Source organism: Methylobacterium sp. ap11, assembly GCF_900110515.1.
Lineage (GTDB): Bacteria > Pseudomonadota > Alphaproteobacteria > Rhizobiales > Beijerinckiaceae > Methylobacterium > Methylobacterium ajmalii.
Genome location: NZ_FOEB01000007.1, coordinates 169,674 through 224,876 on the forward strand (window position 1 = coordinate 169,674; position 55,203 = coordinate 224,876).

The 55,203-nt window shown below is 72.8% G+C and carries 55 protein-coding genes (2 of these 55 running past the window's edge); 35 read left to right on the plus strand and 20 right to left on the minus strand.

Going from position 1 to position 55,203, the window contains the following annotated elements; genetic code table 11:
- The 3 genes from gcvP to BMX97_RS12735 form a co-directional block, all read left to right on the plus strand.
- Positions 1-297, plus strand: the end of a protein-coding gene (gene gcvP, locus BMX97_RS12730; RefSeq protein ID WP_091750328.1) for an aminomethyl-transferring glycine dehydrogenase. Its footprint begins 2,568 nt before the window's first position; the window shows 297 of its 2,865 coding nt (coding positions 2,569-2,865); the start codon falls outside the window, past its left edge; its stop codon occupies positions 295-297.
- A 141-nt stretch (positions 298-438) separates the two neighbouring features.
- Positions 439-1,023, plus strand: a complete 585-nt coding sequence (locus BMX97_RS32040) for a hypothetical protein (RefSeq protein ID WP_143074613.1) — start codon at positions 439-441, stop codon at positions 1,021-1,023.
- 341 nt (positions 1,024-1,364) lie between these two features.
- The gene (locus tag BMX97_RS12735; RefSeq protein WP_091750331.1) at positions 1,365-1,601 is read left to right on the plus strand and encodes a type II toxin-antitoxin system VapB family antitoxin; all 237 of its coding nucleotides are present in this window, start codon (positions 1,365-1,367) and stop codon (positions 1,599-1,601) included.
- 22 nt (positions 1,602-1,623) lie between these two features.
- On the opposite strand, the gene dnaQ is transcribed toward BMX97_RS12735, so the two are convergent.
- From dnaQ to BMX97_RS12760, 5 genes are all read right to left on the minus strand, one after another.
- Positions 1,624-2,337, minus strand: a complete 714-nt coding sequence (dnaQ, locus tag BMX97_RS12740) for a DNA polymerase III subunit epsilon (protein WP_091750334.1) — start codon at positions 2,335-2,337, stop codon at positions 1,624-1,626.
- A gap of 49 nt (positions 2,338-2,386) precedes the next feature.
- On the minus strand, positions 2,387-2,992 hold the full coding sequence (gene coaE / locus BMX97_RS12745) for a dephospho-CoA kinase (RefSeq protein WP_091750337.1): 606 nt from the start codon (positions 2,990-2,992) through the stop codon (positions 2,387-2,389).
- Positions 2,989-3,852 (minus strand): shikimate dehydrogenase, encoded by an 864-nt coding sequence (locus BMX97_RS12750; RefSeq protein ID WP_091750340.1) that lies wholly within the window; start codon positions 3,850-3,852, stop codon positions 2,989-2,991. The genes coaE and BMX97_RS12750 overlap by 4 nt, the downstream gene beginning before the upstream one ends.
- 242 nt (positions 3,853-4,094) lie before the next feature.
- Positions 4,095-4,715 (minus strand): Maf family protein, encoded by a 621-nt coding sequence (locus tag BMX97_RS12755; RefSeq protein WP_091750343.1) that lies wholly within the window; start codon positions 4,713-4,715, stop codon positions 4,095-4,097.
- Positions 4,716-4,719: 4 nt separating this feature from the next.
- A complete protein-coding gene (locus BMX97_RS12760; protein ID WP_060845278.1) occupies positions 4,720-5,550 on the minus strand; it encodes a pyruvate, water dikinase regulatory protein in 831 nt (276 codons plus the stop codon).
- Between the two features lie 531 nt (positions 5,551-6,081).
- On the opposite strand from BMX97_RS12760, the gene hemE reads away from it, so the two are divergent.
- From hemE to BMX97_RS12785, 4 genes are all read left to right on the plus strand, one after another.
- On the plus strand, positions 6,082-7,170 hold the full coding sequence (gene hemE, locus BMX97_RS12765) for a uroporphyrinogen decarboxylase (protein WP_091750345.1): 1,089 nt from the start codon (positions 6,082-6,084) through the stop codon (positions 7,168-7,170).
- A 582-nt stretch (positions 7,171-7,752) separates the two neighbouring features.
- Entirely contained in the window at positions 7,753-8,127 is a 375-nt protein-coding gene (locus BMX97_RS12775; protein ID WP_244538408.1) for a CopD family protein, read from the plus strand.
- Between the two features lie 20 nt (positions 8,128-8,147).
- Positions 8,148-9,029 (plus strand): alpha/beta fold hydrolase, encoded by an 882-nt coding sequence (locus tag BMX97_RS12780; RefSeq protein WP_091750674.1) that lies wholly within the window; start codon positions 8,148-8,150, stop codon positions 9,027-9,029.
- Complete coding sequence (locus tag BMX97_RS12785) at positions 9,026-9,820, plus strand: acid phosphatase (protein ID WP_244538400.1); 795 nt, start codon at positions 9,026-9,028, stop codon at positions 9,818-9,820. Before BMX97_RS12780 ends, BMX97_RS12785 begins: the two co-directional genes overlap by 4 nt.
- A 140-nt stretch (positions 9,821-9,960) precedes the next feature.
- On the opposite strand, the gene BMX97_RS12790 is transcribed toward BMX97_RS12785, so the two are convergent.
- Both BMX97_RS12790 and BMX97_RS12795 read right to left on the minus strand, forming a co-directional pair.
- A complete protein-coding gene (locus BMX97_RS12790; protein WP_091750356.1) occupies positions 9,961-10,701 on the minus strand; it encodes a TerC family protein in 741 nt (246 codons plus the stop codon).
- Positions 10,702-10,714: 13 nt separating this feature from the next.
- On the minus strand, positions 10,715-11,635 hold the full coding sequence (locus tag BMX97_RS12795) for a lipid kinase (protein WP_091750358.1): 921 nt from the start codon (positions 11,633-11,635) through the stop codon (positions 10,715-10,717).
- A 443-nt stretch (positions 11,636-12,078) separates the two neighbouring features.
- On the opposite strand from BMX97_RS12795, the gene BMX97_RS12800 reads away from it, so the two are divergent.
- From BMX97_RS12800 to BMX97_RS12840, 9 genes are all read left to right on the plus strand, one after another.
- The gene (locus tag BMX97_RS12800) at positions 12,079-12,867 is read left to right on the plus strand and encodes a hypothetical protein (RefSeq protein WP_244538401.1); all 789 of its coding nucleotides are present in this window, start codon (positions 12,079-12,081) and stop codon (positions 12,865-12,867) included.
- Positions 12,868-13,039: 172 nt separating this feature from the next.
- On the plus strand, positions 13,040-14,218 hold the full coding sequence (locus tag BMX97_RS12805; protein ID WP_091750361.1) for a thermonuclease family protein: 1,179 nt from the start codon (positions 13,040-13,042) through the stop codon (positions 14,216-14,218).
- A gap of 222 nt (positions 14,219-14,440) precedes the next feature.
- Positions 14,441-15,415, plus strand: a complete 975-nt coding sequence (locus BMX97_RS12810; protein ID WP_091750364.1) for an AAA family ATPase — start codon at positions 14,441-14,443, stop codon at positions 15,413-15,415.
- 83 nt (positions 15,416-15,498) lie between these two features.
- On the plus strand, positions 15,499-16,380 hold the full coding sequence (locus BMX97_RS12815) for a DUF58 domain-containing protein (protein ID WP_091750680.1): 882 nt from the start codon (positions 15,499-15,501) through the stop codon (positions 16,378-16,380).
- Positions 16,367-16,801 (plus strand): DUF4381 domain-containing protein, encoded by a 435-nt coding sequence (locus tag BMX97_RS12820; RefSeq protein ID WP_091750366.1) that lies wholly within the window; start codon positions 16,367-16,369, stop codon positions 16,799-16,801. The genes BMX97_RS12815 and BMX97_RS12820 overlap by 14 nt, the downstream gene beginning before the upstream one ends.
- A 5-nt stretch (positions 16,802-16,806) precedes the next feature.
- Entirely contained in the window at positions 16,807-17,775 is a 969-nt protein-coding gene (locus BMX97_RS12825; protein WP_091750369.1) for a VWA domain-containing protein, read from the plus strand.
- A gap of 10 nt (positions 17,776-17,785) precedes the next feature.
- Complete coding sequence (locus tag BMX97_RS12830; protein ID WP_091750372.1) at positions 17,786-18,706, plus strand: vWA domain-containing protein; 921 nt, start codon at positions 17,786-17,788, stop codon at positions 18,704-18,706.
- Positions 18,706-19,530 carry a tetratricopeptide repeat protein gene (locus tag BMX97_RS12835; RefSeq protein WP_177202204.1) on the plus strand — a complete coding sequence of 275 codons (825 nt, stop codon included), beginning with the start codon at positions 18,706-18,708 and terminating at the stop codon, positions 19,528-19,530. Before BMX97_RS12830 ends, BMX97_RS12835 begins: the two co-directional genes overlap by 1 nt.
- Entirely contained in the window at positions 19,524-20,780 is a 1,257-nt protein-coding gene (locus tag BMX97_RS12840) for a BatD family protein (RefSeq protein WP_091750374.1), read from the plus strand. Before BMX97_RS12835 ends, BMX97_RS12840 begins: the two co-directional genes overlap by 7 nt.
- Here the strand turns inward: BMX97_RS12840 and BMX97_RS12845 are convergent.
- Positions 20,768-21,616 carry a hypothetical protein gene (locus BMX97_RS12845; RefSeq protein ID WP_091750378.1) on the minus strand — a complete coding sequence of 283 codons (849 nt, stop codon included), beginning with the start codon at positions 21,614-21,616 and terminating at the stop codon, positions 20,768-20,770. The genes BMX97_RS12840 and BMX97_RS12845 overlap by 13 nt on opposite strands.
- 89 nt (positions 21,617-21,705) lie before the next feature.
- Between BMX97_RS12845 and BMX97_RS12850 the strand changes: the two genes are divergently transcribed.
- The 3 genes from BMX97_RS12850 (at position 21,706) to BMX97_RS12860 (ending at position 24,701) form a co-directional block, all read left to right on the plus strand.
- Positions 21,706-22,068 carry a metalloregulator ArsR/SmtB family transcription factor gene (locus BMX97_RS12850; protein ID WP_244538402.1) on the plus strand — a complete coding sequence of 121 codons (363 nt, stop codon included), beginning with the start codon at positions 21,706-21,708 and terminating at the stop codon, positions 22,066-22,068.
- Between the two features lie 90 nt (positions 22,069-22,158).
- A complete protein-coding gene (locus BMX97_RS12855) occupies positions 22,159-23,397 on the plus strand; it encodes an allantoate amidohydrolase (RefSeq protein WP_091750382.1) in 1,239 nt (412 codons plus the stop codon).
- 20 nt (positions 23,398-23,417) lie between these two features.
- Positions 23,418-24,701 (plus strand): NAD(P)/FAD-dependent oxidoreductase, encoded by a 1,284-nt coding sequence (locus BMX97_RS12860; RefSeq protein WP_091750385.1) that lies wholly within the window; start codon positions 23,418-23,420, stop codon positions 24,699-24,701.
- A gap of 75 nt (positions 24,702-24,776) precedes the next feature.
- On the opposite strand, the gene BMX97_RS12865 is transcribed toward BMX97_RS12860, so the two are convergent.
- Together BMX97_RS12865 and BMX97_RS12870 are read right to left on the minus strand one after the other, a co-directional pair.
- Positions 24,777-26,738 carry a PAS domain-containing methyl-accepting chemotaxis protein gene (locus tag BMX97_RS12865; RefSeq protein ID WP_091750387.1) on the minus strand — a complete coding sequence of 654 codons (1,962 nt, stop codon included), beginning with the start codon at positions 26,736-26,738 and terminating at the stop codon, positions 24,777-24,779.
- A 240-nt stretch (positions 26,739-26,978) separates the two neighbouring features.
- Positions 26,979-29,120 carry a PAS domain-containing hybrid sensor histidine kinase/response regulator gene (locus BMX97_RS12870; protein ID WP_091750686.1) on the minus strand — a complete coding sequence of 714 codons (2,142 nt, stop codon included), beginning with the start codon at positions 29,118-29,120 and terminating at the stop codon, positions 26,979-26,981.
- A gap of 284 nt (positions 29,121-29,404) precedes the next feature.
- Between BMX97_RS12870 and BMX97_RS12875 the strand changes: the two genes are divergently transcribed.
- Positions 29,405-31,060, plus strand: coding sequence for a dihydroxyacetone kinase subunit DhaK (locus BMX97_RS12875; RefSeq protein WP_091750390.1), 1,656 nt, complete (start codon positions 29,405-29,407; stop codon positions 31,058-31,060).
- A gap of 571 nt (positions 31,061-31,631) precedes the next feature.
- Here BMX97_RS12875 and BMX97_RS12880 read toward each other — a convergent pair.
- Positions 31,632-32,201, minus strand: coding sequence for a Ros/MucR family transcriptional regulator (locus BMX97_RS12880; RefSeq protein ID WP_091750393.1), 570 nt, complete (start codon positions 32,199-32,201; stop codon positions 31,632-31,634).
- Positions 32,202-32,424: 223 nt separating this feature from the next.
- Here BMX97_RS12880 and BMX97_RS12885 point away from each other — a divergent pair, with 223 nt between their 5' ends.
- From BMX97_RS12885 to BMX97_RS12905, 5 genes are all read left to right on the plus strand, one after another.
- Positions 32,425-32,637 carry a ferredoxin gene (locus BMX97_RS12885; protein WP_091750396.1) on the plus strand — a complete coding sequence of 71 codons (213 nt, stop codon included), beginning with the start codon at positions 32,425-32,427 and terminating at the stop codon, positions 32,635-32,637.
- Positions 32,634-33,917, plus strand: coding sequence for an NAD(P)/FAD-dependent oxidoreductase (locus BMX97_RS12890; protein WP_091750399.1), 1,284 nt, complete (start codon positions 32,634-32,636; stop codon positions 33,915-33,917). The genes BMX97_RS12885 and BMX97_RS12890 overlap by 4 nt, the downstream gene beginning before the upstream one ends.
- A 24-nt stretch (positions 33,918-33,941) precedes the next feature.
- Positions 33,942-35,189, plus strand: a complete 1,248-nt coding sequence (locus tag BMX97_RS12895) for a cytochrome P450 (RefSeq protein WP_091750402.1) — start codon at positions 33,942-33,944, stop codon at positions 35,187-35,189.
- 63 nt (positions 35,190-35,252) lie between these two features.
- A complete protein-coding gene (locus BMX97_RS12900; protein WP_091750405.1) occupies positions 35,253-36,818 on the plus strand; it encodes an FAD-dependent oxidoreductase in 1,566 nt (521 codons plus the stop codon).
- Positions 36,819-36,921: 103 nt separating this feature from the next.
- Positions 36,922-37,416 carry a MarR family winged helix-turn-helix transcriptional regulator gene (locus BMX97_RS12905; protein WP_177202205.1) on the plus strand — a complete coding sequence of 165 codons (495 nt, stop codon included), beginning with the start codon at positions 36,922-36,924 and terminating at the stop codon, positions 37,414-37,416.
- A gap of 3 nt (positions 37,417-37,419) precedes the next feature.
- Here the strand turns inward: BMX97_RS12905 and BMX97_RS12910 are convergent, their stop codons facing one another.
- The 4 genes from BMX97_RS12910 to BMX97_RS12925 form a co-directional block, all read right to left on the minus strand.
- Positions 37,420-37,878 (minus strand): acyl-CoA thioesterase, encoded by a 459-nt coding sequence (locus tag BMX97_RS12910; protein ID WP_091750411.1) that lies wholly within the window; start codon positions 37,876-37,878, stop codon positions 37,420-37,422.
- The gene (locus BMX97_RS12915; protein ID WP_210187632.1) at positions 37,875-39,680 is read right to left on the minus strand and encodes a feruloyl-CoA synthase; all 1,806 of its coding nucleotides are present in this window, start codon (positions 39,678-39,680) and stop codon (positions 37,875-37,877) included. The genes BMX97_RS12910 and BMX97_RS12915 overlap by 4 nt, the downstream gene beginning before the upstream one ends.
- A 20-nt stretch (positions 39,681-39,700) precedes the next feature.
- Positions 39,701-40,915, minus strand: a complete 1,215-nt coding sequence (locus BMX97_RS12920; RefSeq protein ID WP_091750417.1) for an ABC transporter substrate-binding protein — start codon at positions 40,913-40,915, stop codon at positions 39,701-39,703.
- Positions 40,916-41,426: 511 nt separating this feature from the next.
- A complete protein-coding gene (locus BMX97_RS12925; protein ID WP_091750419.1) occupies positions 41,427-42,218 on the minus strand; it encodes a crotonase/enoyl-CoA hydratase family protein in 792 nt (263 codons plus the stop codon).
- Positions 42,219-42,354: 136 nt separating this feature from the next.
- On the opposite strand from BMX97_RS12925, the gene BMX97_RS12930 reads away from it, so the two are divergent.
- Genes BMX97_RS12930 through BMX97_RS12945 form a run of 4 tightly spaced genes read left to right on the plus strand, consistent with a single transcriptional unit; the run spans position 42,355 to position 45,953 of the window.
- Positions 42,355-43,326 (plus strand): 3-hydroxyacyl-CoA dehydrogenase NAD-binding domain-containing protein, encoded by a 972-nt coding sequence (locus tag BMX97_RS12930; RefSeq protein ID WP_091750421.1) that lies wholly within the window; start codon positions 42,355-42,357, stop codon positions 43,324-43,326.
- A gap of 29 nt (positions 43,327-43,355) precedes the next feature.
- Positions 43,356-44,237: a beta-keto acid cleavage family enzyme gene (locus tag BMX97_RS12935; RefSeq protein WP_091750424.1), complete on the plus strand. Its 882-nt coding sequence runs from the start codon at positions 43,356-43,358 to the stop codon at positions 44,235-44,237.
- 14 nt (positions 44,238-44,251) lie between these two features.
- Positions 44,252-45,472: an ABC transporter substrate-binding protein gene (locus BMX97_RS12940; RefSeq protein WP_091750427.1), complete on the plus strand. Its 1,221-nt coding sequence runs from the start codon at positions 44,252-44,254 to the stop codon at positions 45,470-45,472.
- Positions 45,473-45,485: 13 nt separating this feature from the next.
- Positions 45,486-45,953, plus strand: a complete 468-nt coding sequence (locus BMX97_RS12945; protein ID WP_091750429.1) for a DUF3237 domain-containing protein — start codon at positions 45,486-45,488, stop codon at positions 45,951-45,953.
- 4 nt (positions 45,954-45,957) lie between these two features.
- On the opposite strand, the gene BMX97_RS12950 is transcribed toward BMX97_RS12945, so the two are convergent.
- Positions 45,958-47,025 (minus strand): PAS domain-containing protein, encoded by a 1,068-nt coding sequence (locus BMX97_RS12950; RefSeq protein ID WP_091750431.1) that lies wholly within the window; start codon positions 47,023-47,025, stop codon positions 45,958-45,960.
- A gap of 536 nt (positions 47,026-47,561) precedes the next feature.
- Between BMX97_RS12950 and BMX97_RS12955 the strand changes: the two genes are divergently transcribed.
- Positions 47,562-47,837, plus strand: a complete 276-nt coding sequence (locus BMX97_RS12955; RefSeq protein WP_091750433.1) for a hypothetical protein — start codon at positions 47,562-47,564, stop codon at positions 47,835-47,837.
- Between the two features lie 229 nt (positions 47,838-48,066).
- On the plus strand, positions 48,067-48,726 hold the full coding sequence (msrA, locus tag BMX97_RS12960; RefSeq protein ID WP_091750436.1) for a peptide-methionine (S)-S-oxide reductase MsrA: 660 nt from the start codon (positions 48,067-48,069) through the stop codon (positions 48,724-48,726).
- Between the two features lie 124 nt (positions 48,727-48,850).
- Here the strand turns inward: msrA and mepA are convergent, their stop codons facing one another.
- Positions 48,851-49,753, minus strand: a complete 903-nt coding sequence (mepA, locus tag BMX97_RS12965; RefSeq protein ID WP_091750439.1) for a penicillin-insensitive murein endopeptidase — start codon at positions 49,751-49,753, stop codon at positions 48,851-48,853.
- A 189-nt stretch (positions 49,754-49,942) separates the two neighbouring features.
- On the opposite strand from mepA, the gene BMX97_RS12970 reads away from it, so the two are divergent.
- Positions 49,943-50,317: a PRC-barrel domain-containing protein gene (locus BMX97_RS12970; RefSeq protein WP_244538409.1), complete on the plus strand. Its 375-nt coding sequence runs from the start codon at positions 49,943-49,945 to the stop codon at positions 50,315-50,317.
- Between the two features lie 121 nt (positions 50,318-50,438).
- On the opposite strand, the gene BMX97_RS12975 is transcribed toward BMX97_RS12970, so the two are convergent.
- Both BMX97_RS12975 and BMX97_RS12980 read right to left on the minus strand, forming a co-directional pair.
- Positions 50,439-50,702, minus strand: a complete 264-nt coding sequence (locus BMX97_RS12975; protein WP_091750445.1) for a hypothetical protein — start codon at positions 50,700-50,702, stop codon at positions 50,439-50,441.
- 140 nt (positions 50,703-50,842) lie between these two features.
- On the minus strand, positions 50,843-51,256 hold the full coding sequence (locus BMX97_RS12980) for an EVE domain-containing protein (RefSeq protein WP_091750448.1): 414 nt from the start codon (positions 51,254-51,256) through the stop codon (positions 50,843-50,845).
- A gap of 252 nt (positions 51,257-51,508) precedes the next feature.
- Here BMX97_RS12980 and BMX97_RS12985 point away from each other — a divergent pair, with 252 nt between their 5' ends.
- Positions 51,509-52,144, plus strand: a complete 636-nt coding sequence (locus BMX97_RS12985; protein WP_091750453.1) for a LysE family translocator — start codon at positions 51,509-51,511, stop codon at positions 52,142-52,144.
- Positions 52,145-52,236: 92 nt separating this feature from the next.
- Here the strand turns inward: BMX97_RS12985 and secB are convergent, their stop codons facing one another.
- On the minus strand, positions 52,237-52,734 hold the full coding sequence (secB, locus tag BMX97_RS12990; protein WP_091750456.1) for a protein-export chaperone SecB: 498 nt from the start codon (positions 52,732-52,734) through the stop codon (positions 52,237-52,239).
- 481 nt (positions 52,735-53,215) lie between these two features.
- Here secB and BMX97_RS12995 point away from each other — a divergent pair, with 481 nt between their 5' ends.
- Together BMX97_RS12995 and BMX97_RS13000 are read left to right on the plus strand one after the other, a co-directional pair.
- Complete coding sequence (locus tag BMX97_RS12995) at positions 53,216-53,938, plus strand: Tim44/TimA family putative adaptor protein (protein ID WP_177202211.1); 723 nt, start codon at positions 53,216-53,218, stop codon at positions 53,936-53,938.
- 261 nt (positions 53,939-54,199) lie between these two features.
- Positions 54,200-55,203: the 5' portion of a murein transglycosylase A gene (locus tag BMX97_RS13000; protein ID WP_348273121.1), read on the plus strand. Its footprint extends 178 nt past the window's final position; the window shows 1,004 of its 1,182 coding nt (coding positions 1-1,004); its start codon is at positions 54,200-54,202; its stop codon lies beyond the right edge, outside the window.

Genomic DNA, 55,203 nt, shown 5'->3' on the forward strand with positions numbered 1-55,203 from the left:
GGCGAGATCGACCGCTTCTGCGACGCCATGCTGGCGATCCGGGACGAGATCCGGGCGATCGAGGAGGGCCGGATGGACCGGGCCGACAACCCGCTCAAGAACGCGCCCCACACGGTCGAGGACCTGATCGGCCCCTGGGAGCGGCCCTATTCCCGCGAGGCCGCCTGCTTCCCGGCCGGCGCCTTCCGGGTCGACAAGTACTGGCCGCCGGTCAACCGGGTGGACAACGCATACGGCGACCGAAACCTTGTCTGCGCGTGTCCGCCGGTGGAGAGCTATGTGAGGGCGGCGGAGTAGGACGCCAGCGGCGCCCGATCGCGATCGGGCGCCGCTCACTTTTTGACTTGGATATATATAATATTTGTGCGATTTTACAGGACCTAGCTGATCTTTGTTGGGTTCCCAGATGCTTGAAAATTGGGATGCGACACGGCGAAAATGGATTTTATACACATCTCGGGAAGTCATAGTGCCGATTGTGAGAAATATTCATTTGAGAAAATTCCAAAAGATATATTTCTAGATACTAACGTGATAAATATCATTGTAAAATATCCATATCAAATATTTGAACATGAATACATCCCGATAGACATTCCTGTCTCGCGAGCGAAAGAAATTGAAGCATTGATGCATATTTTCTATGTGGGACAGCGTGCGGGCTGGCATATATCTACATCTGAGAAAATACTTGAAGAAACAAATCAAACACCAGACTTTGATCTAAAACATGATCTCTCCGAGTACGCGCATGGGCTGATCGATTTTTATTCCGTCGACAGGAGCCATAGTCGTAGCCTCGGACGACGGATATCGGACTCATCGATTTGCTCGGCTCTTCCCGATCCGAGTGATCGCGAATTGCTAGGTAATGCGATTGGACTAGGATGCGATGTATTCTGTACGTGTGATCACAAGACAATTATCAGCAAGAGAGGTTTTTTACCAAAATTACCATTGCGAATTTTAAGTCCGATTGAGTGGTGGTACCATATAAAACCGTGGGCAGGCCTTTGGTGTTGACAATACAATATCATAAAAAATATTCAACATGAAGTTCATCTAATTTATCGTAGAATCCATCTCTATCTGTTCAAAAAAAAATAAAACGCGGGATCCCCTCTCCCGTGTGGGAGAGGGGTAGGGGTGAGGGTGGAGACGGTTCAGAATTAAGCTCAGACAGTTGAGCTGCCAGCACGACGCTTCGAGCTTTACACGGAAGCGTGTCACCCTCACCCCCGGCCCCTCTCCCACACGGGAGAGGGGGGACGCGCTTTATCATTATTCGGATGGATCAAGCGGACATGGTATCGTAAGCGGCAATTCATAATTTTCGATATCGCACATCTTCAGTCGAGATAGACATGATCCTGTTGATCAAAGGCTCTGATGTCGACGCCCTCGCCCAGGAGCCGAGCTCCCTCAAGCGCGCGACTGAGACGGAAGCAATGCGACAAGACCTACGCTGCGCGCTCGAACGTGATAAGGACAATCTCGTCACTCAATCGACAACATTTGCGCGCGAGCTGCGGGAGATGGCCGGCCCGAACCCGCAGCCCGTCAATCAGGCCTTCCTTGATGATCTTTACGGGGACCCGTGAGTGGCGTTCGCCGACGAACGCCTCACCCCGCCTCCCCCAGATAATCCCGCCAGATCGCCTTCTCCCCCATGCCCGCCGTGAAGGTCGCATGGGCCGCCAGCTCGGCCTCGGTGAGCCGGCTGCGGGTCGGGCGCGGGCCGTGCGCGACGGGGGCGGCGCGCAGGGACGGACCGGCCGGGCCGGCATTGCCCTCCACCGTCAGCCCGAGCGTCGTCTGCTTGCCGCCGAGCAACTCGATATAGACCTCGGCGAGGATCTGCGAATCGAGGAGCGCGCCGTGCTTGGTGCGGCGGGAATTGTCGATGCCGTAGCGCGAGCAGAGCGCATCGAGGTTGTTGGCCGCACCCGGATGCTTGCGGCGGGCGAGCGCCAGGGTGTCGACGACGCTCGCCAGCTCGATCGGCGGCGGCGCCTCGTCGCCCAGCCGCGCGTATTCGGCGTTGAGGAAGCCGACGTCGAAGGCGGCGTTGTGGATCACGAGCGTCGCGTCGCCGCAGAACTCCAGGAAGTCGGGCAGGATCTGCGCGAAGAGCGGCTTGTCGGAGAGAAACGCGTCCGAGAGGCCGTGGACCCGGAACGCGCCCTCCGACACCGCCCGCTGCGGGTTGATGTAACGGTGGAACTCGCGCCCCGACGGGATGTGGTTGAGGAGCTCGATGCAGCCGATCTCGATCAGCCGGTCGGTCTTGGCCTCGGTGCCGGTGGTCTCGGTGTCGAGGACGATCTCGCGCAGCATCGTGCGGTTCCCCTGTGAGCTGGTTATCGACCGGTGTAGCGAGGAAGCGTTAACCGGCCCGCCGCGCCGCCGCCGCGGCGATCACCGCGTCCACCTGCGCCTCGGCGTGGGGGAACCCGCGGTCGGTCTCGATCAGGTAGTCGGCGCGCCGGCGCTTCTCGGCGTCGGGCATCTGCTTGGCGAGGATCTGCGCGAAGGCCGCCTCGGTCATGCCGGGGCGGGCCAGCACCCGGGCGCGCTGCACCTCGGCCGGGGCGGTGACCACCGCGACGGCGTCGCAATGGCGCTCGCCGCCGGTCTCGAACAGGAGCGGCACGTCGAGCACCACGAGGGGCGCCGCCGCGTGCGTGGCGAGAAACGCGTCCCGGGCCGCGCCCACCAGGGGGTGGACCAGGGATTCGAGGTGGCGCAGGCGCTGGGCGTCGCCCAGCACGGCGTCGCGCAACGCCGCGCGATCGACCGACCCGTCGGCGCCGAGCGTCCCGGGGAACGCGTCGCCGATCGCGACGGCGGCGGCCCCGCCCGGTCCATAGAGGGCGTGCACGCAGGCATCGGCGTCGTGGACCGGCACGCCGCGCGCGCGGAATATCGCCGCGGTGGCGCTCTTGCCCATCCCGATCGAGCCGGTGAGGCCGAGGACGAAGGGCCGGCTCATCCGTGGCTCTCCAGATCGGCGACGATGCGGGCGCGCAGGGCGGGAGTCACGCAAGGCGTCGTGCCGAACCAGTGGCGAAAGCCCGGCACCGCCTGGTGCAGCAGCATGCCGAGCCCGTCGACCGCCGGCAGCCCGCGGGCCCGGGCGGCAGCGAGCAGCGGGGTCTCCAGCGGCACGTAGACGATGTCCGACACCGCGGCCTGTGCCGGCAGCGGCGCGAGGTCGAGGACGAGCGGATCCTGCCCGGCCATGCCGAGCGCCGTGGTGTTGACGAGGAGCCCGGTCTCCGCGAGCAGCGAGGGCACCGCATCCCAGGACGAAGCCGTGATCCGGGCGGGATCGAGGGCGGTCAGACCCTCGGCCCGCTCGGCGCTGCGGTTGGCGACGATCAGCCGGTCGAGGCCGCGTTCGAGGAGACCGACCAGGATCGCCCGGGCCGCCCCGCCGGCGCCGAGCACCAGGGCGGCGCGCCCGTTCGCGACGCCCGTCGCCTCCGGCCAGCCGGCACCCAGGCTGGCATCGAGATGGGCGAGGAAGCCCGGCGCGTCGGTGTTGTCGCCGTGGAGGCGCCCGCCCTCGAACCACAGGGTGTTGACGGCGCCGATCCGCTCGGCCCGGGGCGTCAGTTCCTCGGCGAGGCGGAACGCCGCCTCCTTGTGGGGGATCGTGACGTTGCCGCCGACGAAGCCCGCCGCGTGCAGGGATCGGACGAACTCCGGAAAGGCGTCGGGATGGACGTCGACGCGCTCGTAGGTCCCGGGCAGGCCGTGCTCGGCGAGCCAGTGGCCGTGGATCAGCGGCGAGCGGGAATGGGCGATCGGGTGGCCCACCACGAAGGCTCGGGGGTGCGGGGTCGTCATCGCGACATCAGTCTCAGGCGGTTCGAGTGCTTTTCGCAGTTGTCCGATCCTCAACCTCATCCTGAGGTGTCAGCCGATTGAAAGTCGGCTGACCTCGAAGGAGGGCTCCAGGGATCGCAGAGCCTTCAGGAGCCCTCCTTCGAGGTCAGTCCATCGTTGATGGACTGACACCTCAGGATGAGGTCGCGGGTGGGATGAAGGGAACAGGTGTCACGCTACGGCCCTGCCTCCGACATGTGTCCTCAGAACGCCAGCAACCTCCGCCCGCGCAACCGCGCGAGCAGCGGCAGCAGCGGCAGGCCCAGGATGGTCGAGTGGTCGCCCTCGATGCGGTCGAACAGGTGGATGCCGACGCCCTCGAGCTGGTAGGCGCCGACGCTGCCGGTCACCGAAGGCCCGGCGGCGTCGAGGTAGGCTTTGATCCCCGCCTCGTCGAGCGGCCGCATCGTGAGCCGCGCGGTGACGACGAAGATTTCGGCCACCGCGCCGTCGACCGCGAGCGCCACGGCGGAGTGGAGCGCGTGGGTGCGCCCCTGCAGCCGCGCGAGATGGGCGGCGGCGCCCGCCCGGTCGGCGGGCTTGTGGAAGACCGTGCCGTCGAGGTCGAGCACCTGGTCGGCGCCGACCACTACCCGGTCGGGCGACAGGCCCGCAACGGCCGCCGCCTTGGCGGAGGCCAGGCGCTCGGCGAGGTTTTGGGGAGAGAGGCCGGCGGCCTGCGCCTCGACGGCGCGCTCGTCGACGCCCGGGGCCCGGGTCTCGACAGTCAGCCCGGCGGATTCGAGCAGCGCGCGCCGGGTCGGGCTCGTCGAGGCGAGGAGGAGCGGCGCGGGCCCGCGCCAGAGCGTGGAAGCGTGCGGCATCGGATCAGTCGGCGATGAACTTGAGCCGGTGCTCGCGGTAGTAGTCGACGATCGCCGCGGCGGTCTCCTCGATCGAGCGCCGGGTGACGTCGATCACCGGCCAGCGGTTGCGGGCGAAGAGCCGGCGCGAGGAGGCGATCTCGTTCGCCACCGCGTCGCGGTCGACGTAGGAGGACGAATCGTCGGCCTTGAGGCTGAGAAGGCGGTTCTGGCGGATCTGCACGATCCGCTCCGGCGAGGCGATCAGCCCGACGATGAGCGGCTGGCGCAGGGTCTCGAGGATCGCCGGCGGCGGCACGCCCGGGATGAGCGGGATGTTGGTGGTCTTCAAGCCCCGGTTGGCGAGGTAGATCGCCGTCGGCGTCTTCGAGGTGCGGCTCACCCCGAGCAGGATCACGTCCGCCTCGTTGAGGTCGTGCGGCAGGTTGCCGTCGTCGTGGGCGAGCGTGAAGTTCATCGCGTCGATGCGCTTGAAGTACTCCGCGTTCAGCATGTGCTGCGCGCCCGGCCGCGCCGTCGAGTGGGTGCCGAGATAGGATTGCAGCAGCTGGTGCACCGGCTCCAGCACCGAGAGCAGCGGCGAGCCGGTGGCCCGGCAGGCCTCCTCCAGCCGCTCGGTGAGCTCGCGCCCGACCAGGGTGTAGAGCACGATGCCGGGGGCCTGCTCGATCTCGTTGATCACCCGCTCGAGCTGGGTGCCCGAGCGCACCAGGGGGTAGACGTGCTCGATCGCCGAGACCCCCTCGTACTGCGCGGCGGCCGCGCGGCCGACGTTGATCAGGGTCTCGCCGGTGGAATCCGACACGAGATGGAGGTGGAAGTAGCTGCGGACCACGCGGGCTCCCCGGGCTCGCCGCGGGCGCGGCAGACACCAAGACTCCGAGGCTCGGTGCGTCGTCCACCGATCGGCGGCGCGGAGTCGATGAGTGTGGATAATGCGCCGACGAAGCGAGGTCCAGGCAGGAGGCCTGTGGGTTAACGGCCTCGCGCCTCAACAGGCCGGGCGTTAACACTCGTGGCGGACCTCCCGTGGGAGAATCCGGGACGTGGACCCGCCGATCCGAGTCCGACGGGGGTCAAACCCCTCGTGACTCTCGCGATCCTTCGACAATGGAGCAAATCTGTTAAAGGCCTCTTAACGCACCGGCGGTGGGGACGGGCTGTGGACGGGGCTGGAGCCCCGCGATGCCTGCCCCCAATAGAAAAAACAGATTCCTAGAATCTCTCTTTTCTTTTCAGAGGCCTGGGTGGGGATGGGCATCGCCCGGGGTCGCGACGACGCGTCGGGCTGGCGCCGGAGTGCGGTTCTCGGCATAGGGAGACCGGCCGCCGGCGTGGCGGCAGACGGTTTTCGGGGGGACGGGGAATGAGCGGGACCGCGGGAGCCGGGAAGGAAGCCGCCGAGCGGCCGATCCTGCGGGTGCTGAACGGCGAGGCGCTCTCGCCCCCGCCGGCCTGGATGATGCGCCAGGCCGGGCGCTACCTGCCGGAGTACCGGGCGGTGCGGGCCGAGGCCGGCTCGTTCCTCGACCTCTGCTACAACCCCGACTTCGCCACCGAGGTCACCCTGCAGCCGATCCGCCGTTTCGGCTTCGAGGCGTCGATCCTGTTCTCCGACATCCTGGTGGTGCCCCACGCGCTCGGCCAGGACGTGCGCTTCGTGGAGGGGGAAGGCCCCCGCCTCGACCCGATGGCCGGCCGGGCCGAGTTCGACGCGCTGATCGAGGCGGGCGACCCGCGGGTCATACGCCACCTGGCGCCCGTCTTCGAGACCGTCGGCCGCCTGCGGGCGGAGCTGCCGTCCGAGACGACGCTGCTCGGCTTCTGCGGCGCGCCCTGGACGGTGGCGAGCTACATGATCGGCGGGCGCGGCACGCCGGACCTGGCGCCCGCCCGCGCCCTCGCCGCCCGCGACCCCGCCCTCCTCGACGCCCTGATCGACCGGCTGGTCGCGGTCTCGACCGAGTACCTGGTGCGTCAGTTCGAGGCCGGCGCCGACGCGGTGCAGATCTTCGAGAGCCATGCCGGCAGCCTACCGGACGTGCCGGCGGGCGAGGCCGGCGACGCGCTGTCGCGCTGGAGCTTCCAGCCGATCGCCCGGATCGTGTCCGGCATCCGCGGCCGGGTGCCGGGCGCCAGGATCATCGTCTTCGCCCGCGGCTCGGGGCTCGACGGCCACGCCCGGGTGGCGGAGGAGACCGGCGCCGACGCAGTCGGGGTCGACTGGGCGGTGGATCTGGGCGCCTTGCGGGCCCGCCTGCCGGCCTCGGTGGTCACGCAGGGCAATCTCCACCCCGAGACCCTGATCGCCGGCGGCGCGGCGCTCGACGCCGCCGTGGACGCCATCCTGGAGGCCACCGCCGGCACGCCCCACATCTTCAACCTCGGCCACGGCATCACCCCGCAGACGCCGATCCCCCATGTCGAGCGGATGCTGGCGCGGTTGCGGCGGTGAGGGGATGACCCACCACGAGAACCCTCCCCGCTCTGTCGCAGAGCTGTCCGGGGAAAAGAATGGCACGGGTTTCCCCCTCCCCCCTCTGCGGGGGAGGGTGCCCGGCGGAGCCGGGCGGGAGAGGGGCAGCGCGACGCCGATCCAGGGACCGCCCGTCAGAACGGTTCAGTTTTATCTGGAGGCGGCATCCCCTCTCCCGGCCCCTGCTGACGCAGGAGCCACCCTCCCACGCAGCGGGGGAGGGACTAACCTGTGCCATTTTTCCCCGGACAGCCCTGCCTCTGCGGGGGAGGGTGGCCGCCGGAGCAGGCGCAGCGGGACGCAGTCCCGCCGAGAGGAGCAGCCCGACGCTCATCCAGAGGGCGCCCTCACTGCGGGCGCGACATTTCCGGAAGCGTGGTTCCCCTCTCCCGACCTCTGCTGACGCAGAGGCCACCCTCCCCCGCAGAGGGGGGAGGGTTATGGCGCGGTGCCCACATCCCTCGATCCAAGATTTCAGTTCAGTCTTAATCCCCCGCGAGGAACCACCCCACCGTGTATCTCTGGATCAAGGCCGCCCACATCGTCTCGCTCATCGCCTGGATGGCGGCGATGCTCTACCTGCCGCGGCTGTTCGTCTATCACGCCGCGCTGCCGGCAGGCTCGGCGACGGCCGAGACCTTCAAGGTGATGGAGCGGCGCCTCGCCAAGGCGATCATGCTGCCGGGCATGATCGCCACCTGGATCTTCGGCATCGCCCTCATGGTGATGAGCGAGGCCTATACCCAGGGCTGGATGCACGCCAAGCTCGCCCTGGTGCTGGCGATGAGCGGCATCCACGGCTGGCTGTCGCGGATGGTCAAGGACTTCGCCGCCGACCGGAACGTCCGCAGCCCCAAATTCTACCGGGTGCTCAACGAGGTGCCGACGCTCCTGCTGATCCTGATCGTGATCCTGGTGGTGGTGAAGCCGTTCTGAGGGAGCCCGTGATGGCCGGCATCGAGACGCAGACCCTCTCCTTCACCCTGGCCGGGCGCGCCCTGACCCTGCCGGTGGACCGGATCGGCGAGGGACCGCCGGCCCTGCTGCTGCCGGCCCTGTCCTCGATCTCGACCCGCGAGGAGATGCGGCCCCTGGCGACGCGGCTCGCCGCCCGCCACGCTTGCCTGGTGCCGGACTGGCCCGGCTTCGGCGCGCAACCGCGTTCCCGGGTGCCGCTCGCCCCCGACACGCTGCACGCCTTCCTCGACGCGCTCCTGGCGCCGCATGGTGGCGCATGGCAAGCGCCCGGCCCCTACGCGCTCGGGATCGCGGCCGGCCACGCCGCCGGCTACCTTCTCGCCGCGGCGGCCCGGCATCCGGGCGCCTTTTCCCGGCTGATCCTGGTGGCGCCGACCTGGCGCGGCCCGCTGCCGACCGCGATGGGCGAGGAGCGCCGGCCGCTCTTCGAGCGCCTGCGCCGCGCCGTCGAGGCGCCGGTCGTCGGCAACCTGCTCTACCGGATCAACGTCAGCACGCCGATCGTGTCGCGGATGATGCAGGCCCACGTCTATGCCGACCGGGCCCGGGTCACCCCGGCGCTGCTGGCCGAGAAACGGCGGGTGACGCACCAGCCCCGCGCCCGCTTCGGCACCGCCGCCTTCGTCACCGGCGGCCTCGACCCGGTGCGGACCCGCGCCGAGTTCCACGCCCTGTTCGGCCCCGGCCTGCCACCGGTGACGATGCTCCACCCCAGGGGCGCCCCGCGCCGCTCGGGCGCCGAGATGACGGCGCTCGCCGAGGCCGGCCTCGTGCGCAGCGTCGCGATCCCCGGTGCGCTCGCCGCCCACGAGGAATGCCCCGAGGCGGTCGCGGCCGCGATCCTCGGCGCCGCGGCGTGAGGACGCGGCGGGCGCTCCTCGCGGGGGCGCGCCTCCTCTCCGCGGCGCTTGTGCTCTCCGCCGCTTCGCTCGGCCGGGCCACGGCCGAGCCTGCGCCCCGGCCCTACCTCGCCGACGGCGCCCTCGACGCCGCGGCGATCCTGCCTCCGCCGCCGAAGCCCGGCAGCGCCGCGCACGCCGCCGACGCGGCAACCTACGCCGCGACCCGGGCGCTCGCCGGCACCCCGCGCTGGGCGCTTGCCACCGCCGACATCCCCTCGGGCATCGCCGCGCTCCTCGGCCACTTCTCCTGCCCCGCCGGCCGCCGCCTCGACCCCGCCCGGCTGCCGGTCCTGGCCGGTCTCCTCGCCCGTGTCCGCCGCGACGTGGTGACGGTGGTGCGCGACGCCAAGGCGCATTTCGCCCGCCCGCGGCCGCATCTCGGCAACGACGCGCTCCTCTGCGGCCCGCGCAGCCGGGCCCTCGACGAGAGCCTCGCCTACCCGTCCGGCCACGCCACCGAGGGCTGGACCTTCGGCCTCGTGCTGGCCGCCCTGATGCCGGACCGCGCCGCCCCGGTCCTGGCCCGCGCCCGGGTCTACGGCGAGAGCCGGATCGTCTGCGGGGTGCATTGGGCGAGCGACGTCGAGGCCGGCCGCCTCGCCGGCAGCGCCCTGTTCGCGACGCTGATCGGCGATGCGGCGTTCCGGGTCGACCTCGAGCGGGCCCGGGGCGAATTCGTCGACGCGGCGACGGTCCCGCCCGATCCGGCCTACTGCGCCCGCGAGGCCGCAGCGTCGTCGTCTCCCTGACGGCGGTCCCGCCCTGCCGCTGAGCGTCCTTCGGGCCGGGGAGCGCGCCGCCGGTCACGACGCCGGATCCTCCTGAACGAGAACAGCCCCCGACCGGGTGACGGTCGGGGGCTGTTCTCGCAGCGACGTTCGCGCGTGCGTCACGCCGCGTTGCGCTTCGCCTTCTTCGCCCGCCGGCCCAGGATGTTGAGGAGCTCGACGCCGGCCGAGAACGCCATGGCGGTGTAGACGTAGCCCTTCGGCACGTGGGCCCCGAAGCCTTCCGCGATCAGCGTCATGCCGATCATGATCAGGAAGCCCAGCGCCAGCATCACCACCGTCGGGTTGGTGGCGATGAAGCGCGACAGGGGATCGGCGGCCACCAGCATCACGGTCACCGCGGCGAGAACCGCGATCACCATGATCGGGACGTGCTCGGTCATGCCGACCGCCGTGATGATGCTGTCGATCGAGAACACGAGGTCGAGGACCAGGATCTGGCCGATCGCCGCGGCGTAGCCCAGCGAGGCCCCGCCGCCGGTCTTCTCCCCGGGATCGGGATCGAGGCTGTGGTGGATCTCCTTGGTGGCCTTCCAGAGCAGAAAAAGGCCGCCGGCGATCAGGATCATGTCGCGCCAGGACAGGCCCTTGCCGAAGATCTCGAACACCGGCTGGGTCAGGTGGACGATGTAGGCGACGGTGCCGAGCAGGGCGAGGCGCAGGATCAGCGCGAGCCCGATGCCGATGCGCCGGGCCCGCGATTGCTGCGCCACCGGCAGCTTGTTGGTGATGATCGAGATGAAGATCAGGTTGTCGATGCCGAGCACGACCTCCATGACGACGAGGGTCGCGAGGGCGGCCCACGCCGTCGGGTCGGCGGCGAGCTGAACGAGGGACTCCACGGCGAGATCCTCTCTACGGGAAGATCGAGGGGCGGCCCGCCGGCGCCGCGGGCGGCGGGGCATGGACCTGGACGGCTTGTCGCAGAACCCGCACGTGGGCGGGGGTGTAGGTCGTCAATTCGCCGTCGGTGTTGACCGGGCGCGGCTTCTTGGTGCGCAGCACCACCTCGGTGGTCTGGAAGGCGCGCACGTCGGCGGCTTTGCCTTGCGTGCCCCTGCGCAGGGCCGGCAGCAGCGCCAGCAGCCGCCACCAATGGGCGACCTCGAGGCTGTAGAAGTTGAGCAGGCCGTCGTCGACGGTGGCGTTCTCCTCCACCGTCATGCCGCCGCCGTAGTGGCGGCCGTTGCCGACCGAGACCTGGATCGTGCGCACGGTCTCCACCGTGCCGTCGTGCTCGATGTAGACCGTGAACGGCCGCGAACGGCGCAGCAGCCGGAACGCCGCGACCGCGTAGCCGACGGTGCCGAGGCGGCGCTTGAGGTCGGCCGTCAGCTCGCCGGCGAGGTCGGCCGAGAAGCCGATGCTGGCGACGTTGAAGAAGTAGTGGCCGTTGACGCAGCCGAGGTCGATCGGCCGGGCCGGCACGGAGGCGATCACCTCCGCGGCCTCCAGCGGGTCGGCCGGCAGGCCGAGGCTGCGGGCGAGGTCGTTGGCGGTGCCGAGCGGCAGGATGCCCAGCGGCAGCTGCGCCTCGGCGAGCGCCTGGGCGGCGGCGTTGAGGGTGCCGTCGCCTCCCCCCAGGATCACCATGTCGCAGGTGGCCGCGTGGGCGTGGATCAGCGCCTTGCAATCGGTCTCGCCCGGCGGGGGCTCCACCGGCTCGATGCCGCCGCGGCGCAGCACGCCCTTCACGGCCTCGAGATCGAGCCCGCCGTTGCGGGCCTTCGTGTTGACGACGAGCAGGGCCCGCCGGGTCGCCTCAGCGCCGGACATCGGCGCCTCCCGCGACGGGACCGGGATGGGCGGGGGGAACGACGCGCATGAATGCGGGCCCTCCAGTGCGATCGTGCCGCGTCAGCACAAAGGCAGAGAAGGGGTCCGACATCGCGGTCGACGCCTCGAACCGCCAGAGGGGCCCGGACCCGGGGAGCCCTTCAGGTGGGGTCGCGGCTGCGCTTGGCAAGAGCTGCATTTGGTAAGGGCTGCGCGCTCGGGCTGCACGCTCGCACGGGCGCCGCAGGCTCGGCGAGCATGCCACCGGGCCGGGAGGAGCGCCCTTCGCGCGGGACGCCGGCCCGATCCGCGGTGGTCCCGGGACCCGCGCGGGGATGTGGGCAGCGTGGGTAGCGGGGAGGGCGCAGCGTCCGCAATGGAACCGTAACCGCGGCGACGAACGTTCACCGTTCTGACCCTGGTCCTCCCCCGGTGCCGCCCCCATGCTCGGTCCCTTCCGGCCTCTCCCCACCCGCCCCGCGGCCGCCCTGCTCGGGCTCGGCGCGAGCCTCCTGATGGTGCCCGCCGCCCTGGCGCAGGGCTGGGTCGATCCGCCCGCCCGCGCCGGCGCGGGGCCCGCCCCCGCGCCGAAGGTCGAGCCCGGCCCCCGGGTCGAGGCGCCGCCCGCCAAGGTCCAGGCCAAGGCCCAGCCGACCGCGCCGCGCCGGCTCGCCGAGGAGGCGCACCGGCCGGCCCGCAGCGGGCTCCACGCGGCCACCGAGGCCAGGCGCGCCGCGCGCCTCGCCCGGACCGAGCGGCCGCTGCCGGTCCAGATTCCCGCGCCCGCCCCGGTCGCCGTCTCGGACGGTCAGATGCGCGACTGGGCGGTGGCCTCGCAACGCCTCGCGCGCGACTACCTGGCGTCGATCTCGGGGCCCAACGGCACGACGCTCGCGGACGCGCCGGGCTTCTACGGCAATCAGGTCGTCTTCCACGGCCGCACGATGAGCGTGGCGAGCCTGATGTCCGAGAAGCGCCGCTTCGTGCAGCGCTGGCCGGAGCGGCGCTACCGGCCGCGGCCGGATTCCCTGCGCACCGCTTGCAGCGCCGGCCTCGCCCTGTGCCAGGTGCGGGCCACGGTCGACTTCTCGGCCTTCAGCCCCGCCCGCGGCGTGCGCTCGCAGGGCACCGTCGACCTCGAGCTCGCCGTCAGCCTGGCGGGCGGGCGGCCGGTGATCGTGTCGGAGAACAGCCGGGTCGTGCGCCGCGAGGCCGTGGCGAGCCGCGACTGAGCGTATCTCGCAACTTCCCGATCGTGGCCGCTGCCCGACGGGCGCCGCGGGCGAGACAACAAGCGCGGCCGCCCTGTGACAGGACGCCGTTCGGCACCTACATGAGGGGCGGCCCGGACGACGGGGGCGGCTCGGGACCCCCGCTGCCGGGACGATGGGACGTGATGCGGACATGACCACGCGTGAGCAGTTGCAGGCGCTGATCCGGGCGGAGATCGACCGTCAGCGTCCCGTCGCGGTGGCCCGTCGCACCCTCGAGCTCCTGGTCGAAGCGGCGATCCGGCGCCTCGACGCCCCGCCCGGCTACCAGGTCGTCGACCGCGACGGGCGCCCGCGCACCCGAACCGCGGCCGGCGAGGTGCAGCCCCTGACCCTCGGCGACCTCGTCGACGAGCTGCGCCGCCAGCACCCGACCCTCTTCCTGCCACCCGCCGCGCCCGGCCCTGCCGCCTCGACGCCGGCCGCGCGGGACTGGATCGTCGTCGATCCCGCGCCCCGGCCGGGCACGCCCGCCCCCGCCCGGCCCGACCGGACGGCGCGGCTGAAGGAGACCGTCCGGGGTCTCGGGGCGCGCCTGCGCCGTCCGCCCCCGGAGCCCGCTCCGCCCGAGGCGGCCGCGCTCCCGGTCGCCCCGCCCCCGCCGGGCGCGGGGCTGAAGCCCGGCCTCGCGCGGCGCCAGCCGGTGCCCGGCCGGGGAGCGGCCCGGCGCCCGCTCTACGCCGCCCTCGGGGCGCTCGTGCTGCTCGGCGGCGCCTACGCGGCGTTGCGCAATCCCGAGCCGGCCGCCGACCGGGCCGCGATCGCCCGGGCACAGGGACAGGCCGCGACCCGCACGGCCGAGGCCCGGCCGCCGGCGCGGCCCGACGAGCCCAGGAGCGCCGACAGGACTGGCGCCGACAGGACGGTCGCCGACAAGGCCCCCGAGACGAAGCCCGTGGAATCCAGGCCGTCCGAGAAGGCGGGAGAGCCCAAATCCGCCGAGGCGCGACCCGGCGGCAAGCGCGAGCCGGTCGAGACCGGCGCGGTGGCGGACGGCCCGGTCGCCGGCGTCGCCGAGGTGGTCGACACCGCGACCCTGCGCCTCGGCGGCCGGACCCTGCGCCTCTCCGGCGTCGAGGCCGCCCGGGGCGCCCAGGCGAGCGACCTCTCGGGCTACCTCGCCGGTCGTCCGGTCAACTGCCAGCCCAACCCGGGCCGTACGGCCTGGATCTGCACGGTCGACGGTCACGACCTCTCGGAGGTGGTCCTCTACAACGGCGGCGGCCGCGCCACCCCCGAGGCGACGGCGGACCTCGTCGACGCCGAGCGTCACGCCCGCACGGCCCGGCTCGGCATCTGGGCGAGGCCCTGAGGCGGGTCTCCGCAAGCGGGTTCGGCGCCCCTCCGCCCGGGTCCCCACTCTTACCGCGGACTTAAGAATACGTCGTCACCCTTCCCCACGGGATTGACGCATCCGCCGGGACGCGGCCTGATCCGCGCAAGGCCGGGCCATCGAAGCACCGGCGCGGCGGAGGGGACGCAGCGGATGGCGCGAGGCGCTGAGCAGGCGGTGGCGCGGGGAACCGTCGGGGCAATGCCCCCGATGCCCGATGACGCGGGGCGCGCGCGGCTCCATGCCCTCCGGACCGGCCTGGAGGCGGGCCTGATCGGCTCGGCCGGCCTCGTCGAGCGGCTGCTGATCGGACTCCTCACCGGCGGCCACCTCTTGATCGAGGGCGCGCCGGGCCTCGCCAAGACCCGGGCGGTCAAGCGTCTCGCCGACGGGCTCGACACGGGTTTCGCCCGCATCCAGTGCACCCCCGACCTGATGCCCGCGGACCTCACCGGCACCACGGTCTGGCGGCCCGACGGCGGGCGGTTCGAGTTCCTGGCCGGCCCCCTGTTCCACTCCCTGGTGCTGGTCGACGAGGTCAACCGCGCGCCCCCCAAGGTGCAGTCGGCGCTCTTGGAGGCGATGGCCGAGCGCCAGGTCACGGTGGCGGGCACCACCCACGCCCTGCCCGACCCCTTCATGGTGGTGGCGACCCAGAACCCGATCGAGCATGCCGGTACCTTCCCGCTGCCGGAAGCACAGCTCGACCGGTTCCTGCTCCACGTCGTGGTCGAGATGCCGGACGAGGCGTCCGAGCGCCGCATCCTCGACCTCGTCGAGGGCGAGATGACCGAGGACGTCGCGCCGATGCCGGTGCGGCTCACCGCGGAGGAGCTGCGCGCCGCCCGCGCGGCCGCGCTCAAGACCCACGTCTCGCCGGCGCTCAAGGACTTTCTCGTCCGCCTCGTCGCCGCCACCCGGGGCGGGCCGGCGGCGGCGGACCTGCGCGGCGCCATCGAGCATCCGGTCTCGCCCCGTGGCACCCTGGCGCTGATGCTCGCCGGCAAGGCGCGGGCCTACCTGCACGGGCGCGACCACGTCACCCCGGACGACGTGGTGGCGCTCGCCCCCGACGCGCTCGCCCACCGCCTCGCCCTCACCTGGCGGGCCGCCGCCGAGGGCCAGACCACCCGGGCGCTCGTCGCCGCCCTGCTCGACCGGGTGCACCCGCTCTGAGGATCGTCCCGACCGTGGCACGGCCGCTTCCCGGTTCCGACCCGCTCAAGGCCCCGGGCGTCGCCCTCGAGGCCGCCGCCCTGATGGGCCTGCGCCACCTCGCCCGCCGCGGCGCCGGCACGGCGACCCGGGTCCGCGCGGGCCTGCCCGGCGGCCTCGTCACCCGGCGGCGCGGGCGGGGCACCGAGCCCGACGACGTGCGTCCCTTCGCCGAGGGCGACGACGTGCGCCACATCGACCGCAACGTCACCGCCCGCACCGGCTCGCTCCATGTCCGCACCCACCACGAGGAGCGCGACCGGGCCGTGGTGCTGGTGGCGGATTTCCGGCCCTCGATGCTGGTCGGCACCCGCCGGGCCCTGCGCTCGGTCGCCGCCGCCGAGGCGCTGGTGCTGCTCGGCTGGCGCATCGTCGGCGATGGCGGCCGGGTCGGGCTCTGCGTCGCCGCCCCCGAGCCCGCCGCCCTGCCGCCCGCCGGCGGCGGGCGCGGCATGGCGGCCCTGTGCCAGGCCCTGGCGCGGGCCCACGAGAGCGCGCTCCTCGGCCCGCCGGACCCCGATCCGCCGCTCGGCCCCGTGCTGGAGCGGGCCCGCGCCCTGCTGCCGGCGGGCGGGCACCTCGTGCTCGCGAGCGCCCTCGACGCGCCGGGCGAGGGTTTCGCCGAGGTGCTCGCGGTCCTGGCCGAGCGGATCGCCGTGAGCCTGATCCTGGTGAGCGACCCGTTCGAGCGCGCGGCCCCGCCCGGCCTCTATCCCTACGCCACCCCGGACGGCCGGCGCGGCACCGCGCGGCCCGCCAAGGAGCCGGCGAAGGGGCCCGCCAAGGGACCCGCCAAGGCGCGGCCGGCGCCGGAGGAGCGCGTCGCGCCCTATACCCGCCTCGGCGTCGCGACCCTGCGGGTCGATTCCGAGATGGGCCCTGAGGGCGTCGCACCCCTGATGGAGCGGCTCGATGCCGTGCTGTGAGGTTCCCCCCGGTGCGCTCTCGACCCTGCGCGGCCTGCACCTGCCGCCCGATCCCGGGCTGGTCCGGCCCGGGGTGCTGGCGGCGGTCGTGATCGGCCTCGCGCTCGCCGGTCTCGTCGCCTGGCTATGGCCGCGCTGGCGTGCCCGCCCGGTGCGGCGCGCGGCTTTGGCCGAGCTCGCCACCGCCCGCGCCCTGCCGCCCGCCGAGCGCCGCCTCGCCCTGGCGCGCCTCAGCCGGCGGCTCGCCCGCAGCCTCGGGGTCGAGGGGCCGGCGGGGCTCGACGCCGCCCTGCGCACCGACTTCTTCGGCCGCGGCCCCGGCCGGGTCCTGACCGAGGCCCTCTACGCCCCGGGGCCGGTGCCCGACCTCGCCGCCGCCGAGGCCGGGCTCGCCCGCCTCGTCGCCGGCCTGCGGGCCTGACGGCGATGGCCGGCCTCGCCTCCCTCGACTTCGCGGCGCCCCTCGCCGCCCTGCTGCTGCCGCTGCCGCTTCTGGCCGCCCGCTTCCTGCCGCCGCGGCCGGGGGGCAGCGGGGCGCTCGCCGTTCCCGCCTCCCTCGTCGCCGGGCTCGACCGCGGCGGGCCGCTCACCGTCGGGGTGCGGGGCCGCGCGGCGCTGACCTGGCTGCTCTGGGTCGCCCTCGTCGCCGCCCTCGCCGGCCCGCGGCTGGTCCTGCCCGGCGCGGCGTTGCCGGCCTCGGGGCGCGACATTGTGCTCGCTCTCGATCTCTCCGGCAGCATGGAGCGGATCGATTTCTCCCTCGACGGGCGCACCTCCTCGCGGCTCGCCGCGGTCAAGCGCGTCGGCGCCGACTTCATCCGCCGCCGGACCGGCGACCGGGTCGGCCTCGTGATCTTCGCCGACCAGGCCGACGTCGCCGCCGCGCCGACCTTCGACACCAAGGCCGTCGCCCGGGCGCTCGAGGAGGCGCAGATCGGGCTCGTCGGCCGCTCGACTGGCATCGGCGACGGGCTCGGGCTGGCGTTGAAGCGCCTTCAGGCCCTGCCGGGTCCCTCCAAGGTCGTGGTGCTGCTCTCCGACGGCGCCAACAATGCCGGCCAGACCACCCCGCGGGACGTCGCCGTGCTTGCCCGCGAGCTCGGCATCCGGGTCCACACCATCGCGCTCGGACCCCGCGACCTCGCCGACGCGAACGGCGAGCAGGACGTGGTCGATTCGGACGCCCTGCGCGACGTCGCGACGACGAGCGGCGGCCGGTTCTTCCGGGTGCGCACCACCGACGACCTCGCCGGGGTGGCCGACAGCATCGACGCCCTCGAAGGCGGCCGCGACCGGGCTCCGCCGGTGCCGCTGCGCCGCGACCTCTGGCCCTGGCCCGGCGCCGCGGCCCTGCTCGCGGCGCTCGCCCTGCTGCTGACCCGGAGGGCGGCGTGAGGACGTGTCCATGACCGAAGCCGTCACGCTCCTGCGCCCGTGGTGGCTCCTCGCCCTGCCGGTCCTCGGGCTGCTCGCCTGGCGCGCCGCCCATCGCTCGGCGCCGCTCGGCGACTGGGTCCGGGCGGTCGAGCCGCACCTGATGGCGGCGCTCGCGGCCCGCGGGGCGGTGCGGCCGGGGCGCCGGGTCGGGCAGGTTCTCCTCGTCTCGGCCGGCGCCCTCCTGGCGCTGGGGCTCGCCGGCCCGGCGCTGGAGCGGCGCGACGTGGCGGGCTTCCGCAACCTCGACGCCACAATCCTGTGCCTCGACCTGTCGCGCTCGGTCGCCGAGGGCGGGCGCCTCGGCGAGATGCGGGTGCTGGCCCAGGCGCTGGCCGAGGCCGCCGGCACCCGCTCGGTCGCCCTCGTCGCCTATGCGGGCGACGCCTACCTGGCCGCGACGCCGACCACCGACCGCGAGTCCCTCGGCACGATCCTGTTCGCCCTCGACGGCGCCACGGTGCCGGACCGCGGCAGCCACCCGGCCCGGGCGCTCGCGCTCGCCCGCCGGACGCTGGCCGAGGGCGCGGTGGTGACCGGCGACGTGGTGCTGGTGAGCGACGGCGGTGGCCTCGACGAGGCCGCGACGCGCGAGGTCGCGGCGCTGGCGGCCGACGGCCACCGGCTCCACACCGTGCTGGTGACCGATCCCGCCCTGCCGCCCGAGGCGCCGCGGCCGGACGGCGCCGGGATGGCCCGCCTCGCCACGCTCGGCGGCGGTAGCGCCGGCAGCCTCGACGCCCCGGCTCCCGTGCTGGCGGCGATCTCCGAGACGGTCGCCCGCCACCTCGCCGAGGGCGGCTACGCGGTGCTGGCCTGGCGCGACCTCGGCCGCTGGCTCGCCGGCCTCGCCCTGCTGCCGGTCCTGCTGCTGTTTCGGCGGAGCGCCTGATGCGGATCGCCCTCCTGGCCGCCGGCGGCCTCGTCCTCGTCGGGCTGACGATCGAGCCCGCGGCGCTGGCCCGCCTCCTGCTGGGTGCCGGGATGCCTCACCTCGCCGCCGCGATCAGCGACGATCCGGCCTGGCGCGGCACTGCCCTCTATGCGGCCGGCCGCTATCCGGAGGCCGCGGAGGCTTTCGCGGGCTCGCCCTACAACCGCGGCAACGCGCTCGCGCTCGCCGGCGACCTCAAGGGCGCGATGGCCGCCTACGACGCGGCGCTCGTCCGCGACCCGTCCGACGAGGACGCCAAGGCCAACCGCGAGCTGATGGAGCGCCTCCTCGACACGCCCGACGCTCCCGGCGGGCGCACCGCCGGCGAGGCCAACGCCCAGGCCGACGCGACGACCCGCTACGCCACCAAGACCGAATCCGACGCCAACGACGCCGGCACCGCCTCGACCGGCGAAGGGCTCGCCGGCCACCGCGAGGCCTCCTCGGCGGCGGACTCGCCCGGCAACTCCAAGGCCGCCCGTACCGGCAAGGCCGAGCAGCGGGCGGTCGATCCCGGCCGCGGCCAGGCCCGCGGCTCGGCCAGCGACGCCGAGGGCGGCGGGCGCCAGGGCGGCGGCAATGCCAGCGTGTCCGAGGTGGTGGAGCGCGAGGTGCGCCGGGTCTCGAAGAGCTTCGAGGCCCGTGAGATCCGCCCCGACCGGCACTGGCTCGCGACCCTGCCGGACGATCCCGGCCGCTTCGTCCGCCTGCGCATCCTCGCCGAGCAGACCCGCCGGCGCGCCGACGGCACCGCCGTGCAGCCCGGGAGCAACCCATGGTGACGACGCGGCGGATGGCGCGCGCAAGCCTGGTCGCGGTCGTGCTGGTGCTCGCCGCCGCGCCCGCCCGGGCGCTGGAGGACGGCGACCTCACCCTCACGGTCACGGCCGAGATCCCGGGCTCGGCCGAGCCCTACCCGCGCGAGATGGTGCTGCTGCGCATCCACGGGGTCTACCGGGCCCAGATCGCGCTCGAGGAGCTGCGCCAGCCGAGCCTGCCGCATTTCGGCTGGACCCAGCTCGGCCGCGACCGCTGGTCCCGCACGACGATCCAGGGCCAGGAGGCGCGCAGCTTCGAGCGGGTCGTCGCGGTGTTTCCGCAAGGGCCCGGCCGCTTCACGGTCGATCCCTTCGTCCATCGCCTGACGCTCGTCGACAACGGCGAGCGCCGGGTGGTCGAGGTCCGCTCCCCTCCCCTGCCGATCGCGGTCGCGGCCTGGCAGGGCCCGGGCGGGCCCGACGCGGCCGAGCCCTGGTGGCTGCCGGCCCGGGACCTGACGGTGACCGACGCCTGGGAGCCCGAGCCCGAGACCCTGAAGCTCGGCGAGCCGGCGCGCCGCACCGTGACGATCGAGGCGAGCGGCCTCACCGCCGACGCCCTGCCGCCGCGGCCGGTTCTGCGCACCCGCGGCGTCCTCACCTTCGCCGGGCCGGTCGAGCGGCAGACCCGCATCACCCCGGCGGGTCCCGTCGCCCGCGTGACCTATCGCTGGGACGTGCGCCCCGGCGTGCCCGAGCCGATCACCCTCTCGGCGATCACCATCCCGTGGTTCGACACCAGGGCGCGGGTGATGCGCGAGGCCGAGATCCCGGCCCGCATCATCGGCGGCCGGACCGCGGCGGTCGAGGCGGGCCCGCCCCCCGCCCCGGCCTCGCCCTGGCGGGCGCTCGCCGCGGGACTCGCCGCCTTCGGCGTCGGCCTCGGCGCCTGGCGGACGTTTCGCCGCCGCGAGGCGCCGGCGGCGCCCGCCCTGCGGGCGCTCGCCCGGGCCGGCCGACGCCGCGATCCCCGGGCCTTTCACGCGGCCATCAGCGAGGCCGCCCGCCGCGATCCGGCGCGCGCCGCCCTCTGGCGGGCCGATCCCGGCACCGGCCCGCACCTTGCCGCCCTCGACGCGGCCCTGTTCGGCGACGGCCGGGACCCGGTGCCGGATCTCGCCGGCCTCGCCCGCGCCCTCGCGCGCCTGCACCCGCCCGACGCCGTGCCGGACGCCCTCGCGCCCCTCGACGGCCCGGTGCGTCACGCCGGCTGAGGCACGGCACCGGCCTCGGCCGCGACGAGGCGCGCCCGGGTGGCGTGGAAGGCGGTGCCGGCCGCGGCGAAGAAACCGGCCGGCAGCGCGCCGTAGCGCGACAGCCGCGCCTCGACCGTGCCCCAGCCGACCGCCTCGGCGAGGGCGAAGGCGCGCAGGCCCTTCTCGATCCGCTCGTTGGTGTCGGCGAAATCCGCGAAGTGCAGCGTGTCCCGGCGCGGCATGTAGGCGAAGCGGATCGCGGGGCGCAGCGCCAGGCGCCGCACCGGCTCCCAGGCGAAGCCCGCTGCCGCCGCGGCGACCGCCGGGGCCACCACCATGCGCTGTTCCCAGCGGAAGAACGCCTCGAACAGGTGCGCCCGCTCGTCCGAGCCGAGCGTCGTCATCCGCCGCCCGGCATGGTGGCAGCGGTTGAGCGCGTCGAGGAGCACCGGATCGACATGGGCCTCGGCGCCGGCCCGCTCGCCGTGGGCCAGGGTGAAGCGATAGCTCGCATAGACCTCGACGAAGACCCGCCGGTTGATCGCCCGAAACGCCTCCGCGAAACCCGCGAGGCCGGCGAGCCGGGCCCGGCGCAGGGCCGGCCGGTGCAGGGCGCTAAGCGAGAGCGCCGCGCCGGCCTGGGCGCCCCAGGCGAAGTAGCCCCGGGCCCAGAGCGCGCCGTGCGCGGCGAGCAGCGGGAAGGCGTGGTGCCCGCCGGAATGGCGGAAGAGGTGGTGGTAGGCCAGGGCCCGCTGGGCGAGGTCGCCCGTGTCCCCGGCCAGGATCTCCGCCTCGCGGCGCGCCGCGGCGTAGTCCCGCGCGAGCCCGCCCGCCCCGACACCCGACCCCGCCATCGCCGCCTCCTGTTTAGGCTGTCGCCTAAATTGCACAGGGTGGGGAGGGCTGCTATTTTGTCAACGGTCTAATTAGGCAGGAGACTAAATTGTCGGACGGCCTGCAGGTGATGGCGGAGGCGCTGGTGTCGCCGGTCCGGCGCAAGATCCTCGCCTACCTGTCGGCCGGGCCGCTGAGCGCCGGGGAGATCGCGGCGCGGTTCGAGATCTCGAAGCCGTCGCTGTCGGGCCATCTCTCGATCCTGTCGGCTGCCGGGCTGATCGTCGGTGCGCGTCAGGGCAACCGGATCGAGTACAGCCTGGTCGAGGACAGCCTGGTCAACAAGCTCGGCGCCCTGGTGCAGGAGGTCTGCCCGATCGCCGGACCGCTGCGGCGCGAGGCCCGGCGCAAGGCGGTGCGGAAGGACGGCGCCCGGGGCGACGACACCCCGGACGAGCCGCAGGCCGGCTGACGAAGTCCGGGAAGGCGGGATGCGGCGGTTGCCTTCCGCGGCACCGTCCCTGCATACCCCCGTGGTTCCCGCCCGAAGGGTCGCGACCGCATGACCGAGACCAGCCCCCGCCTCGGCGCCCGCGTGATGGCGCTGATCGACGACCTCGCCCGCCACACCGACGAGCCCGGCCGCCTGACCCGGCTCTATCTCTCGCCGGCCCACCGGGCGACGGCGGACGCGGTGCTCGGCCTGATGCGGGCGGCGGGGCTCTCGGCCCGGATCGACGCCGCCGGCACCGTGGTCGGGCGGGTCGAGGGCCGCGAGCCCGGCCTGCCGGCCCTGGTGCTCGGCTCGCACATCGACAGCGTGGTCGATGCCGGTCGCTACGACGGCCCCCTCGGGGTCGCGGCGGCCCTGGTCGTCGCGGAGGAATTGCGCGGCGCGGCCCTGCCCTTCGCCCTCGAGGTGGTGGCTTTCGGCGACGAGGAGAACGTGCGCTTCCCGACTTCGCTCTCGACCTCGAAGGCCTGGGCCGGGCAGTACCGGTCCGAGTGGCTGGAGGGCCGCGACGCCGCCGGCCTCACCTTGCGCGAGGCGCTGGTGGCGTTCGGCGGCGACCCGGACGGGATCCCGGCGCTCGCCCGGCGCCCGGAGGCGGTCGCCGGCTACCTCGAGGTCCATATCGAGCAGGGCCCGGCGCTCGAGGCGGCGGTGCAGCCGGTCGGCGTGGTCTCGGCCATCGCCGGCCTGACCCGGGCGCGCTGCACCGTGACGGGCGAGGCCAACCACGCCGGCACGGTGCCGATGGGGATGCGCCGCGACGCGCTTACGGCCGCCGCCGAGATGGCGCTCGCGGTCGAGCGCCTGAGCGAGGGCATGCCCGGGACCGTCGCCACGGTGGGGGCGCTCACGGTGGTGCCCGGCGCTGTCAACGTGATCGCGGGCCAGGTCGATTTCAGCCTCGACGTGCGCTCGCCGGTCGACCCCGACCGCCACGGCCTGTTCGCGGCGATCCAGGCCGAGTGCCGGGCGATCGCGCAGCGGCGCGGAGTGGGATTCACGAGCGAGACCTTCATGGACAATCCCGCGGTCGGCCTCGATCCCGGCCTGCAGGCCGCCCTCGACCGGGCGGCGCGGGACCTCGGCTTCGCGCCGCTGCAGCTGTCGTCGGGCGCCACCCACGACGCGGTGGCGATGGCGGCGCTCGGCCCCTCCGCGATGCTGTTCGTGCGCTGCCGCGGCGGCATCAGCCACAACCCCGCCGAGTCGATCACCCTGGAGGATGCCGACGCGGCGACGCGGGTGCTCCTCGGCACGGTGCGCGACCTCGCGGGCCTCCCCCACTGACCGATACGAGACGTCGAGTGATGCAGCAGGACGAACGGACGGCCGACATCGTGGTGGTCGGCGGCGGCATGGTGGGGCTGTCCTCCGCCATCGCGCTCAAGGATAGCGGCCTCGACGTGGTCTTGTGCGATCCGGGCGAGGCCCGGGCCCGCACCTCCTACGGCAATGCCGGCGTGGTCAGCCGCGGCTCGATCTTCCCGATGTCGAGCCCGGCCCTATGGGGCAAGCTGCCGGCCTACCTGCGCAACGCCGATGCGGGCCTGCGGCTGCGCCACCTCCACCTCCTGCGGGTGATGCCCTGGGCGGCGCATTTCCTGGCGAGCGCCCGCACCTCGGCCTGGCGCCGGGCCGCCGCGGCGCTGGCGCCGCTCACCGATGCAGCCTTCCCCGAGCATCGCCGCCTCGCCGACCGGGCCGGCGTGCCCCACCTGCTGCGCGAGAGCGGCTGGGTGAAGCTCTACCGCACGGAAGAGGCCTTCGCGGGCGCCGCGCTGGAGCGCGAGATCCTCGCCCATCACGGCGTCCCGTTCGAGATCCTCGACGGAGCGGGCATCCAGGCCCTGGAGCCGGCGCTGATCCGTCCCTTCGCCCGAGCGATGCTGCTGCCGGAGACCGGCGCCGTCGGCGATCCGGGCGGGCTGGTCGAGGCGAGCGAGAAGCTGTTCGCCGGCCTCGGCGGCCGGATCCTGCGCACCACCGTGTCCCGGCTCGAGCCCGAGGCGGAGGGCTGGCGCGTCGTCCATCCGGGCGGCATCGTGCAGGCGCGCCGGGTCGTGCTGGCGACGGGGGCGGCGGCCAACGAGCTGTCGCGCCCGCTCGGCTACCGCTTCGCCTTCGCGGCCGAGCGCGGCTATCACCGCCACTACGCGCTCCAGCCCGGCAGCCCGGCCCTGACCCGGCCGGTCTACGACACCGGCGCCGCCTCGATCCTGTCGCCGATGGGCGAGGGCCGGGTGCGGGTGCTCTCCGGCGTCGAGGTCGCCGACCGCCATGCCGAGCCGGATTACCGCCAGATCGAGGCGGCGGCGAAGGAGGCCGCCGGCACGGTGCGCCTCGGCCAGCCCCTCGACAACCGGCCCTGGCTCGGCTCGCGCCCCTCGACCCCCGACGGCCTGCCGGTGATCGGACCCGCCCCGCGCCACGAGGGCCTGATCTTCGCCTTCGGCCACGGCCATATCGGGCTTTCGACCGGCCCGATCACCGGCCGCCTCGTCGCCGACCTCGCCACCGGCCGCACCCCCTCGGTGCCCCTGGCGCCCTTCGCCCCGGGGCGGCTGCTCGGCTGGCCGCGTCTGGCTTCCTGACGGTCCGGCAAAGACCGGCTCCACGCTGTGGAGCCGGCTACCGACATATTTTCCATTAGAAAATATTTCGGCGGATCAATGGTTTGAGAACCGGACCCCGATCTCGACACCCTGCTGGCGTATCACGTCGCACGGTCGGTCCGGCCCGCCCTCGATGCTCAGCACGATCCGGCCCGGCAGCCGGATCGGACGCTCGAGAGCGAGCTTGGCGCCGGTCTCCGAGAGGTTGAGCACGATGCAGGGGCAGGTTTCCTCGGGACCCGGGCCCGCCGGAAGCGTGACCCGCCCGGGCTTCGAGGTCCGCACCCTGTCTCCGATCCGCCGCTCCTCGACGCCGACCAGCCATTCGTCGAGGCTGCCGGCGAGGTCGGCGACGCCGGCCGCCGTGGTCTGGACGTTGTGGCTGACCTCGCCGGTCGTCGCGCGCTGGCGCTCGCTCGCGGAGCTCGTCTCGGCGATGAAGCCCTGCACGGCGTCGACCGCGCCGCGGATCGAGCCGAGCGCCTCGGCGACCTCCCGCGACACCACCTGCATCGCGCCGATCTCGCCCGAGATCCGGTCGGTCGCGGCCCGGGCCTGGCCGGCGAGGTTCTTCACCTCGGACGCCACCACGGCGAAGCCGCGGCCCGCCGGCCCCGCTCGGGCCGCCTCGATGGTGGCGTTGAGCGCCAGCAGGTTGATCTGCTCGGCGATGGCGGTGATCGCCTCGACGACGCCGTTCATCGCCTGGGCGGCCGCGTCGAGCCGCCCGGTGGCGGTGCCGGCCGTCCCCATCCGCTCCTGGATCTCGCCGACCGCATCGCGCGACCGGTCCATCTGGGTTGCGATCGCCGTCGAGGTCCGGTGCATCTCCTCGGTGGCGACCGACACCGCCTGGACCCGGCTCAGGGTCCGCTCGGCCGCCGCGATCGCCCGCGCCCGCACGGTCATGCTGTGGGTGACGTCGGTGGCGAACTTGATCACCTTGCAGGGCCGCCCGTCGAGGTCGAGGACCGGCGTGTAGGTGGCCTGGATCCACACCTCCCGGCCGCCCTTGCCGAGCCGCTGGAACACCGCGGCGGCGTAGCGCCCGGCGCGCAGCCCGGCCCAGAACTCGGCGTAGCCCGGGCTCGCGGCCTGGTCGGGCGACACGAACATGCGGTGGTGGCGCCCGACGACCTCGTCGAGGCCGTAGCCCATCGCCTTCAGGAAGTGGCCGTTGGCTTCCAGGATGGTGCCGTCCATGGCGAACTCGATCACCGCCTGGGAGCGGAGCGCCGCCTCGATCTTGCCCGCGGTATCGGCGGCGTGCTGCTTGGCCGCCGTGATGTCGGTGGCGTACTTGACGATCTTGAGCGTGCGCCCGGTCGCGTCGAGGATCGGGTTGTAGGTCGCCTGGATCCAGACGTCGCCGCCGTCCTTGCCCCGGCGCTTGAATTCGCCGCCGTGGTACTCGCCGCGGGCGAGGCCGGCCCAGAACTCGCGGTAGGCCGGCGAGGCGGCTTCCGCCTCGGTCACGAACAGGCGGTGGTGGCGGCCGCGCACCTCGGCGAGGTCGTAGCCCATCGCCGCGAGGAAGAGCGGGTTGGCGTCGAGGATCGTGCCGTCGGGAGCGAAGTGGATCACCGCCTGCGAGCGGTTGATGGCGGTGATCTGGCCGGCGGAATCGATCGCCGCCTGCTTCTCGGCGGTGATGTCGAGGGCGAACTTGACGATCCGGACCGGCCGGCCGCGGGCATCGAGCACCGGGTTGTAGCTGGCGCGGATCCAGACCTCGCGCCCGTCCTTGGCGAGCCGCCGGTACTCGGCGCTCTGGAACTCGCCCCGGCGCAGGGAGGCCCAGAACGCCGCGTAGGCGGGCTCCGCCGCCTCGGCGGGATCGACGAACAGGCGGTGGTGGCGGCCGCGCACCTCGTCGAGGGCGTAGCCCATCAGCCCCAGGAAATTGCCGTTCGCCTCCAGGAGCCGACCGTCGAGATCGAACGCCACGGTCGCCTGGGACCGCTCGATGGCATCCAGCTTGGCGGCGGTGCCGGAGCGACGGGCGGAAGCGAACATGCGGACGTCCCGGGTTTCTTTGAATTGCCTCGCGTTCAATCAGATCGGACTTAACATGTTATGACGAAGGCGCAGCCCCACGCCGGCCCGCGGCCCTGCAATGTCCGATCGATCGTCCGGCGTTTGCTGCGCACGCGCGTCGGTATGCGACACGTCGGCTTCGCTCGGGTCCGCGGGGACGACGGTTCCACCGCACGGGGGCGCGGGACGACTTCCGAACATCATCATCCGGAGGTTGTATCAGTCTTGCTCGATCATCCGGCGGATGCGCAGCGCGAGCGCTTCGACCACGAAGGGCTTGGTCAGGACCGCGGTGCCGGGCTCGAGCTGGCCGGTGCCCAGCGCCGCGTTCTCGGCGTAGCCGGTGATGAACAACACCTTGAGGCCCGGCCGCAGCGCCCGGCCGGCATCCGCCATCTGGCGACCGTTCATCCCGCCGGGCAGGCCGACATCGGTGACGAGGAGGTCGATGCGCGCGTCCGATTGCAGCACGCGCAGGCCGGCCGCGCCGTCGGCGGCCTCGATCGCCGTGTACCCGAGATCCTCCAGCACCTCGGTCACCAGCATCCGCACGGTCGGTTCGTCGTCGACGATCAGCACGGTCTCGCCGCGCTCGGCCCGGGGCGCCTCCCGCCGGGGCGCCCGCACGGCCTCGCTCTCCGAGGCGCCGTGGTGGCGCGGCAGGAGGAGCGTCACGGTGGTGCCGCGGCCGACCTCCGAGGCGATCCGTACCTGGCCGCCCGATTGCTGGGTGAAGCCGTAGATCATCGAGAGGCCGAGGCCCGTGCCCTGGCCGATGGGCTTCGTGGTGAAGAACGGGTCGAAGGCGCGCCGCACCACCTCGGGCGCCATGCCGGTGCCGGTATCGGCGACGGCGAGCGCCAGGTAGTCGCCCGACGGCATCTCGTGCGCACGGGCGGCGGCGGCGTCGAGGCTCAGATGCCCGGTCTCGATCCCGATCCGCCCGCCATCCGGCATCGCGTCCCGCGCGTTGATGCACAGGTTGAGGAGCGCGTTCTCGAGCTGGGGCGGATCGACCAGCACGGTCCAGAGATCGGCCGGCCCGGAGACCGCGATCTCGATCGCCGGGCCGACGGTGCGGCGGATCAGCTCCTCCATGCCGGCGACCAGGCGGTTGACGTCGGTGGGGCGCGGATCGAGCGTCTGCCGGCGCGAGAACGCCAGCAGCCGGTGGGTCAGCGCCGCGGCGCGGCGCGTGGCGTCCTGCGCGGCGGCGACGTAGCGGTCGACTTCCTTGAGCCGGCCCTGCTGTAGGCGCGCCTGCATCAGCTCGAGCGAGCCCGAGATGCCGGCCAGCAGGTTGTTGAAGTCGTGGGCGAGGCCCCCGGTGAGCTGGCCCACCGCCTCCATCTTCTGCGACTGGCGCAGGGCCTCCTCGGCCCGCATCAGCTCGGCGGTCTGCGCGGCGACGCGCTGCTCCAGCGTCTCGGTCAGGGCCCGCAGCATCGTGGTGGCGCGGTCGCGCTCTGCCGCGACGGCGCGGCGCTCGTTCACGTCGATGAGCACTCCCGGGAAGCTCAGCGGCGTCCCGTCGGGCGCGTGGTCGACCCGCCCGTTCGCCTCCAGCCAGTAGTAGTGCCCGTCGACCCGCCGGGTGCGGTACTGGTGCGCGTAGGCGCCGCCGCGGATCACCACCGCGTCGATCGCGGCGATCAGGCCGGCCCGGTCGTCCGGGTGCACGGTCTCGATCACCTGCTCGAGGCTCAGGCCCTCCCGGCCGAGCGCCGGATCGAGGCCGAAGCTGCGGGCGAAGGCCTCGTCGACGGTGAAGCGGTCGGTCGGCAGGTCCCAGAACCAGGTGCCGATGATCGCGCCGGCCGACAGGGCGAGCTGGACCCGCTCGATGTTCTGCCGGGCGAGCGCCTCGCTCTCGCGCAGGCGCCGCGTCGCGGTCACCTGCGCGGTGGTCTCGTTGGTGAGGATGAAGAGACCCGCGACGCGGCCCTCCCCGTCGAGGACCCGCGAGTAGGAGAAGGTCCACCAGGTGTCGGCATCGCCCCGGTCGGTGTCGAGCTTCCAGGGCAGGTCGACGAAACGGCTGCTGCGCCCCGCGAAGGCGTCCTCGATGATGGGCCTGGCCTGGTCCCAGCCGTCGGCCCAGACGCGGTCGAACCGCTCGCCCATCGCCCAGTCGAGGCGGGGGCCAAGCAGCGGGAAGTAGGTCTCGTTGAAGAAGAAGTGGAGATCCGGCCCCCAGGCCAGGATCATGCTCTCGGGCGAGTTCAGGATCAGGCCGATGGCGGTGCGCAGGGAATCCGGCCAGGTCTCGGGGGCCCCGAGCGGGTGGCCGGTCCAGTCGCGCGCGCGGATCATCTCGGCCGCGCGGCCGCCGCCGGCCAGGAACGCAAGGGGGTCACTCATCGGCGTCGCGGCGTTCACCTGGGACTCGGGCACCTTGGGAGTCTGGCGCCTGGGGAATCGGACACCTTGGAAATCGGACACCTTGGGAATCTGCCTCGCGGGCGCGAGGAGACGCGCCGTCCCGGGGAGGTCGCGTCTTATCGCCCGGCGCGGCGGATTCGGCAAAGCCGTTCGGGGCCCGTCGCGCGGATGCGTCCCCGTGATGGCGGATGGGCCACGCTTTTGGCAGGATCGGCCGCGGCCGGCGCGCCGCGACCGCGCGCCGCCACGGGAGGACCGACCGGATGGCCCACTTCATCAACGACCGCGCCGCCCTGGTGGCGGAGGCGGTGGACGGCCTCGTGCGCGCCAGTGGCGGGCGCCTCGCCCGGCTCGACGGCGATCCGGCGATCCGCGTCGTGCTGCGGGCCGGCTGGACGGCGGACCGGGTCGCCCTCGTCTCCGGCGGCGGCGCGGGCCACGAGCCGGCCCATGCGGGCTTCGTCGGGCGCGGCCTCCTCACCGCCGCGGTCTGCGGCGACGTGTTCGCCTCGCCGTCGGTCGATGCGGTGCTGGCCGGGATCCTGGCGGTGACCGGGCCGGCGGGCTGCCTCCTCATCATCAAGAACTATGCCGGCGACCGGCTGAACTTCGGGCTCGCCGCCGAGCGCGCCCGGGCCCTCGGCCTCGCGGTCGAGACGGTCACGGTCGCCGACGACGTCGCGATCCCGGGCGCGGCGCAGCCCCGCGGCATCGCCGGCACGCTCCTCGTCCACAAGGTGGCGGGCCATGCCGCCGAAGCCGGCCGGCCGCTCGCCGAGGTGGCGGCCGCCGCGCATGCCGCCGCCGCCGGGATCCGCTCCCTCGGCATCGCGGTCTCGGGCTGCACCCTGCCGGGCGGGACGGCCGAATCCCGCCTCGCCCCCGGCGAGGCCGAGCTCGGCCTCGGCATCCACGGCGAGCCCGGCATCGAGCGCATCGCCCTGCCGCCGGTCGCCGACCTCGCCGGGCTGATGACCGCGCGCCTCGCCGGGACCCTGCCGGCGGACGGCCCCCTGGCCCTCCTGGTGAACAACCTCGGCGGTACCACGGCGCTGGAGATGCAGGTCCTCGCCCGGGCGGTGCTGGCGACGCCCCTCGGGGTCCGGGTGCGCCTCCTCCTCGGGCCCGCCGCGGCGATGACGGCGCTCGACATGCACGGCGCCTCGCTCTCGCTGATGCCCCTCGACGCCGACACGGAGGCGGCGCTGACGGCCGCGACCGACGCCCCGGCCTGGCCGCTCGCGGTGCCGGTGGTCGCGCCCGCGACGCGCCTCCTGCCCGATCGCCTCGTGCGGCAGGGTCAGGAGCCCGTACCCTCGCACGATCCGGCCGTGGCTCGGGCGATCACGGCGGTCTGCACGGCGCTGGCGGCGGCCGAGGCCGATCTCAACGCCCTCGACGCCCGGGTCGGGGACGGCGACACCGGCACCACCTTCGCGACCGCCGCCCGGGCGGTACTCGCCGAGCGCGACCGGCTGCCCCAGGCCGAGCCCGCCGCCCTGTGCCACGCGCTGTCCGACCGCCTCGCCCGGGTGGCCGGCGGATCGAGCGGAGTGCTGATGTCGATCTTCTTCGCCGCCACCGGCTCGGCCCTGGCGGAGGGTGCGGGCTGGCCCGCCGCGCTCATCGCCGGCGCGGTGCGGCTCCAGGCCCATGGCGGGGCGAAGCCCGGCGACCGCACCCTGCTCGACGCCCTGGTGCCGGCCCTCGACGCGCTGGCGGCCGGCGGCCTCGCCGCGGCGGCGCGGGCCGCGGAGGCGGGCGCCGCCGCCACCGCCGGCATGACCCGGGCCGGGACCGGACGCTCGAGCTACCTCGCCGCGGCCGACCTCGCCGGGGTCGAGGATCCGGGCGCCGTCGCGGTGGCCCGCGCCTTCACGGCCCTGGCCGGTACCGCCGGTCGCTCCGCACCGGCGTGAAGGGCTGCAGTCGGCGCCACCGGTCCGTGGGCGATCCGCCGCGCTTCATCCCCCCGGACCGGAGGGTGGGAAGGCTGCGCGCTGTCGGCGTGAAGGCATGCCCTGTCGTCGGCCTCGTCCGGAGTTCGCTCGAGCGACGAGGCCGGTTCCGTCGGCCGGGTGGAGGTCGGGGCCCGAGACGTGACGAGAGGATCGTCCCGGAGGCGAACGATCGACCCTCGCGGCGTAATATTTTGCCGGCAAATTCGCGATATGGGGCGCTGCGGCTCGCGAGACCGCCGGCTGGACCGGATCACCGTCTGCCGACGTTGCGCTCGGTCGGGGAAAGAACCTGCGCCGGGCTGCCGATCATCGGCCCGGAATCCGCATCGAATCCGGCAGCGCCGTGTCTCGTCCGGTCGCCCGCTCCGTTCCGCCTCGCGGCCCCGAACGGCTTCCCCGCGCGAGGGCGACATCCGCTTTCGGTCTTTCGGTGGACGAGCGGCCGGGCCGGCTGCATGACCGGTTTGCGCCCGTCTCCGAGGTCGGCGGACGCAAGCCGATGCGTCCGCCGGATGTCGGGCTCTCCGCCTCAGGCGTTGCCGCGGCGGCCGCGGCGGGGCTTACTCTCGACCGGAGCCTCCGCCTCGGGGGCGGCGTCGGCGTCCGGGATGTCCGTCGCGTCCGCCGGCTCGACGTCGTGGCCCTCGGCCGCGTCGTCCGTCCCCGCTTCGACCCGCACGGCGCTGCGGCGGCGCTGCTGGCCGAGGCCCAGCGAGCGGGCGAGCTCCGAGCGCTGCTCGGAGTAGCTCGCCGAGGTCATCGGGTAGTCGTGCGGCAGGCCCCACTTCTGGCGGTAGGCCTCCGGCGTCAGGCCACGCAGGGTCAGGTGACGGCGCAGGGTCTTGTAAGACTTTCCGTCCTCGAAGCTGACCAGGAAGTCGTGGCTGATCGAGCGGCGGATCTCCGCCGGCGTCGCCTTGGGATGGGCCGGCTCAGCGGCGGGTTTGCCGCCCTTCGCCACCTCGTTCAGCGCACCGAAGACGTCGGCGATCAGCTTCGGCAGCTCCGCACCTTGAAGATGATTGCTGCTGACATACGCCGAGATGATATCGGCCGTCAGCGTGACGATATGATCGTGTGTGTTAGATGTCTCGTCCATGCCGCAGGCCCGGGAATCACTGCAAATCGGTGCCTTATCCTTAAGTTCGCGGTGACCGGGAAGGCAAGGATTATCTGTCGGTAAAAACGGAGTTTTCATCGGATTCGATCGGTTTGACATGACGAGCGGCGGCGCGATCCACCGTCGTGCTGCCGCCCCGGACGGCGCCGGAACCCGGCCGTGCGGCTGCGGTTCTCTCCACCGGACAATCCGGGAGCCGTGGATGCGCGTCGTCGTCGACCTGAATCGGTGCCTGGCCTATGCCCAGTGCTGCTACGCGGCGCCGGAGCGCTTCGTGCTGCAGGGCGACGAGATCCTGGCCTACGACCCGGCGCCTCCGGCGGCCGAGCGGGCCGCCATCGACCGGGCGGTGCAGGCCTGCCCGGTCCGGGCCATCCGGGTCGAGCACGACGAGACGGCGGAGCGGCCGGCGTGAGGGACGGGACCATCGTCGTCGCGGGTGCCTCGCTCGCCGGCCTGCGCGGGGCCGAGGCCCTGCGGCGGGGCGGATTTTCCGGCCGCTTGGTCCTCGTCGGCGACGAGCCGCACCTGCCCTACGACCGCCCTCCCCTCTCCAAGCACGTCCTCACCGGCGAGGTCGCCGCCGGGGCCACCACCCTGCCGGGCGTCGGCGCCCTCGACGCCGAGTGGCGCCTCGGCATCCCGGCCGCCGGCCTCGACCGCGCCGGCCGGGTCCTCCTCCTCGCCGACGGCACGCGCCTGCCCTTCGACCGGCTGCTGATCGCCACCGGGGCCCGCGCCCGGCCCTGGCCGCAGGCCGACGAGGCGCGGCTCGCGGGCGTCCACACCCTGCGCAGCCGCGACGACGCGGCGGCTTTGGCCGCCGGGCTGGCCGCCCGGCCCGGACGGGTGCTGATCCTCGGCGCCGGCTTCATCGGCGGCGAGGTCGCCTCCAGCATCCACGCTCTCAGGCTGCCGGTCACGGTGGTCGATCCCGAGCCGGCGCCCCTCGCCCGGGCCCTCGGCAGCGTGCTCGGCGGGTTCATGGCCGGGCGGATGGAGGTCGCGGGCGTCGATCTGCGACCGGGCACCCGCGTGGCGCGGCTCGAGGGCGACGGGGCCGGCCGGGTGCGCAGCGCGCATCTGGCCGAGGGCGGTACGATCGAGGCCGACCTCGTCGTGGTGGCGCTCGGCGCCGTGCGCAACACCGGCTGGCTCGCCGGCAGCGGCCTGGCGGCGGACGAGGGCGGGTTGTCCTGCGACGGCGCCTGCCGGGCCCTCGACGAGGCCGGCCGGCCCGACGAGGCGATCTTCGCCGCCGGCGACGTGGCGCGCTTTCCCCATCCGCTCTACGGCGGCCGCCCGGTCGCCCTGGAGCATTGGGGCAACGCGGTCGCGCAAGGGGCGCACGCCGCCCGCGCCATGCTGGACGGGCCGGACGCCGCGGGCGCCTATGCCGAGCTGCCGACCTTCTGGTCGAGCCAGTTCGGCCTCAACATCAAGTCCCTCGGGCTGGCCGAGGGGGCCGACGCGGTGGCGATCGTCCAGGGCGATCCCGGGACGGGCCGGTTCCTGGCGGTCTACGGCCGTGAAGGCCGCACGATCGCGGCGGTCGCGGTCAATGCCGGGCGCTGGCTGCCGGCCTACGAGGCGCCGATCCGCGAGGGTGCGCCGTTCCCGCCGATCACCGGCGGCGCCGACCAGCCCGCCCCGGCGCCGGTGCCGCCGGGCCTGCCGTCCATGCAGGCCGCCTGACGCGCGGCCCATCCGAGGTTCCGCATGACCGACACCGACGGCACCTTGTTCGCGCAGGTCCGCGATCCCGCGAACCGCGCCGACCCCTACCCGCTCTACGCCCGCCTGCGGGCGCAGCCCGTCGCGCGCCAGGACGACGGCACCTGGGTGGCGAGCGGCTACGCGGCGATCCGCGCCCTCCTGCACGATCCCCGGGTCAGCTCCGAGGATCTGCCGCCGGCCGAGCACCCGGCGACCGGCAACCCAATCAAGGATTTCTTCGTCAACCCGATCAAGGACCGGATCACCGACCGCCACCGCCCCTTCATCTTCCGCGATCCGCCCGACCACGGCCTCCTGCGCCGCCAGGTGATGGGGCAGTTCACGGTCGAGCGGGTGCGGGGCATGAAGCGGCGCACCGAGGCGCTGGTGGACGAGTGCCTGAGAGCGCGCGCGGGCGCGACCCGCTTCGACCTCGTCGACGACCTCGCCTATCCGCTCCCGGTCACGGTGATCTGCGAGATGCTCGGCGTGCCGCGGGAGGACGAGGCGCGCTTCCACGCCTGGGCGACGCAGCTCGCCACCGCCCTCGAACCTGAGAGCCGCGACGACGAGGAGCTGCGGGCCCGCAACACCGAGACCTTCGACGCCATCGCGGCCTACATGCGCGACCTGATCCGCGAGAAGCGCCGGGCGCCCGCCGACGACATCCTGTCGGGGCTCGCCACGACCAAGGACGCGCAAGCCGGGCGGATGAGCGACCCGGACCTCATCGCCACCGCGATCCTGCTCCTGATCGCCGGCCACGAGACCACCGTGAACCTCATCACCAACGGGATGCTGACGCTCCTGCGCCATCCCGACGAGCTGGCGCGCCTGCGCGCCGACCCGGAGCGGGCGCCGCGGGTGATCGAGGAATTGCTGCGCTACGAGCCACCGGTGCATTTCCGCACCCGGCTCACCCGGGCGCCGATCCCGGTCGGGGACGTCACCATTCCCGAGGGTGCGCCCCTGGTGCTGCTCTTCGCCGCCGGCAACCGCGACCCGGCCCGCTTCCCCGATCCCGACCGGTTCGACCCCGACCGGGAGGACAACCAGCATTTCGGCTTCGGCGGCGCCCTGCATTACTGCGTCGGCGCGCCGCTCGCCCGCATCGAGGCCGAGGCGGCGCTGACCGCGCTGGTCGCCCGCCTGCGGGAGCCCCGCCTCGTCGAGGATCCGCCGCCGTATCGGACGGGCGCGTCCCTGCGCGGGCCCGAGCGCCTGCTCCTCGACATCCGCGGCATCGCCTGACGGCACCGCAAGGTCATCCGCGCGTTGCCCGCCGACGAACGACGCGACGGACGGGAGCGCACGATGGCCGAGGGCGGTGGGAAGACCGGGAAGACGGACGACAAGCCGGATTTCGCGCGCGGCATCCCGGCGGGCGACTTGCCCGAGGGCGCGATGATCGAGGGTACCCTCGGCGAGGACAAGGTGCTGCTCCTGCGCCGCGACGGCGCGGTGACGGCGATCGGCGCCCGCTGCACCCATCTCGGCGCGCCGCTCGCCAAGGGGATCGTCACGGAGGGCGAGATCCGCTGCCCCTGGCATCACGCCCGGTTCAGCCTGGAGACCGGCGAGGCGGTCGGCGCCCCGGCCTTCGCGCCGCTGCCGTGCTACCGCGCCGAGGAGCGCGACGGCCGCATCACCGTGACCGGCCGGCGCGAGGCCGCATCCGGGCCTGAAGGCGCCGAGCCGGCCAAAGGTTCTCCCGGCAAGGTGGTGATCATCGGCGGTGGGGCCGGGGGACATGCCTGCGCCGAGTGGCTGGCCCGGGCCGGCCACGGCGCCGCCGTGACCCTGGTGAGCGACGATCCCGATCCGCCCTACGACCGCACCTTCTGCTCGAAGCAGTATCTCTCCGGCAAGGCGCCCCGCGAGAAGACGAGGCTCGCCCCGGACGGCTTTTATGGCGGCGAGGGCCCGCGGCTCCTGCGCGACCGGGTGGTCTCGCTCGATCTCGGTGCGGAGGAGATCGTGACGGCCGGCGGCGAGCGGCTGGCCTACGACGCCCTGGTGATCGCCACCGGCGCGGCGCCGCAGAAGCCGGACCTGCCGGGCTTCGACCGGCCCGAGGTCCATACCCTGCGCAGCCTCCAGGACGCCGACGCCCTGATCGCGGCGGCCGAGAAGGCCCGCTCGGTCGCCGTGGTTGGGGCGAGCTTCATCGGCCTCGAGGTCGCCGCCGCGATGATCGCCCGCGAGAAGAGCGTCACGGTCGTGGCGCCCGATGCCGTGCCGCTGGCCAAGGTTCTCGGCGAGGCGGTCGGCCGCTTCGTCCAGGGCCTGCACGAGGAGAAGGGCGTGACGTTCCGGCTCGGCCGCAAGGTCGAGGGCTTCGACGGGACGGCGCTCGCCCTCGACGACGGCAGCCGGATCGAGGCCGACCTCGTGGTGCTCGGCACCGGCGTCTCGCCGCGAGTCGACCTCGCCGCGGCGGCCGGCCTGGCGCTCGCGCAGAAGGACGACGGCGGCGGCATCGCGGTCGACGCGCATCTCGCCACCTCGGCGCCCGGCATCTACGCCATCGGCGACGTCGCGTCGTATCCGGATCCGCGCAGCGGCCGGCCCCTGCGGGTCGAGCACTGGGTCCATGCCCAGCGCCAGGGCCAGCACGTCGCCCGCACGCTTCTGGGCGAGACGGCGCCGTTCACCGAGACGCCGTTCTTCTGGAGCGGGCATTACGCCACCAGCCTGCGCTACGTCGGCCATGCCGGCTCGGCCGAGGAGCCCCGGATCGAGGGCGAGGTGGGCAAGGGCGACTTCGCCGTGATCTACCGCGAGGACGGGCGCGACGCCGCGCTCGCCACCTGCAAGCGCGACACGCGCTCGCTCGAGGTCGAGGCGGCGTGGGACCGGGAGGCGCGGGCGGCGGTCTGATCGCCAGGGGCCAGGGTCCGGGCGCGCCACCCCGCTTGCGCCCGGGCCCGTTCGCGGGCAGGTGGCGGACCAGTCCCACGGTCGAACAAGGGCCCGTCCAGCGTTGCCGAGCGAAGATTCCCCGGGCCTTGCCCGTCTCGAAGGCCTGATCGGCTACACCCTGCGGCGGGCGCAGGTCGCGGTCTCCCGCAGCTTCGTCGAGCTGTTTGCCGACCTCGACGTGCGCCAGAGCCAGCTCGGCGTACTCACGGTGATCGAGGGCAGCCCGGGGGCGCGGCCGAGCCAGGTCGGCGCGGCGATCGGCATCAAGCGGGCCAATATCGGACCGCTCCTCGACGCGCTGGAGGCCCGCGCCCTGGTGCGCCGCGAGCCCGACCCGACCGACCGCCGCTCGCAATCCCTGTTCCTGACGGAGGCCGGCGAAGCCCTGATGGCGGAACTCCACCGCCGCGAGGCCGCCCACGAGGAGCGCATCGCCGCCTTCCTGAACCCGGACGAGCGCACCGTGTTCCTCGACTTCCTGCGCCGCCTGGAGCAGGGCGCGCGGGAGGTGGTGGGAGATTTGGCCGGCGACGAGGGGGCGGAGGAGACCGACTGAGGCTCACTCCCCCCGGAACCGCCGCACCAACTCCTCGGGGATCGGCGTCGCCTTCATCCGGGCCGCGTCGTCGGGGTGTCGGCCGGCCCAGACCCGGCGCTCGCGGCCCTCGACGGCGAGCTCGCCGTCCTTGAGCAGGCGGTGGCGCACGGCAAAGCTCGATCGGCCGACATCCACCACCGTCGAGACGATCTCCACCCGGTCGCCGTAGCGCGAGGGCTTCAGGAACCGCGCCCCGGTCTCGACCAGCGGGATGCCGAGGAGGTCGTAGCGCGCGAGCATCCCGGCCTTCGGCAGGCCCGTCGCGGCCTCGCACAGCATCGCGGTCGACCAGTCGAAGAAATCGAAGAAGCGCGGGTTGAACACGATGCCGGCGGGGTCGCAGTGCCCCCACTCCACCGTCAGGGTGCGGGCATGGGTGAAGCCCTCGTGGTCGGATGTCGGTTCTTGCGGCGGGGTCATGCGGTCTCCGGGACGATGATGGCGGGGGATGGCGGCGCTGCGTAGAGGCGCTCGACCGCCTCGGCCCGGTTGCGCAGCACGCCGCGCTGGTTGATCGAGCCCTTGTCGGTCACCTCGTCGCGGTCGAGGGCCGGGGGCTCGGCCAGGAGCAGCAGCCGGGCGATGCGGTTCGACGAGCCGGTGGCCTTGGCGGCGAAGGCGGTCAGCCGCCGGGCGAAATCGCGGCGCAGGGCCGGGTGGACGAGGACGCGCCCGTCGTCGCCGGTCTCGCCGCAGAGGGCCCGGCAGGCGGCGATGTCCGGAAAGACCAGGGCCGTGACCTCGTCCCGCGCCTCGCCCGCGATGGCGACGTCGCGCACCAGCGGCTGGAACGCGTCGAGGAAGGCGGCCCGCAGGGGCCCGACGCTGACCCAGATTCCGGTGGTGAGCTTGAAATCCTCGTTGAGGCGCCCGTCGAAGGTGAAGCCGCGCAGAAGATCGTCGGGGTCGACCGGCACGAGCGCGTCGCCGAGGCGGTAGAACCCCTCGTCGTCGAAGGCCGAAGCGGTCAGGTCGGGCCGGCGCCAATAGCCGGGGGTGACGTTGGGCCCGCGCACCCGCGCCTCGCGCTTGGTGCCGACGGGCGCGACCTTCAGCTCGACGCCGGGAGCCGGCAGGCCGACCTGGCCGGCTCTCGCCGGGCGGTCGTCGGTGACGAGGGCGAGCGGCGCGGTCTCGGTGGCGCCCAGCCCCGTCACCATCGGTACCGTCCGGCCGATCGTCCGGCGGGCGAGGTCGTCGATGGCGTCCCAGACCGGCTGCGGCAGGCCGGCGGCGGCGAAGAAGGTGACCTGGAGCCGGCTGAAGAAATTGTGTCGGAGTTCGGCATCGTCGCGCAGGTGGGGCACCAGAGCCTCGAAGCCCTTCGGCACCGTGAGGTAGAGCGTGGGCGCGACTTCGCGCAGGGCCCGCACGGTCTCGCGGATGCCGCTCGGCGTCGGTCTCCCCTCGTCGATGTGCAGGGTGCCGCCATTCGCCAGCACCAGGTTGAAGTTGTGGTTGCCCCCGAAGGTGTGGTGCCAGGGCAGCCAGTCGACCATCACCGGCGGCTCGGCGGTGAGCGCGGGAAACCGCGCCTGCAGCATCGCCTGGTTGGCGGCCAGCATCCGGTGGGTGTTCACCACCGCCTTCGGCACGCCGGTGGAGCCGGAGGTGAACAGGAGCTTCGCCACCGTGTCGGGCGTCACCGCCGCGTGGGCGGCGGCGACGGAATCGGGGTTGCCCGTCTGCATCAGGTCCGCGAACGGCGTCGCGGGCCGGCCGATCGCCGCGTCGTCGCCGATCACCACCTCGGTCTCCGCCGGCACCGCCGCCGCGATGGCCGGGGCGTAGACCGCCCCCTCCGCCGCGAAGACGAGGCCGGGGGTGAGCAGGTCCACGATCGCCCGCAGGCGGGCATGGTCCTGCGACACGGTGGAATAGGCCGGCGAGACCGGCGCCACCGCGATGCCGACATGGAGCGCGGCGAGCGAGACGAGCGCGTGCTCGAAGCCGTTGCCCGAGAGGATCATCACCGGCCGCTCGGCCGAGAGGTTCCGGGCGAGCAGCGCCGCGGCGATCCGCTCGACCGCCTGGAGCGCCGCCCCGTAGGTCAGGGGCTCGGCGCCGCCTTGCCCGCGCCGGACCAGGAACGGTCTTTCCGGCGCCTCGGCGGCGTGGCGCAGGAGGTGCGCGGTCAGGCGCTCCGGATAGGGCGGCAGCGCCGCCGTCGCGGTGACGACGAGGCTGCCGTCGTCGCGCGCGGTGAAACGATGCGTCTCCAAACGATGGGTCTCCATGCGCCCTACCCCTTCACCAGCGGGCAGCCGCCCTCGGCGAGCGGGCGCCAGGCTTCGTCCGCCGGCACGGTGCGGACCGGCTTGAAGTAGTCCCAGCCGCCCTTGCTCTCGGCGGGCGTCTTGGTGGTCAGCAGGTACATCGGATGGAGCTTGCGGCCGTCCTCGCGGATGCGGCCCTTGCCGAAGATCGGATCGTCGGTCGGCATCGCCTTCATGGCGGCCACGACGGTTCGGCCGTCACCGGCATCCTTCACGGTGCCCAGCGCCTTCAGGTAGTGCTCCACCGCCGAGTAGACGCCCGCCTGCATGTCGTTCGGCATGGCGTGGCGCGGGTGGCGGGCGGCATAGCGCGCCGCGAAGGCCCGGGTGCCGTCGTCGAGGTCCCAGTAATACGGCGTGACGATGTAGACGCCCTGCGTCGCCTTGAGGCCGAGCGCCGGCATGTTGGTGATGTTGAGGATCAGCCCGGCGAGGCGCTGGCCCGGAGCGATGCCGAATTCCGCCGCCTGCTTGAGGGCGTTCGAGGTGTCGTCGCCGGCATTCGCCAGCCCGATCACGTCGGCGCCCGAGCCCTGCGCCTGAAGCAGGAAGGACGAGAAGTCGGAGGTGCCCAGCGGATGGCGCGCCGATCCCTTCACGCTGCCGCCCATCGCCTTGACCTCCTCGGCGGCCGAGCCTTCGAGGTCCTTGCCGAAGGTGTAGTCGGCGGTGAGGAAGTACCAGGACTTGCCGCCCTGCTGCACCAGGGCCTTTGCCAGCGCGTGGCCGAGCGACCAGGTGTCGTAGGTCCAGTGCACGGTGTTGGGCGAGCATTGCTTGCCGGTGAGCTCGGCGGTGCCGGCGCCCGAGCCGATGAAGACCTTGTTCTTCTCCCGCGCCAGGTTCGCGACCGCAAGCGCCACGGCGGAGTTCGGCACGTCGACGATCAGGTCGACGCCGTCCTGGTCGAACCAGCGCCGGGCGATCGAGGCGCCGATATCGGTCTTGTTCTGGTGGTCGGCCGAGACCAGCTCGACCGGCCGCCCGGCCTGCTTGGAAAAATCCTCGATGGCGAGTTGCGCCGCGATGACCGAGCCCTGGCCCTGGTAGTCGGCGTAGGGGCCCGACATGTCGTTGAGGATGCCGATCTTCACCGGCCGCTCGGCGGCCGCGGCGGGAGCGAGAAGGGACAGGAGGGCGGCGAGCGCCGGCGCGAGCCGGCGGATGGGACGGCGTGGCATGGTTTCCTCCGGGGGTGGGGTGGCCGGTCTTGGTGCCGGTTCTTGGGATCCGATTGCGGAAGTCTGAGTCTTTACAAATAAGGTGAAGCCTCGAGTTCCCCTCTCCCGTGCGGGAGAGGGGAAATACGTTTGACTTGTTGTGCGCTGAGTTTCTACTTCTCGGAGACCGTTTGAGCGAATTCGACTGGCGAAATCTGATGGTGGGGATGATTTATCCCACCCTCCCACCTCATCCTGAGGTGTTGGCGATCGCAGATCGCACGCGATCGAAGATCGACTGACCTCGAAGGAGGGCTCCAGGGAATGCAGGGATTTCTGGAGCCCTCCTTCGAGGCTCCCATTGGTCGCACCTCAGGATGAAGTGGGAGGGTAGGACGGTCTCGGTCTCCTCAAGTCCTAATTATAAGATCTCGCTCTAACATTCTATCATGGTCATTGCGGGGCCGTTCACTGGATATTGGAGTGATGCGGAGATTGACAACAGCGGATCCAAGTAAATAGAGGCGTATACCTACTCCCGCACCTTCTTCGCCCGCCCCTCCAGAAACTCCGAAAGCCGCCTTTTGGCCTCGGCGTCGCTCTGCGCCACCGCGGTCATCAGCGCCTCGGTGAGGTAGCCCGTCGCCGGGTCGGCCTCGGCGATGCGCGGCAGGGCGTGGATCAGGGCGTAGTTGGTGAGCGGTGCGTTCTCGGCCGCCCGGGCGGCGAGCGCGATCGCCCGTTCCAGCCCCTCGCCCGGCGCCACGACGTAGTGCGACAGGCCGAGCCGCTCGCCGCTCTCGGCATCGTGGACCCGGCCGGTCAGCATCATGTCGCGCATCCGCGAGACGCCGATCAGCCGCGGCAGCCGCACCGAGGCGCCGCCGCCGACGAAGATGCCGCGCTGGCCCTCCGGCAGGGCGTAGAACGCGGACGATTCGGCGACCCGCAGGTGGGCCGAGAGCGCCAGTTCGAGACCGCCACCGATCACCGCGCCCTTGAGTGCAGCCACCACCGGCACACGGCCGAACTCGATCTCGTGGAAGGCCCGGTGCCACATCCGCGAATGCAGCATCCCGGCAGGCGCGTCGCGCTCCGTCAGCTCCGCGAGGTCGAGCCCGGCGCAGAAATGCGGGCCTTCCGCCGCGATCACCAGGGCGCGCACGTCGTCGGGCAGCCCCCGGGCGATGCGCTCGAGCCCCAGCACCATGCCGTCGTCGAGGGCGTTGCGCTTGTGCGGGCGGTTCAGGGTGACGATCGCCACGGCGTCCCGCCTCGTGACGACCAGGGACTCGGTGCCGAGGCCCGACAGGTCCTCCGCCATGCGGCGCTCCTTGCGATTCTCGCTCCGGCCGTTCGCGCCGGATTGCCAAACCTGATTTGTAATGTGATATAACTATCTCAACGGGTCAATCGGGCGGCAAGCCCCGACAGCAGATCCGATCAGGGAGGGCGCCGCGATGGATGACGCGAGCGGACAGGCCGGCGCGTACCGCACGGCCATCGGACGGGTGGCGGTGATCGGCACCGGCGTCATCGGGGCGTCCTGGGTGTCGCAATGCCTCGCCCGCGGGCTCGACGTCGTCGCCACCGATCCGGCCCCTGGGGCCGAAGCCGCTCTTCGCGAGGCGGTCGCCCGGCACTGGCCGGTCCTCGAACAGATCGGTCTCGCCCCCGGCGCCTCGCCCGAGCGCCTGACCTTCGTGGCCGGGCCGGAGGAGGCCGCCGCCGATGCCGATTTCGTCCAGGAGAACGGGCCCGAGCGGCTGGAGATCAAGCACGCGACCTTTGCCCGTCTCGACGCCGCGGCCGCGCCCGACGTGGTGCTGGCGACCAGCTCCTCCGGCCTCACCCCGAGCGCGATCCAGACCGCCTGCCGCCATCCCGGCCGGGTGGTGCTGGGCCATCCCTTCAACCCGCCCCACCTCGTCCCGCTGGTCGAGGTTCTGGGGGGAGAAAAGACCGACGAGGGCGCCGTCGCGGCCGCGATGGCGTTCTACCAAGACCTCGGCAAGCGGCCGATCCGCCTGCGGCGCGAACTCGTCGGCCACGTCGCCAACCGGCTCCAGGCGGCGCTCTGGCGCGAGGCGTTCCACCTCGTCGGCACCGGCGCCGCCACGGTCGCCGATATCGACGCCGCCATCGCGCACGGCCCGGGCCTGCGCTGGGCCCTGATGGGGCCGTGCCTGCTCAATCACCTCTCGGGCGGCCCGGGCGGGCTCGCCCACACCCTCGACCATCTCGGACCCTTGATGGAGGCGATGTGGGCCGATCTCGGCGACCCGCGCCTGACGCCCGAGCTGAAACGGACCCTCGTCGAGGGCCTCGAACAGGCGCTCGACGGGCGCGACCGGGACGCGATGGTGGCGCAGCGCGACCGGCTCCTCGTCGATCTCGTCCGGCAGAAGCGCGAGGCGCCGGACCTGCCGTAACCAATCCCAACGAACCAAGGGAGCACACCATGACCAAGGTGATCGTGACGGTGGCGCCGACCGGCGGCATGGCCTCGAAGGCGCAGAACCCCAACCTGCCGACCCAGCCGGCGGAGATCGCCGAGTCGGTGCACAAGTCCTGGAAGGAGGGCGCGGCGATCGCGGCGCTCCACGCCCGCCGGCCCGACGACGAGGCGACCTGCAACGCCGAGATCTACCGCGACATCAACCGGCGCATCCGCGAGCGCTGCGACATCATCCTCAACAACTCGACCGGCGGCGGCTCGAGCGGCGACATGCTGGTGCCGCGCCCCGACGGGCTGTTCGAATCGAGCTTCGAGGAGCGGCTGAAGGGCTGCGAGGCCGGCGCCGAGATGGCGACCTTCGACGGCATGACCTTCGCGGACGTGCATGGCGGCCGCGAGATCCTGGTGGTCACCACGCCGAGCCGCTGCGAGGCCCTGGCCAAGCGCATGCAGGAGCGCGGCATCAAGCCCGAATGGGAGGTGTTCGGGCCCCAGCACATCCTGCAGGACGTGACCCGGCTGATCGAGAAGGGCTACGACAAGCCTCCCTACTACATCAACATGGTGCTGGGCGCCGACAAGGGTTTTCAGGGCGCGATGCCCTACTCGCACGACATCCTGGCGGCGATGATCCGGATACTGCCGCCGCACTCGATCTTCTGCGTCTCCGGCATCGGCCCGGCACAGCTGCCGGCCACCACGCAGGCCATCCTGCTCGGCGGCCACGTCCGGGTCGGGCTCGAGGACAACAAATACTATTCCCGCGGCCAGCTCGCGACCAACGAGCAGCTCGTCGCCCGCACGGTGCGGATCATCAAGGAGCTGAACCACGAGCCGGCGAGCCCGGCCGAGGCGCGCGACATCCTCGGCCTCAAGGCCGTCTGACCGGAGGGACCACGATGCGCGCCCTCCGCTCCGCCCTGCTGGCGGGCCTGATCGCCTTCGCACCCGCCGCAGGCCGTGCGGCGGAGGGCGCGATCTCCGGCGATGTGGTCAAGATCGGCGTTCTCGCCGACATGTCGACCGCGATGTCCGGCAATTACGGCACCGGCAGCGTCACCGCGGCGCGGCTCGCGGTCGAGGATTTCGGCGCCACGGTCCTGGGCAAGCCGATCGAGATCGTGTCGGCCGACCACCAGAGCAAGCCGGACGTGGCGAGCACGCTCGCTCGCCGCTGGTACGACGTCGAGGGGGTCGACATGATCACCGACCTCGGCAACTCGGCGGTAGCGCTGGGCGTCCAGGCGCTGGCGACGGAGAAGGGGCGGCTCGCCCTGATCACCGGATCGGGCTCGACGGTGATCACCGGGGCGCAGTGCTCGCCCAACGGCGCGCTCTGGGTCATCGACACCCATGCCCTGTCCCGCGCCATCGCCAAGCCGCTGGTGGAGGTGGGGGAGAAGACCTGGTTCTACGTCGTCGCCGACATCACGCTCGGAAAGTCCTTCGTCGCCGACGTGACGCCGGTGGTGACGGGCGGCGGCGGCACGGTGGCGGGCCAGGTCTTCCACCCCCTGCTCTCGCCCGACCTGTCGTCGCAGATCCTGCAGGCGCAAGCTTCCGGCGCCGGGGTGATCGCGCTCTTCAACGTCGGCGGCGACGCGATCAACGCGGTCAAGCAGGCCTCCGAGTTCGGCGTGCTGGGCGGGCGTCAGAAGCTCGCCGGCTTCTACATGACGGCGGTCGACGTCCATGCGCTCGGGCTCGCGGCCGCCGGCGGCCTGTACCTGGCGGAGGCGTTCTACTGGGACCAGGACGACGCCGCCCGCGCCTTCGCCAAGCGTTTCTACGCGCGCCAGAAGGCGATGCCGAACAGCTACCAGGCGGGCGTCTACTCGGCGGTGATGCACTACCTGAAAGCCGTCAGGGCCGCCGGCACCGATGCGGCCGCGACGGTGATGGCGAAGATGCGCGAATTGCCGATCGACGACGTCATGACCCGTGGCGGCCGCCTGCGGCCGGACGGGCGGGTGATCCGCGAGGTCTCGCTGTTCCGGGTCAAGCGGCCGGAGGAGTCGACGGGCGAGTGGGACGTGATGGAGCGGGTCGCGACGCTTCCAGGCGAGGAGGCGTTCCGGCCGCTCGCCGAGAGCGACTGTCCGCTGGTGAGGGGCAAGTGAAGGTCAAGCAGCCGTGACGACGATCCCCGCCCCCGCCCTGGAGCACGTCTTCGACGCCCGCATCGCGGTCGCAGTGCCCTACGAGGTCGGCGAGACCACGGCCGGCAGCCGCCGGGTCATCGCCATCACGGGCGGCACCGTCTCGGGGCCCGGCCTCGCCGGCCGGGTGATGCCCGGCGGAGCCGACTACCAGACCATCGCGAGCGACGGGCTGACCCAGCTCCATGCCCGCTACGTGATCGAGGCCGAGGACGGCGCGCGGATCTACGTCGAGAATACGGGCCTGCGCTTCGGCCCACCCGAGGCGCTGGAGCGCCTGCGCCGGGGCGAGCCGGTCGATCCCGCGCTGATCTATTTCCGCTCCGCGCCCCGGTTCGAGACCGCGGCCCCGCGCCTCGCCTGGATGCAGACGAGCCTCTTCCTCGCCACCGGGGCCCGGGCCCCGGACCACGTGGCGCTGAGCGTCTACCGGGTCGCGTGACGGATCAGGGCGTTGCCGGCGGCGTCTCGCCCTCGCCGGAGCGGGCCACCGCCACCGTCCCGCCCTCGACCAGCGTGAACACGATCCCGGCCTTGCGCAGGGCGGCGATGGCATGAGGGCGCGAGCGCGAGGTCGGGCCCTCGGATTCCTCCTCGAGGCGCCGGACGGTCGAGAGCGACAGGCCGCTCGCCCGCGCGAGGTCGCTGAGGGTCCAGTCGAGGAAGCCGCGCGCCGCCCGCAGGTGGCAGCCCTGGATCGCCTGCTCGACTTGGCGCGGCAGAGGCCCGCACGGGGTCGCCGCCGTCCCGCCCTCGTGCGGGGTGATCACGACGGTCCAGCCCATCCGGTCGGCCGCCCCCTCCCGCAGGGGCACCATCGTCATGTGGAACGGCGCCCGCCCGCCGGCGGCGAGCCGCAGGGTCGGGGCGATGCTGAAGGTCCGCCCGGCCGCGGCGAGGCGGGGCAGCTCCTCGGCCCAGCGCGCCCATTCCTCCGGCACGATCGGGCTGAGCCAGTTCGCCCGCACGTCCTCGCGGCCGAGGCCGACGAGCGCCAGGAAGTCGGGGCCGTACTCGGTCGGCGGCAGGCTCGCCTCGGAATAGATGAAGACCTGCGCCTGTTGCGCCAGGCTCGCCCGGCGCTGCTGCTCGAGCCGGTGCAGCTCGGCCAGGCGCTCGCGGTCGGTCACGTCGAGCAGCACGCCGGTCACCGAGACGGGCCGGCCCTCGGCGCTGAAGAACACCTCGCCGCGGCTCACCACCGTGCGGGCCGTCCCGTCCGGCCGGATCAGCCGGACCGTGTGGCTGCCGAAGATCCCGGTCCGGACGATCTGGGCGGCATCCTCCAGCACGTCGCGATCGGCCGGGTGGACCAGCCCGAGCAGCCGCTCGTAGCTCGCCGCCTCGCCCTCCGGCAGCCCGAGCAGGCGGTACAGCCCGGACGACCAGACCTGGCGGCCGGTGCCGAAATCCCAGCGCCAGGCGCCGGTGAGCCCGAACGCCTCGATCAGGTGCATGAAGTCGTGGGAGGTCGGGTCCTCCGGCCGGATCGTCCCGTCGATCGACTCGGTCATCGGGTGCCGGCCCCTGCCGCGGCGCCGGCCGTCGTTAGGCCGCGCCGCGCCGGGCCGCGCCCGGATCGCGGCCCTCCGTCCCCGCGTCCAGCCGGCGTTCGAAACTCGCTGTTCAAAGCCACCATTCCCAGAACGACGGACACGCCGCGGCGCGGACCGGCCAGTCCGCGATCTCCTTATTTGATTGTACGCTATCGATTGCCGGGCGGGCAACAGTGACGGGCACCCGTTTCGTCCGCGACGTTAGACCCTGCGAACCGGGATGCGGAGGCCTCGTCCCGGCAGGCTCGCGGAAGGGGCTGCAGGAGCCTGCGGCCGCGTGAAACGCGTCGGCTGCGTCACGACGCAGCAGGCGCTCGATGGCCTGGATGGGAACGAAGACGAAACTTCTCCATACGAGCGATCGAGCAATAAACATCTTCTCTCTCAACGTCGAAAATGGAAAACCACGTCTATTGCTGCAAACCCATGCACCGACCTATCTAGTGGTTCGAGGCTGCCATCCGGGAAGCCTTCCGTCCACGCCGGGTCTTACCATGCGTCCTGCCATCTTCGATCCGTTCGGCGAGCGCCTGGACCTGCGGCCGGTGTCGGAGGTTGCCTGCACCGCGGCGCCTCGGCGTCGGCGGACCCGCCGCATCGTCGGCGCGGTGCTGTTCTGGGCGCTCGCCGCGGGGCTGATCACCGCCCGCGGCGCCTTCTTCGACCCGAGCACCGCCTTCGGTCCCGACGCCCCGGCCCGCGTGGCCGCGCAGGACGCCGGCTCGACCCGGAACCTCGCCGCTGCGGCTGATACCTCCGTCCTGCGCTGACGTCCCGACGGCCTCGCCCCGCGATCCCGGTCCTTCTGCCGGCTCCGCGCACCGCTTCCAGGCATTTCTCTTCCCGACTGCGCCGCCACTCGCCGCAACGATCCTGTCGAGCGGCCTGCGCGCAAGCATCGCTCTTCAGGAACGGCATCCGGCATCCCACATCCGTCACGTGACGAGGCGACAGCGCCTCCGGGGCCACGAGGCCCCGTTCCGTGACCGGAGCGACCCGATGCTGTTCTTCCGCAAGCGTGCCGAGATGCCGGCCCCCGACCAGATCCTGCCGGGCCGGCCGACCCCCCTGCCGACGGCCGAGCGCCACTTCGTCAACGGCCATCCGCTGAAGGGCCCGTACCCGCCCGGGATCGAGACGGTCGTGTTCGGCCTCGGCTGCTTCTGGGGCGCGGAGCGCAAGTTCTGGCAACTCGGCGACGGGGTCTTCGTCACCGCGGTGGGCTACGCCGCCGGCACCACGCCGAACCCGACCTACGAGGAGGTGTGCTCCGGGATGACCGGGCACAACGAGGTCGTGCTCGTCGCCTACGATCCGGCCGCGATGCCGTTCACCAGCCTGCTCAAGACCTTCTGGGAGAGCCACGACCCGACCCAGGGCATGCGCCAGGGCAACGACGTCGGCACGCAGTACCGTTCTGGCATCTACCTGTCGGACGCGACCCGCCTCGCCGAGGCCGAGGCCTCCCGCGAGGCCTATGGCGGCGCCTTGAAGGCGCGGGGCTTCGGCCCGATCACCACCGAGATCCGCGACGGCGGGCCGTTCTACTTCGCCGAGGAGTACCACCAGCAGTACCTGGCGAAGAACCCGGGCGGCTATTGCGGCCTGGGCGGCACCGGCGTGTCCTGCCCGGTCGGGATCGGCGTCGCGGCCGAGTGACCTGAAGAGGTCGAGTGATTCGAAAGCGAGGAGGACCGGCTCCCGGCCGGTCCTCCCCCTCGTGTCATGCGAAATCCGATTGGTCGCTTCGCAAAGCGGATGTCGGCTTCGCTCACGCGCCGTCTCAGCGCGCCTTCAGCACCGTGCGGCAGGCATCCGGCAGGCCCGCCAGCGTCATCGGCGGGCGCGGCTTGGGATTCAGGATCGCGTCCGAGAACCAGTAATCGAGCTCGGGGCCGCAGCCGTCGCCGGAGGGCGGCGGGTCCTGGTCGTGGCAGGCCGCGTCGCCCGCCGGGCAGTCGAGCCGGATGTGGAAGTGGTAGTTGTGGCCGTAGATCGGCCGGACCTTGGTAAGCCAGCTCCGGTCCGAGCCCGCCTCGCGGCAGAGCGCCAGCTTGATCGCCGGATTGACGAAGATCCGCGCCACCTCGGGCTCGCGCGACACCATCTTGATCAGCCGCAGGTGCTCGGGCCGCCATACGCTCGGGTCGATGTCGCGCCGGTCGGACCGCACCACGTTGGTGGCCGACATCTCCTCGCGCTCGGCCCGGGTCAGGCGCCGGTCCGGCATCGGGGTCAGCCAGATGTCGGCATCGAGGCCGAGCTGGTGCGAGGCATGGCCGGTCAGCATCGGCCCGCCCCGGGGCTGGGACATGTCGCCGACGAGCAGCCCCGGCCAGCCCGCCTTGCGCGGCGCCTCGGCGGCGATCTTTTCCAGGAACGCGACGAGCCGCGGGTGGCCCCAGTTCCGGTTGCGCGACAGGCGCATCACCTGCCAGGTGTCGCCGTCGATCGGCAGGGCCTCGGCGCCCGCCACGCAGCCCCGCGCGTAGCCGCCGATCGCCTGCGGCGGCAGGGCCGCCGGTGTCGTGGCACGCCCGAACAGGGCCTTGGCCGGCGTCGACGGATCGTCCGGGTTGGCCAGCGGCGGCAGCGGCTTCGGATGCAGGGTACCGCGATCCTGCGCGAGGGCGGGAGCGGCGAGCGTGAGGAGGACCGTCAGGACGGCGGTGCGGCGAATCGGCATGGGGCCAAGCTAGCGCTCCGCTCCGCATCGGGAAACCCGCCTCCCCGCTCCGCCATTCGCCGCAGCGGCCCCGGAACAGGCGCCCGCGCGCCGGCGTTGCCGGGGCAACCCGACACCCGCGCTGCGGACACGAACCGGAGGACAAGCCCGATGACCACCGTCGCACCGACGATCGGCGACCGTTCCGACATGGGCAGCCAGACCACCACCCAGACCAACGCCCTCATCGCGAGCGACCGCATCGAGGGCACCGCCGTGCGCCGCCCCAACGGCGACAGCATCGGCCGCATCGAGCGGCTGATGATCGAGAAGGCCTCCGGCAAGGTGGTCTATGCCGTGATGAGCTTCGGCGGCTTCCTCGGCATCGGCGAGGGCTACCACACCCTCCCGTGGTCGACCCTGCGCTTCGCGCCCGAGATGGACGCCTACGTGGTCGACCTCACCGAAGAGCAGCTGCGCGCCGCGCCCCCGGCCTCGGCGGAGGGCAACGACCCCTCCTTCGACCGCGGCTGGGAGGAGCACGTCCACCAGTACTTCAAGGCGACGCCGTACTGGAGCGTCTGACGCTGGATCTGCGAGAGCCTCTTCCGATGGAGCGGTTACCGGTTCGTCGGGAGATGCGGCAAGATCGCAGACCTGGAGCAAGGCTCGATCGCCCCGCGATCGGGCGTTGCTCCAGATAGCCTCAGGGCGCCTCCGCCGGCACGCCCGACAGGGCCCAGCGGCACAGGCTCGATTCCTTGACCTTCAGGCAATCGTAGGCTGTGCCGCCGACCACCACCCGCTCGGCATTGCCCTCGACCCGGTCCGAGCCGAACCGGGCGCAGCCGAGATGGTCGGCCTTCGGGTCGGCCAGCCGCGCCTTGATCGCCGCCGCGTCACCCGCCGTCTCGGTCATCAGGATGCGCAGGTTGGCGAGCGAGGCGCAGGCCACGACCTTCGTCGGCACGACCGCCTTCTCGGGTGCGGGCTTCCCCGGAGCCTTGGCCCTCTGCGCCGCTGCCGGGCCTGCGGCGACGGCGAGCCCGAGCGCGGCCAGGAACCACCGAGCGCGACGCTCCTCACGGGTCCCCATTCAGAGACCGCCCGTCATAGACCACCCATGCGGCGCACCAGCGCCCATTCTGCTTCGCTGACCGGCTGCACCGAGAGGCGCGAGTTGTTGACCAGCACCATCTCGCGCAACGCCGTCTCGGCCTTGATCGCCTCCAGGGTGACGGGCTGCGGCAGGGCGACCACCGCCTTGAGGTCGACCATCCCGAAGCGGCCGGTCTCGTCGGTATGGTCGGGGTAGTAGGTGCGGATCACCTCGACGATGCCGACCACCGCCTTGCCCTCGTTCGAGTGGTAGAAGAAACCCTGCTCGCCGAGGCGCATCGCCTCCAGGTTCTTGCGGGCGACGTGGTTGCGCACCCCGTTCCAGTACGTCCCCGTATCGCCGGCGGCGACCTGGTCGTCCCACGACCAGACCGAGGGCTCGGACTTGTAGAGCCAGTACGCCATCCCGTCGTCTTTCCACGCTCGCAGCCGCTCGCGCTGCGCGGGCTCCCCATCGCCCGATCCGGGGCCACGAGTCCAGGGGGAGCGGGGGCGGTGGCCTGCGGTGGGCTGCCCCAGGGTTCCGAGGGGCGTTCGGGTGCCGGGATGCCGACCGATCCTGAAAACCGTGCATCCATCGATTGTACAGCCGTGAAAACCGGACGAAAACTCTCCCCGAGGCCGCGCCGTCGGCACCGGTTCGCGGGAGAGGAATCGATGATCGACTGGACCTGGCTTCTCTCGACCAGCGCCTTCGCCGTGGCGATGTCGGCGACGCCCGGGCCCAACAACACCATGGTGGTGGCCTCGGGTGCCACCTACGGCTTTGCCCGCACGATGCCGCACATGCTCGGTATCGCAGCGGGCTTCCCGGTGATGCTGATCATGCTCGGCACCGTCGGCCTGCCCCTGCTCGCCGATCCGCGGGTCCACGCCGTGCTCAGGTGGGTGGGGGCCGCCTACCTGCTCTGGCTCGCCTGGAAGATCACGACCGCCGATCCCGATCCGGGGACCGAGTCCGTGGCGACGCCCGGGGCGGCGACCCCTGTGACGTCCGGTCGCCCGCTCGGCTTCCTGCAGGCGGCCCTGTTCCAGTGGGTCAACCCGAAGGCCTGGATCATCGCCGCCGGGGCGCTCGCCACCTACACCAGGGATGCCGGCGGCGCATCGCTCGCGGCGACGCTGCTGCTCGCACTGGTGTTCGGGTTCGTCGCCATCCCGTGCGTCGCCCTGTGGACGCTGATCGGCGTCGGCACCGCGCGGCTGCTGCGCTCGCGGCGATCGGTGCGTCTGTTCAACCTCGCCATGGCGGGGCTGCTGGTCGCGTCCCTGGTGCCGGTTCTCGCCGAGTAGGACCGCCGTTTCCCGTGAAACGTTTTCGTCCCAGATCGGGATTTTTGCAGGGACCGGGGCGGTGAACGCCCCGGTCGCATCCGCGGGGATGCTTACGCGATGCCGCCCTGGACCTGGGCCTCGGCGGCCTTCTGGCGGTAGAGGCCGACGAAGTCGATCGGGTCGATGTAGAGCGGCGGGAAGCCGCCGTTGCGCACCGCGTCGGCGATGATCTGGCGGGCGAACGGGAACAGCAGCCGCGGGCACTCGATCATGACGGCCGGGTGCATCTGGTCCTGCGGGATGTTGCGCAGGCGGAAGATGCCCGAATAGGTCAGCTCGAACGCGAACAGCACCTCGGCGCCGATCTTGGCATCGCCCTCGAGGCGCAGGTCGACTTCGAAGTCTTCCTCGGCGAGCTGCTTGGCGTTGACGTTGACCTGGATGTTGATCTGCGGGCCCTGCTGCTGCGGCTGCAGCGAGCGCGGCGCGTTCGGGTTCTCGAAGGAGAGGTCCTTGGCGTACTGGGCCAGCGCATTCAGGGTCGGGGTGAGGTCGTCGGGCTGCGCCGCGGCGCCACCGTTGCCGTTCGGGACCGGGGAATCGGCCATGGCGGAGGGTTCCTTCGAGGGCTGGACGTAACGACGAACCGTCGCACGCTGGCGCGCAAATCGGCGCGCGCGACGGCGGGGTTGCGGCTATCATGCCCGCAGCGCGTGAACAAGCAGAGCCACGGATCGTCTCCTCCGACCCATTGCCCCTGCGACAGGCCGAGGGCCGGCCCGCCCGCGGCGGCACCTTGCGCGTGGACGGGCACATCCTCGCGAGGCGCCGCCTGGATACGACGACCCCTCGGCCCCATATCGTCTCCATGGGCCCGCCGCGCGGCGCCGGCCGGGGGTTTGCCGTGGTTCTCTGGGACTTGCCGAGGTGTGTGCCGAAGCTCTCGCCGAGGTCTCGGCCGAGGTTCTTGCCATCCCCCGGTGCCGGTGCCAAAGCCGGTGACGCGCCGAAGGTATCGCACGCTGGGCCGGGACGGTCAGGAATGCTCCGCGTAAGGCCGCCAAGAACGGATCGATGAACGGATCGATGATGCAGGATTCCCTCGACCTTACGACCCTCATCTTCCTCGGGCTTGCGGTCTTCGTGATCTGGAAGCTCCGGTCCGTCCTCGGACAGAAGACCGGAAGCGAGCGGCCGCCCTTCAACCCGCTGGCCCGCCGCGAGGAGCCGCCGCCGGCCGCCACCCGCGAGGGCGACAACGTCGTGCGGCTGCCGGGCGCCGGTGCCGAGCGCGCCGCGGCCGCCCCGGTGGCGACGGCGGTGCCGCGCAACTGGAAGGGCGTGGTCGAGCCGAACTCGCCCGCCGCCCGCGGCCTCGACCTGATCATCCAGCAGGAGCCCGGCTTCGACCCCCGCGGCTTCACCGACGGCGCCAAGGCCGCCTACGAGACGATCGTCACCGCCTTCGCCAAGGGCGACCGCAAGACCCTCAAGACCCTGCTCTCGCGCGAGGTCGCGGACGGGTTCGAGCGGGCGATCCAGGGCCGCGAGCGCGCCGGCCAGACCGTCGAGACCACCTTCGTGTCGATCGATCGGGCCGAGATCGTCGGGGTCGACGTGCGCAACCGCGTTGCCCAGGTCACCGTGCGCTACCTCTCGAAGCTGATCACCGCCACGAAGGGCCCGCAGGGCCAGGTCGTGGACGGCAGCCCCGAAAAGGTCGTCGACGTGACCGACGTCTGGACCTTCGCCCGGACGCTCGGCAGCCGCGATCCGAACTGGCAGCTCGTCGCCACCGAGGCCGGGCAGTAGGCCGGCCGAAGGCCCGGCTCCCGCCGCGGAGCCGGGCCACTCCCTGGCGACTTGATCGGCCGCAGGGCATCGACCAAGATCGAACGACCGTCGCCCACCGCGACCCCACCCAGCATCGCCACACTCCCGGGGCCGGAGCCCGTCAAGCCCATGCCGCCGGCCGTCGGCCCCCACCGTTCCGTCCCCGGTCGCGTTCGCAGATCCCGCCCTCGCAGGTTCTCCTCGGGCAGAGGTCTCCGCACCGGTTCCCGCCTCTCCGCGCTGCTGCTCGCCGGTCTCCTCGCCGGGCGGGCCGAGGCCGCCTCGTTGCGCGTCGGCGACGCCGTGCTCGAGCCCGTCGCCCTCGACGCCCTCCCGGGGTTCGGCGACGACGATCTGGCGGCGGCGCTCGTGGCGTTCCGGGCGACCTGCAAGCAGGATCAGCCCCAGGCGCCGGTCCTCGCCGAGGCCGCCCCCGACGCGCCGCGCCAGGACCTCGCAGCGGCCTGTGCCGCCGCCGCGGCCGTGCCTTCCGGCGGCGCGCGGGAGTTCTTCCTGCGCCGGTTCGCCGCCTACCGGGTCCTGCGGCCGGCCCGGGAGACTCCGGCCGAGCGCCGGGCGGGCTTCCTCACCGGCTATTTCGAGCCCGAGCTCGACGGCTCCCCGGTGCCGACGCCGGATTTCACCGTGCCGGCCCTGGCGCGCCCCGACGACCTCGTTTCCCTGGAGCCCGGCGAGACCCGGCCCGGTCTCGATCCGTCGCTCCGCGCCGCGCGCCGCGAGGGCGACGCGCTGACGCCCTATCCCGACCGGGCGGCGATCGAGGACGGGGCACTCGGGCCGCGCACCCGCCCGCTGGTCTGGCTGCGCGACGCGGTCGACCTCCTGGTGCTGCAGGTCCAGGGCTCCGGCCGGGTCCGCCTGCCCGACGGCCGCTCGGTCCGCCTCGCCTATGACGGGCGCAACGGCCGGCCCTACACCTCGGTCGCCCGGCTCATCGTCACCGGCGGCCATCTGCCCCTCGAGGGCCTGACGCTCGAGCGCTGGACCGGCTGGCTGCGGGCCCACCCGGCCATCGCCCGCGACCTGATCCGCCGCAACGCCTCCTACATCTTCTTCCGCCTCGACGACGGCGCCCCGGAGACCGGCCCGCGCGGCGCCGCGGGCGCGCCGCTGACCGCCGGGCGCAGCCTCGCGGTCGATGCCACCCTGTGGCGCTACGGGTTGCCGTTCTGGCTCGACGGGGCGTTGCCGGAGCCCGAGGGCGGGACGGTGCCGCTGCGCCG

Bases quoted from the DNA above. Each gene is read 5' to 3' on its own strand.
- BMX97_RS32040 (WP_143074613.1), top strand. From the start codon at position 439: ATGGATTTTATACACATCTCGGGAAGTCATAGTGCCGATTGTGAGAAA.
- BMX97_RS12735 (WP_091750331.1), top strand. From the start codon at position 1,365: ATGATCCTGTTGATCAAAGGCTCTGATGTCGACGCCCTCGCCCAGGAG.
- dnaQ (WP_091750334.1), bottom strand. From the start codon at position 2,337: ATGCTGCGCGAGATCGTCCTCGACACCGAGACCACCGGCACCGAGGCC.
- coaE (WP_091750337.1), bottom strand. From the start codon at position 2,992: ATGAGCCGGCCCTTCGTCCTCGGCCTCACCGGCTCGATCGGGATGGGC.
- BMX97_RS12750 (WP_091750340.1), bottom strand. From the start codon at position 3,852: ATGACGACCCCGCACCCCCGAGCCTTCGTGGTGGGCCACCCGATCGCC.
- BMX97_RS12755 (WP_091750343.1), bottom strand. From the start codon at position 4,715: ATGCCGCACGCTTCCACGCTCTGGCGCGGGCCCGCGCCGCTCCTCCTC.
- hemE (WP_091750345.1), top strand. From the start codon at position 6,082: ATGAGCGGGACCGCGGGAGCCGGGAAGGAAGCCGCCGAGCGGCCGATC.
- BMX97_RS12775 (WP_244538408.1), top strand. From the start codon at position 7,753: ATGGCGGCGATGCTCTACCTGCCGCGGCTGTTCGTCTATCACGCCGCG.
- BMX97_RS12795 (WP_091750358.1), bottom strand. From the start codon at position 11,635: ATGTCCGGCGCTGAGGCGACCCGGCGGGCCCTGCTCGTCGTCAACACG.
- BMX97_RS12800 (WP_244538401.1), top strand. From the start codon at position 12,079: ATGCTCGGTCCCTTCCGGCCTCTCCCCACCCGCCCCGCGGCCGCCCTG.
- BMX97_RS12805 (WP_091750361.1), top strand. From the start codon at position 13,040: ATGACCACGCGTGAGCAGTTGCAGGCGCTGATCCGGGCGGAGATCGAC.
- BMX97_RS12810 (WP_091750364.1), top strand. From the start codon at position 14,441: ATGCCCCCGATGCCCGATGACGCGGGGCGCGCGCGGCTCCATGCCCTC.
- BMX97_RS12815 (WP_091750680.1), top strand. From the start codon at position 15,499: ATGGGCCTGCGCCACCTCGCCCGCCGCGGCGCCGGCACGGCGACCCGG.
- BMX97_RS12820 (WP_091750366.1), top strand. From the start codon at position 16,367: ATGCCGTGCTGTGAGGTTCCCCCCGGTGCGCTCTCGACCCTGCGCGGC.
- BMX97_RS12825 (WP_091750369.1), top strand. From the start codon at position 16,807: ATGGCCGGCCTCGCCTCCCTCGACTTCGCGGCGCCCCTCGCCGCCCTG.
- BMX97_RS12830 (WP_091750372.1), top strand. From the start codon at position 17,786: ATGACCGAAGCCGTCACGCTCCTGCGCCCGTGGTGGCTCCTCGCCCTG.
- BMX97_RS12835 (WP_177202204.1), top strand. From the start codon at position 18,706: ATGCGGATCGCCCTCCTGGCCGCCGGCGGCCTCGTCCTCGTCGGGCTG.
- BMX97_RS12840 (WP_091750374.1), top strand. From the start codon at position 19,524: ATGGTGACGACGCGGCGGATGGCGCGCGCAAGCCTGGTCGCGGTCGTG.
- BMX97_RS12845 (WP_091750378.1), bottom strand. From the start codon at position 21,616: ATGGCGGGGTCGGGTGTCGGGGCGGGCGGGCTCGCGCGGGACTACGCC.
- BMX97_RS12855 (WP_091750382.1), top strand. From the start codon at position 22,159: ATGACCGAGACCAGCCCCCGCCTCGGCGCCCGCGTGATGGCGCTGATC.
- BMX97_RS12860 (WP_091750385.1), top strand. From the start codon at position 23,418: ATGCAGCAGGACGAACGGACGGCCGACATCGTGGTGGTCGGCGGCGGC.
- BMX97_RS12865 (WP_091750387.1), bottom strand. From the start codon at position 26,738: ATGTTCGCTTCCGCCCGTCGCTCCGGCACCGCCGCCAAGCTGGATGCC.
- BMX97_RS12870 (WP_091750686.1), bottom strand. From the start codon at position 29,120: ATGAGTGACCCCCTTGCGTTCCTGGCCGGCGGCGGCCGCGCGGCCGAG.
- BMX97_RS12875 (WP_091750390.1), top strand. From the start codon at position 29,405: ATGGCCCACTTCATCAACGACCGCGCCGCCCTGGTGGCGGAGGCGGTG.
- BMX97_RS12880 (WP_091750393.1), bottom strand. From the start codon at position 32,201: ATGGACGAGACATCTAACACACACGATCATATCGTCACGCTGACGGCC.
- BMX97_RS12885 (WP_091750396.1), top strand. From the start codon at position 32,425: ATGCGCGTCGTCGTCGACCTGAATCGGTGCCTGGCCTATGCCCAGTGC.
- BMX97_RS12895 (WP_091750402.1), top strand. From the start codon at position 33,942: ATGACCGACACCGACGGCACCTTGTTCGCGCAGGTCCGCGATCCCGCG.
- BMX97_RS12900 (WP_091750405.1), top strand. From the start codon at position 35,253: ATGGCCGAGGGCGGTGGGAAGACCGGGAAGACGGACGACAAGCCGGAT.
- BMX97_RS12910 (WP_091750411.1), bottom strand. From the start codon at position 37,878: ATGACCCCGCCGCAAGAACCGACATCCGACCACGAGGGCTTCACCCAT.
- BMX97_RS12920 (WP_091750417.1), bottom strand. From the start codon at position 40,915: ATGCCACGCCGTCCCATCCGCCGGCTCGCGCCGGCGCTCGCCGCCCTC.
- BMX97_RS12925 (WP_091750419.1), bottom strand. From the start codon at position 42,218: ATGGCGGAGGACCTGTCGGGCCTCGGCACCGAGTCCCTGGTCGTCACG.
- BMX97_RS12930 (WP_091750421.1), top strand. From the start codon at position 42,355: ATGGATGACGCGAGCGGACAGGCCGGCGCGTACCGCACGGCCATCGGA.
- BMX97_RS12935 (WP_091750424.1), top strand. From the start codon at position 43,356: ATGACCAAGGTGATCGTGACGGTGGCGCCGACCGGCGGCATGGCCTCG.
- BMX97_RS12940 (WP_091750427.1), top strand. From the start codon at position 44,252: ATGCGCGCCCTCCGCTCCGCCCTGCTGGCGGGCCTGATCGCCTTCGCA.
- BMX97_RS12950 (WP_091750431.1), bottom strand. From the start codon at position 47,025: ATGACCGAGTCGATCGACGGGACGATCCGGCCGGAGGACCCGACCTCC.
- BMX97_RS12955 (WP_091750433.1), top strand. From the start codon at position 47,562: ATGCGTCCTGCCATCTTCGATCCGTTCGGCGAGCGCCTGGACCTGCGG.
- msrA (WP_091750436.1), top strand. From the start codon at position 48,067: ATGCTGTTCTTCCGCAAGCGTGCCGAGATGCCGGCCCCCGACCAGATC.
- mepA (WP_091750439.1), bottom strand. From the start codon at position 49,753: ATGCCGATTCGCCGCACCGCCGTCCTGACGGTCCTCCTCACGCTCGCC.
- BMX97_RS12970 (WP_244538409.1), top strand. From the start codon at position 49,943: ATGGGCAGCCAGACCACCACCCAGACCAACGCCCTCATCGCGAGCGAC.
- BMX97_RS12980 (WP_091750448.1), bottom strand. From the start codon at position 51,256: ATGGCGTACTGGCTCTACAAGTCCGAGCCCTCGGTCTGGTCGTGGGAC.
- BMX97_RS12985 (WP_091750453.1), top strand. From the start codon at position 51,509: ATGATCGACTGGACCTGGCTTCTCTCGACCAGCGCCTTCGCCGTGGCG.
- secB (WP_091750456.1), bottom strand. From the start codon at position 52,734: ATGGCCGATTCCCCGGTCCCGAACGGCAACGGTGGCGCCGCGGCGCAG.
- BMX97_RS12995 (WP_177202211.1), top strand. From the start codon at position 53,216: ATGCAGGATTCCCTCGACCTTACGACCCTCATCTTCCTCGGGCTTGCG.